At 66.5% G+C, this 55891-nt stretch carries 58 protein-coding genes (1 of these 58 cut by a window edge); 28 read left to right on the forward strand and 30 right to left on the reverse strand.

All coding sequences use genetic code 11. From position 1 onward, the window contains the following. The first annotated feature begins 385 nt into the window (after positions 1-385). A complete protein-coding gene (locus tag ACTIAO_RS03490; protein ID WP_441904881.1) occupies positions 386-1405 on the forward strand; it encodes a hypothetical protein in 1020 nt (339 codons plus the stop codon). Here the strand turns inward: ACTIAO_RS03490 and ACTIAO_RS03495 are convergent. From ACTIAO_RS03495 to ACTIAO_RS03520, 6 genes are all read right to left on the reverse strand, one after another. Further along, positions 1352-1963 (reverse strand): NUDIX hydrolase, encoded by a 612-nt coding sequence (locus ACTIAO_RS03495; protein ID WP_441904882.1) that lies wholly within the window; start codon positions 1961-1963, stop codon positions 1352-1354. The genes ACTIAO_RS03490 and ACTIAO_RS03495 overlap by 54 nt on opposite strands. Positions 1964-2831: 868 nt before the next feature. Beyond that, positions 2832-3266 (reverse strand): hypothetical protein, encoded by a 435-nt coding sequence (locus tag ACTIAO_RS03500; RefSeq protein WP_441904883.1) that lies wholly within the window; start codon positions 3264-3266, stop codon positions 2832-2834. A 65-nt stretch (positions 3267-3331) separates the two neighbouring features. Further along, positions 3332-4201, reverse strand: coding sequence for a DUF222 domain-containing protein (locus ACTIAO_RS03505; RefSeq protein WP_441904884.1), 870 nt, complete (start codon positions 4199-4201; stop codon positions 3332-3334). A gap of 121 nt (positions 4202-4322) precedes the next feature. Further along, on the reverse strand, positions 4323-6440 hold the full coding sequence (paaZ, locus tag ACTIAO_RS03510; protein WP_441904885.1) for a phenylacetic acid degradation bifunctional protein PaaZ: 2118 nt from the start codon (positions 6438-6440) through the stop codon (positions 4323-4325). Next, positions 6433-7275: a 3-hydroxyacyl-CoA dehydrogenase family protein gene (locus tag ACTIAO_RS03515; RefSeq protein ID WP_441904886.1), complete on the reverse strand. Its 843-nt coding sequence runs from the start codon at positions 7273-7275 to the stop codon at positions 6433-6435. Before ACTIAO_RS03515 ends, paaZ begins: the two co-directional genes overlap by 8 nt. Beyond that, complete coding sequence (locus tag ACTIAO_RS03520; protein ID WP_441904887.1) at positions 7272-8015, reverse strand: enoyl-CoA hydratase/isomerase family protein; 744 nt, start codon at positions 8013-8015, stop codon at positions 7272-7274. The genes ACTIAO_RS03515 and ACTIAO_RS03520 overlap by 4 nt, the downstream gene beginning before the upstream one ends. 144 nt (positions 8016-8159) lie before the next feature. Here ACTIAO_RS03520 and ACTIAO_RS03525 point away from each other — a divergent pair, with 144 nt between their 5' ends. Then, positions 8160-8756: a TetR/AcrR family transcriptional regulator gene (locus ACTIAO_RS03525; RefSeq protein ID WP_441904972.1), complete on the forward strand. Its 597-nt coding sequence runs from the start codon at positions 8160-8162 to the stop codon at positions 8754-8756. Between the two features lie 416 nt (positions 8757-9172). Here the strand turns inward: ACTIAO_RS03525 and ACTIAO_RS03530 are convergent, their stop codons facing one another. The 4 genes from ACTIAO_RS03530 to ACTIAO_RS03545 all read right to left on the reverse strand — a co-directional run bounded on the left by ACTIAO_RS03530 (position 9173) and on the right by ACTIAO_RS03545 (position 13105). Beyond that, positions 9173-9760, reverse strand: a complete 588-nt coding sequence (locus tag ACTIAO_RS03530; protein ID WP_441904888.1) for a nitroreductase family protein — start codon at positions 9758-9760, stop codon at positions 9173-9175. A 97-nt stretch (positions 9761-9857) separates the two neighbouring features. Then, on the reverse strand, positions 9858-10961 hold the full coding sequence (locus tag ACTIAO_RS03535; protein WP_441904889.1) for an ABC transporter permease: 1104 nt from the start codon (positions 10959-10961) through the stop codon (positions 9858-9860). After that, positions 10958-11854 carry an ABC transporter ATP-binding protein gene (locus tag ACTIAO_RS03540; RefSeq protein WP_441904890.1) on the reverse strand — a complete coding sequence of 299 codons (897 nt, stop codon included), beginning with the start codon at positions 11852-11854 and terminating at the stop codon, positions 10958-10960. The genes ACTIAO_RS03535 and ACTIAO_RS03540 overlap by 4 nt, the downstream gene beginning before the upstream one ends. 78 nt (positions 11855-11932) lie before the next feature. After that, positions 11933-13105 carry a benzoate/H(+) symporter BenE family transporter gene (locus ACTIAO_RS03545; RefSeq protein ID WP_441904891.1) on the reverse strand — a complete coding sequence of 391 codons (1173 nt, stop codon included), beginning with the start codon at positions 13103-13105 and terminating at the stop codon, positions 11933-11935. Between the two features lie 140 nt (positions 13106-13245). Here ACTIAO_RS03545 and ACTIAO_RS03550 point away from each other — a divergent pair, with 140 nt between their 5' ends. Further along, a complete protein-coding gene (locus ACTIAO_RS03550) occupies positions 13246-13818 on the forward strand; it encodes an NADPH-dependent FMN reductase (protein ID WP_441904892.1) in 573 nt (190 codons plus the stop codon). A gap of 52 nt (positions 13819-13870) precedes the next feature. Here the strand turns inward: ACTIAO_RS03550 and ACTIAO_RS03555 are convergent, their stop codons facing one another. From ACTIAO_RS03555 to ACTIAO_RS03575, 5 genes are all read right to left on the reverse strand, one after another. After that, positions 13871-14284 (reverse strand): PIN domain-containing protein, encoded by a 414-nt coding sequence (locus tag ACTIAO_RS03555; RefSeq protein ID WP_441904893.1) that lies wholly within the window; start codon positions 14282-14284, stop codon positions 13871-13873. Then, positions 14285-14548, reverse strand: coding sequence for an AbrB/MazE/SpoVT family DNA-binding domain-containing protein (locus tag ACTIAO_RS03560; protein ID WP_441904894.1), 264 nt, complete (start codon positions 14546-14548; stop codon positions 14285-14287). Positions 14549-14622: 74 nt separating this feature from the next. Next, positions 14623-15294 carry a response regulator gene (locus ACTIAO_RS03565; RefSeq protein WP_441904895.1) on the reverse strand — a complete coding sequence of 224 codons (672 nt, stop codon included), beginning with the start codon at positions 15292-15294 and terminating at the stop codon, positions 14623-14625. Then, positions 15291-16547 carry a sensor histidine kinase gene (locus tag ACTIAO_RS03570; RefSeq protein ID WP_441904896.1) on the reverse strand — a complete coding sequence of 419 codons (1257 nt, stop codon included), beginning with the start codon at positions 16545-16547 and terminating at the stop codon, positions 15291-15293. Before ACTIAO_RS03570 ends, ACTIAO_RS03565 begins: the two co-directional genes overlap by 4 nt. A 58-nt stretch (positions 16548-16605) precedes the next feature. Then, positions 16606-17106 (reverse strand): helix-turn-helix domain-containing protein, encoded by a 501-nt coding sequence (locus ACTIAO_RS03575; protein WP_441904897.1) that lies wholly within the window; start codon positions 17104-17106, stop codon positions 16606-16608. Between the two features lie 246 nt (positions 17107-17352). On the opposite strand from ACTIAO_RS03575, the gene ACTIAO_RS03580 reads away from it, so the two are divergent. Both ACTIAO_RS03580 and ACTIAO_RS03585 read left to right on the forward strand, forming a co-directional pair. Then, positions 17353-19266 carry a carboxypeptidase regulatory-like domain-containing protein gene (locus ACTIAO_RS03580; protein ID WP_441904898.1) on the forward strand — a complete coding sequence of 638 codons (1914 nt, stop codon included), beginning with the start codon at positions 17353-17355 and terminating at the stop codon, positions 19264-19266. A gap of 56 nt (positions 19267-19322) precedes the next feature. After that, entirely contained in the window at positions 19323-21191 is a 1869-nt protein-coding gene (locus tag ACTIAO_RS03585) for an O-antigen ligase family protein (protein ID WP_441904899.1), read from the forward strand. Between the two features lie 9 nt (positions 21192-21200). Here ACTIAO_RS03585 and ACTIAO_RS03590 read toward each other — a convergent pair whose 3' ends face one another. Continuing rightward, positions 21201-22046, reverse strand: coding sequence for an exodeoxyribonuclease III (locus ACTIAO_RS03590; RefSeq protein WP_441904900.1), 846 nt, complete (start codon positions 22044-22046; stop codon positions 21201-21203). A gap of 36 nt (positions 22047-22082) precedes the next feature. Further along, positions 22083-22712: an amino acid deaminase gene (locus tag ACTIAO_RS03595; RefSeq protein ID WP_441904901.1), complete on the reverse strand. Its 630-nt coding sequence runs from the start codon at positions 22710-22712 to the stop codon at positions 22083-22085. 185 nt (positions 22713-22897) lie between these two features. On the opposite strand from ACTIAO_RS03595, the gene ACTIAO_RS03600 reads away from it, so the two are divergent. Genes ACTIAO_RS03600 through ACTIAO_RS03625 form a run of 6 tightly spaced genes read left to right on the forward strand, consistent with a single transcriptional unit; the run spans position 22898 to position 27991 of the window. After that, a complete protein-coding gene (locus ACTIAO_RS03600) occupies positions 22898-23608 on the forward strand; it encodes an HAD family hydrolase (protein ID WP_441904902.1) in 711 nt (236 codons plus the stop codon). Next, complete coding sequence (phnD, locus tag ACTIAO_RS03605) at positions 23601-24611, forward strand: phosphate/phosphite/phosphonate ABC transporter substrate-binding protein (protein ID WP_441904903.1); 1011 nt, start codon at positions 23601-23603, stop codon at positions 24609-24611. The genes ACTIAO_RS03600 and phnD overlap by 8 nt, the downstream gene beginning before the upstream one ends. A gap of 21 nt (positions 24612-24632) precedes the next feature. Further along, on the forward strand, positions 24633-25457 hold the full coding sequence (phnC, locus tag ACTIAO_RS03610; RefSeq protein WP_441904904.1) for a phosphonate ABC transporter ATP-binding protein: 825 nt from the start codon (positions 24633-24635) through the stop codon (positions 25455-25457). Beyond that, the gene (gene phnE / locus ACTIAO_RS03615; RefSeq protein WP_441904905.1) at positions 25454-26263 is read left to right on the forward strand and encodes a phosphonate ABC transporter, permease protein PhnE; all 810 of its coding nucleotides are present in this window, start codon (positions 25454-25456) and stop codon (positions 26261-26263) included. Before phnC ends, phnE (ACTIAO_RS03615) begins: the two co-directional genes overlap by 4 nt. After that, positions 26260-27150: a phosphonate ABC transporter, permease protein PhnE gene (gene phnE / locus ACTIAO_RS03620; protein ID WP_441904906.1), complete on the forward strand. Its 891-nt coding sequence runs from the start codon at positions 26260-26262 to the stop codon at positions 27148-27150. The genes phnE (ACTIAO_RS03615) and phnE (ACTIAO_RS03620) overlap by 4 nt, the downstream gene beginning before the upstream one ends. After that, positions 27131-27991 carry a MurR/RpiR family transcriptional regulator gene (locus tag ACTIAO_RS03625; RefSeq protein ID WP_441904907.1) on the forward strand — a complete coding sequence of 287 codons (861 nt, stop codon included), beginning with the start codon at positions 27131-27133 and terminating at the stop codon, positions 27989-27991. The genes phnE (ACTIAO_RS03620) and ACTIAO_RS03625 overlap by 20 nt, the downstream gene beginning before the upstream one ends. A 37-nt stretch (positions 27992-28028) precedes the next feature. Here the strand turns inward: ACTIAO_RS03625 and ACTIAO_RS03630 are convergent, their stop codons facing one another. Further along, a complete protein-coding gene (locus ACTIAO_RS03630; protein WP_441904908.1) occupies positions 28029-28571 on the reverse strand; it encodes a YbhB/YbcL family Raf kinase inhibitor-like protein in 543 nt (180 codons plus the stop codon). A 99-nt stretch (positions 28572-28670) separates the two neighbouring features. Here ACTIAO_RS03630 and pyrE point away from each other — a divergent pair, with 99 nt between their 5' ends. Both pyrE and ACTIAO_RS03640 read left to right on the forward strand, forming a co-directional pair. After that, entirely contained in the window at positions 28671-29228 is a 558-nt protein-coding gene (gene pyrE / locus ACTIAO_RS03635) for an orotate phosphoribosyltransferase (protein ID WP_441904909.1), read from the forward strand. After that, positions 29225-30127, forward strand: a complete 903-nt coding sequence (locus ACTIAO_RS03640) for an ROK family protein (RefSeq protein ID WP_441904910.1) — start codon at positions 29225-29227, stop codon at positions 30125-30127. The genes pyrE and ACTIAO_RS03640 overlap by 4 nt, the downstream gene beginning before the upstream one ends. On the opposite strand, the gene ACTIAO_RS03645 is transcribed toward ACTIAO_RS03640, so the two are convergent. Both ACTIAO_RS03645 and ACTIAO_RS03650 read right to left on the reverse strand, forming a co-directional pair. Beyond that, a complete protein-coding gene (locus tag ACTIAO_RS03645) occupies positions 30114-31373 on the reverse strand; it encodes an MFS transporter (protein ID WP_441904911.1) in 1260 nt (419 codons plus the stop codon). The two genes, ACTIAO_RS03640 and ACTIAO_RS03645, sit on opposite strands and share 14 nt — an antisense overlap. Beyond that, positions 31370-32272: a MurR/RpiR family transcriptional regulator gene (locus tag ACTIAO_RS03650; RefSeq protein WP_441904912.1), complete on the reverse strand. Its 903-nt coding sequence runs from the start codon at positions 32270-32272 to the stop codon at positions 31370-31372. Before ACTIAO_RS03650 ends, ACTIAO_RS03645 begins: the two co-directional genes overlap by 4 nt. A 161-nt stretch (positions 32273-32433) precedes the next feature. Between ACTIAO_RS03650 and ACTIAO_RS03655 the strand changes: the two genes are divergently transcribed. The 9 genes from ACTIAO_RS03655 to ACTIAO_RS03695 all read left to right on the forward strand — a co-directional run bounded on the left by ACTIAO_RS03655 (position 32434) and on the right by ACTIAO_RS03695 (position 42283). Continuing rightward, positions 32434-33978 (forward strand): ABC transporter substrate-binding protein, encoded by a 1545-nt coding sequence (locus ACTIAO_RS03655; RefSeq protein WP_441904913.1) that lies wholly within the window; start codon positions 32434-32436, stop codon positions 33976-33978. Positions 33979-34049: 71 nt separating this feature from the next. Further along, positions 34050-35021 (forward strand): ABC transporter permease, encoded by a 972-nt coding sequence (locus ACTIAO_RS03660; RefSeq protein WP_441904914.1) that lies wholly within the window; start codon positions 34050-34052, stop codon positions 35019-35021. Next, a complete protein-coding gene (locus tag ACTIAO_RS03665; protein WP_441904915.1) occupies positions 35018-35905 on the forward strand; it encodes an ABC transporter permease in 888 nt (295 codons plus the stop codon). The genes ACTIAO_RS03660 and ACTIAO_RS03665 overlap by 4 nt, the downstream gene beginning before the upstream one ends. Further along, positions 35902-36804 carry an N-acetylmuramic acid 6-phosphate etherase gene (gene murQ, locus ACTIAO_RS03670; protein WP_441904916.1) on the forward strand — a complete coding sequence of 301 codons (903 nt, stop codon included), beginning with the start codon at positions 35902-35904 and terminating at the stop codon, positions 36802-36804. The genes ACTIAO_RS03665 and murQ overlap by 4 nt, the downstream gene beginning before the upstream one ends. Then, positions 36804-37976 carry an anhydro-N-acetylmuramic acid kinase gene (locus ACTIAO_RS03675; protein WP_441904917.1) on the forward strand — a complete coding sequence of 391 codons (1173 nt, stop codon included), beginning with the start codon at positions 36804-36806 and terminating at the stop codon, positions 37974-37976. Before murQ ends, ACTIAO_RS03675 begins: the two co-directional genes overlap by 1 nt. Next, positions 37973-38461, forward strand: a complete 489-nt coding sequence (locus tag ACTIAO_RS03680; protein ID WP_441904918.1) for a GNAT family N-acetyltransferase — start codon at positions 37973-37975, stop codon at positions 38459-38461. The genes ACTIAO_RS03675 and ACTIAO_RS03680 overlap by 4 nt, the downstream gene beginning before the upstream one ends. Then, positions 38458-39558: a mandelate racemase/muconate lactonizing enzyme family protein gene (locus ACTIAO_RS03685; protein WP_441904919.1), complete on the forward strand. Its 1101-nt coding sequence runs from the start codon at positions 38458-38460 to the stop codon at positions 39556-39558. The genes ACTIAO_RS03680 and ACTIAO_RS03685 overlap by 4 nt, the downstream gene beginning before the upstream one ends. After that, entirely contained in the window at positions 39555-40655 is a 1101-nt protein-coding gene (locus ACTIAO_RS03690; protein ID WP_441904920.1) for a serine hydrolase domain-containing protein, read from the forward strand. The genes ACTIAO_RS03685 and ACTIAO_RS03690 overlap by 4 nt, the downstream gene beginning before the upstream one ends. Then, positions 40652-42283, forward strand: a complete 1632-nt coding sequence (locus ACTIAO_RS03695) for an ABC transporter ATP-binding protein (protein ID WP_441904922.1) — start codon at positions 40652-40654, stop codon at positions 42281-42283. The genes ACTIAO_RS03690 and ACTIAO_RS03695 overlap by 4 nt, the downstream gene beginning before the upstream one ends. 10 nt (positions 42284-42293) lie before the next feature. Here the strand turns inward: ACTIAO_RS03695 and ACTIAO_RS03700 are convergent, their stop codons facing one another. From ACTIAO_RS03700 to ACTIAO_RS03715, 4 genes are all read right to left on the reverse strand, one after another. Continuing rightward, positions 42294-42455: a hypothetical protein gene (locus ACTIAO_RS03700; protein WP_441904923.1), complete on the reverse strand. Its 162-nt coding sequence runs from the start codon at positions 42453-42455 to the stop codon at positions 42294-42296. Further along, positions 42452-43015 carry a YdeI/OmpD-associated family protein gene (locus ACTIAO_RS03705; RefSeq protein ID WP_441904924.1) on the reverse strand — a complete coding sequence of 188 codons (564 nt, stop codon included), beginning with the start codon at positions 43013-43015 and terminating at the stop codon, positions 42452-42454. Before ACTIAO_RS03705 ends, ACTIAO_RS03700 begins: the two co-directional genes overlap by 4 nt. A gap of 17 nt (positions 43016-43032) precedes the next feature. Then, positions 43033-43833, reverse strand: coding sequence for an HAD-IIA family hydrolase (locus tag ACTIAO_RS03710; protein WP_441904925.1), 801 nt, complete (start codon positions 43831-43833; stop codon positions 43033-43035). Positions 43834-43987: 154 nt separating this feature from the next. Beyond that, entirely contained in the window at positions 43988-44620 is a 633-nt protein-coding gene (locus tag ACTIAO_RS03715) for a metal-dependent transcriptional regulator (RefSeq protein ID WP_441904926.1), read from the reverse strand. 162 nt (positions 44621-44782) lie between these two features. On the opposite strand from ACTIAO_RS03715, the gene ACTIAO_RS03720 reads away from it, so the two are divergent. Beyond that, entirely contained in the window at positions 44783-45400 is a 618-nt protein-coding gene (locus tag ACTIAO_RS03720; protein ID WP_441904927.1) for a TrmH family RNA methyltransferase, read from the forward strand. 5 nt (positions 45401-45405) lie between these two features. On the opposite strand, the gene ACTIAO_RS03725 is transcribed toward ACTIAO_RS03720, so the two are convergent. The 3 genes from ACTIAO_RS03725 to ACTIAO_RS03735 form a co-directional block, all read right to left on the reverse strand. Next, entirely contained in the window at positions 45406-45597 is a 192-nt protein-coding gene (locus ACTIAO_RS03725; RefSeq protein WP_441904928.1) for a hypothetical protein, read from the reverse strand. A 123-nt stretch (positions 45598-45720) separates the two neighbouring features. Then, complete coding sequence (locus ACTIAO_RS03730; RefSeq protein ID WP_441904973.1) at positions 45721-47031, reverse strand: MATE family efflux transporter; 1311 nt, start codon at positions 47029-47031, stop codon at positions 45721-45723. A 41-nt stretch (positions 47032-47072) separates the two neighbouring features. Beyond that, positions 47073-48053 carry a diaminopimelate dehydrogenase gene (locus ACTIAO_RS03735; RefSeq protein ID WP_441904929.1) on the reverse strand — a complete coding sequence of 327 codons (981 nt, stop codon included), beginning with the start codon at positions 48051-48053 and terminating at the stop codon, positions 47073-47075. A 113-nt stretch (positions 48054-48166) separates the two neighbouring features. On the opposite strand from ACTIAO_RS03735, the gene ACTIAO_RS03740 reads away from it, so the two are divergent. Further along, a complete protein-coding gene (locus ACTIAO_RS03740) occupies positions 48167-50131 on the forward strand; it encodes a M13 family metallopeptidase (protein ID WP_441904930.1) in 1965 nt (654 codons plus the stop codon). 113 nt (positions 50132-50244) lie between these two features. Then, the gene (locus ACTIAO_RS03745; RefSeq protein ID WP_441904931.1) at positions 50245-51174 is read left to right on the forward strand and encodes a serine hydrolase; all 930 of its coding nucleotides are present in this window, start codon (positions 50245-50247) and stop codon (positions 51172-51174) included. An 18-nt stretch (positions 51175-51192) separates the two neighbouring features. Here the strand turns inward: ACTIAO_RS03745 and ACTIAO_RS03750 are convergent, their stop codons facing one another. Further along, positions 51193-51666, reverse strand: coding sequence for a MarR family winged helix-turn-helix transcriptional regulator (locus ACTIAO_RS03750; protein ID WP_441904932.1), 474 nt, complete (start codon positions 51664-51666; stop codon positions 51193-51195). A 111-nt stretch (positions 51667-51777) separates the two neighbouring features. Here ACTIAO_RS03750 and ACTIAO_RS03755 point away from each other — a divergent pair, with 111 nt between their 5' ends. Continuing rightward, positions 51778-52401 carry an NADPH-dependent F420 reductase gene (locus ACTIAO_RS03755; protein WP_441904933.1) on the forward strand — a complete coding sequence of 208 codons (624 nt, stop codon included), beginning with the start codon at positions 51778-51780 and terminating at the stop codon, positions 52399-52401. 37 nt (positions 52402-52438) lie between these two features. Further along, on the forward strand, positions 52439-52840 hold the full coding sequence (locus ACTIAO_RS03760; RefSeq protein ID WP_441904934.1) for a hypothetical protein: 402 nt from the start codon (positions 52439-52441) through the stop codon (positions 52838-52840). A gap of 18 nt (positions 52841-52858) precedes the next feature. On the opposite strand, the gene ACTIAO_RS03765 is transcribed toward ACTIAO_RS03760, so the two are convergent. Further along, complete coding sequence (locus ACTIAO_RS03765) at positions 52859-54301, reverse strand: MFS transporter (protein WP_441904935.1); 1443 nt, start codon at positions 54299-54301, stop codon at positions 52859-52861. 38 nt (positions 54302-54339) lie between these two features. Beyond that, on the reverse strand, positions 54340-55377 hold the full coding sequence (locus ACTIAO_RS03770; protein ID WP_441904936.1) for a LacI family DNA-binding transcriptional regulator: 1038 nt from the start codon (positions 55375-55377) through the stop codon (positions 54340-54342). A gap of 105 nt (positions 55378-55482) precedes the next feature. Here ACTIAO_RS03770 and ACTIAO_RS03775 point away from each other — a divergent pair, with 105 nt between their 5' ends. Further along, on the forward strand, positions 55483-55891 hold the start of the coding sequence (locus ACTIAO_RS03775; protein ID WP_441904938.1) for a glycoside hydrolase family 35 protein. It continues 1388 nt past the right edge of the window; the window shows 409 of its 1797 coding nt (coding positions 1-409); the start codon lies at positions 55483-55485; its stop codon lies off the right edge, out of view.

Here is a 55891-nt window from a genome sequence, read left to right on the forward strand (position 1 = left end):
CACTCGGACAGGTGCAGGTTTCGGTGGTGCCACCAGCACAGCAGCACTCCGTTGCTCCTTCTGGTCTGCCCGTCAATCCCGGATGGGATCTCTTGGGGCTCCATCAAGCACACCGCGAACCCCCTTCCGCGGATAAGTGGCACCGTGCAGCAGCCCACCGCTACAGCCCGCTACATCACGGCCACCCCCGTCGCACGTTGGGCAATCGGGAGCCAGATCGGGGAAGATGGGGTCCACCATGACTGGGACCCGCCGCGCACCGCCGCCCGCTAAGAGTGCTTTGGCGAGGGCACGGGAAGCCCGAGGGTGGAGTCAGCGGACGGCAGTCAGGGAGTATGCACGCGCGGCATCGGAGCTGAACATTGCTACCGCAGGACCGGACTCGTTGCGGACTTCAATTTCTCGCTGGGAGAACGGTCACCAAACGCCCGACGAACACAGCCGCCAGGTGCTGCGGCGCCTCTATAACCTCACCAATGCGGAACTCGGCTTCACTGGCCGATCCTCCCTGATCGTCGGCGACGAGACGGCAGAGCTGGCCGCACGTCTGGCCAGTACCGCCAGGGTTGACTCTGTCCTGATCGGCGTGTTCGACCAGCAGACCCACGCGTTGCGGTTGCAGGACCGCACATTCGGGGCCGCGACGCTATTGGACCAGATGTCCGCGCACATCCGACGGATACAAGGGCACCTCGATCATTCGATGACCCCCGGAGTCCGGATAGGGCTTGCGCGTGTCCTGGCCGACGCCGGGGCGTTGGCCGGGTGGCAGGCTCTTGATGCTGGAGCGGCCAAGCGGGCGTGGAAACACTTCAAGCGCGCCCGGAATGCTGCTCTGGAAGCCGGATCGCCTATCCTTTTGGCTCACGCGATCGGCGAACAGGCATACGCGCTCCTCGAAGTGGGCGACCCACACCGCGCGCTTGATGCGATCCAACACGCGAAAAGTCTCGGGTCGCACCCGCCACTGTTGACCGCCTGGCTGGCCGCTGCCGAGGGAGAATTCGCTGCCGCCAGCGGAAACACCACCGATGCGCTCCGCGCGTTCGACCGCGCCCAACAGTCCCTGCCCACGGACACCGCCGATGAAGCCTTGCCGTTTCTCAGCCTGAACGATGCACACCTCACGAGGTGGCGCGGCAGCGCATTAGCACGATTGGGCAACGCCGAAGCCATCGTTGATCTGACGCGGGCGATGGAGACAATCGACCAAGGACCGTTCGTTCGGGCCCTCACCGGCCTTCACGCGGACCTTGCCATCGCTCACGCCGTTGCTGGTGACCGAGACCAAGCTCGCGCCCATATCAGGGAAGCGCGATTCCTGGCCGCACAGATCGGCTCGCAACGCCTCCTACGAAGGATTGACCGAATTCTGCTTCCCGGCACCACTGGCCAGGGCCTGTAGCAAGCCGACCAGAGACCCCGCCCCCATCACCAGGCCCTTCGAGATCAGTGCGGGGATCACCGCCAGCGGCACCCACCGTACGACAGATGCTTCTTCCGCGTCCGAGGGGTCGCCGACGTGTTCCGCGCCACGGCCCGTATAGATCTCATGTGGGGTGTCCACCATGCCCGGCATGGGCTGGAACTCCGCCAGACGAGACAGCCGCCCCGGACGCCACCCGGTCTCTTCCAAAGTTTCCCGCTCTGCGGTCACGCGGGGGTCTTCGTCGCCATCGACGATTCCGCCCGGAAGCTCCCACCCCCATGCCTTGGGCACGAACCGGTACCGCCACAACATCAGCACCCGGTCTTCGTCGTCCAAAACGAGCGCCAGAGAGACCCGCTGCAACCGCACCACGTGATGCTCAAACCGTCGCCCGTCCGGCGGGGTGATATCGACCTTCGTCAGGTGCACCCACGGGTTGTCATACAGAGACCGTTCTCCGTGCTGGACCGTCGCCAAGCTCTCCGGCGTACCCATCGCCGAAACATCAAACTGCTCAACCTCGTCCGAACTCACCACCCCAGCTTAACCGTCCGCACCCTCATCGAAACTAAACCAAAGTTCACAATGAGCGCGTGCTGTTCGCATCATCGTGGGCGGTCTCCCGAATTTGCTGGTCAGTGCTGCCGCGCCCCGTGAACGGGACTTGCCATCGAAGCTGAAGCAATATCGCCGAGGCACATCGAGACACCAGACGAAGAAGGAGAAAGAAGAAGAATCAACATCAGGAAGGCTCAGCGGACGGCGCGGTCCGCTCCGCTCCCCGCACCGCCCAAACCTGGGCGCAGGCGACACGAACACCCATGCTGGCGGCAGCAGCCGATCCCGTGAACACGGCACCCTTGTCGAAACTTTCTATACTCCGTCAAGAGATCCCCTTTACTCGGGACCTTATGGTTCACCGACGTTCTGGTGTCGCGAGCGGTGATCGCCTTGACTTCGCTCCCCTATCGGTGCGAGCCTCGTGAGCTTGGAGAAGCCGGGAGCACCAAGGTCGCTGCAAGTCGCCAGAGCAATGCCCAAGCAAGAAACGGAGGGCCCCAGAATACAACGAGAGGTGCGATACCAGTCCAACTGGTGCCTGTCGAGACGATAGCAATGAGGACTAGTAATGCAAGCCCAACTACGGGGATCACCCATGTCCACTTCACCATCATGCGACCTGTCGTAAATATGACGACTGTTGCGGAGAGGACGGCGAAGAGCGCTGCTAATGCAAAGAGGATGGCAACTCTATCAAAAGGAACAGCTCCGACAAGGATCAACTCGGTTACCGCCCACCACCCAAGCATCGCGACTAGAAGGGTTGCGAGGCCGACCGCCGACAGGCGGAATGCGTTACGACGGTCTGCCTCACGAATCTTCATATCACCCAAGGTGTCCCTCAGAAGTTCTTTGAAGCCGTGTAGGACTTATCACACCATGCAAACCAGCCAACGAGGCATTTGAAGTCCGGGGTGCCGAAGTTCCAAACCTTGGTAAATGTCTGGTTCCCAAGAGAATCATAGTTGTACGAAGCATAAGACTCATGGTTTGGGACGTTGTTGTGTCGTCCGTTTACTGCAACCGCACCTGTCTTCCAGAACTGGACGGTCTCACGATACTTCACACTGCCCGTGATGCAGAATGGGTCCCCCACATCGTGGCGGATGTCGAAGTGCGCGACTCCGGTCGTCATCCACGTATCGAGAACCTCGATCCCGTTGGGGCTAGCCTGCTTGGTTTCGACAACCACCCCGCCGACCATCTTGCGCGTGATCCCCGTGCTTTTCTCCCAGTAGATCTGATAGGGGGCAGGGTTGTTCCAGTTCGCGCCCACACGGATAGCTGTTCGGTGTGAGGGGAATGAGAAGGCTGTCGGATATGCGTCACCGCGACCGTCTCCTACGAACGCTTCGGCCCCGCTGCAGGCCATCCCTCACCCGAACTGTCGACGAAGTGGACGCCGGTGGTGGGATCGTCCGGAGCATCCACGCGCGGGTTGAGGAGGCTGTCGAGCAGGAGTTTCAGTTGGCCGGCGATCTCGGGCAGCAGGTTTCCGCGCACGGGAACAGCGCCGTCGCGCTCGCGCCCGATCGTGAAGCCGCGCGTGTGTGCGCCGATCTCGTCTGAGGGCTCTGCCCCGTCGGGATCGAGATACGAGACCAGCACCTTCGACAGCAGACGCAGGTCCTCCGGCACAGGTGGCGGGCCACCGGCATCCGAACTATCGGCATCTCCATCGTCCGCACCGGTAAATCCGCGGGCGAGCTGGGCGAGCTGCCAGTCGGCCTCGAGTCGGGCATCATCGAGGATGCGCTTGCGGGACTGCTCGAGCGGCTCCATCGCCGCAAGCAACCCTGACACCCCGATCACCCCGTTGACCATTGCTGCACGTAGCTGCGGATACCGCGCCGGAAGGAACTCTCCGCTCGACATTCCTCGGGTGCGCGACAGCAGCCGTGCGGTCTTCACGACACGGTTCGCATCCCGCGTCTCGGTGCGCATCAGCGCGCGCACGAGATCGACCGGGCGACCCCAGCCGTACTTCTCGGTGATCTTGTCGTCTCGCATCGGCGTCGAGCGTTCGAGAACCTGTACCGACGCCTCGACCTGCAGCCCTTCCACCCGCTTCTGGATCCGCCCGGTCACTTCGAGCAGCGCCGCGATCTCAGCATCCGCCAGGTCGGGAATCGCCTCAGCATCGAACGCCTCGGCGCACGCGCCACCGAGAGACCGTTCCAGGTCTTCGAGGTGAGCGACGATGCTGTTCATACCTCTATTCAACCGAGGGCCACCGACATTCAGACCCGGAAATCAGGCTGATCAGAGAACTTTTTCAAAGAATTTTCTTCGCGCTACTGAAAGTTGCAGACGCTACAGTTTCTGACGCGCACTATTCTTTCGCGACCAGCGTCAGCACGTCGTAGGTCGCGACGGTCGCGTCATCCTGGTTGAGGATGACGGCATCCCAGCGCACCTCGCCGTACTCGTCCGTCTCGCGCGGTGTGATCTGCTTCGCGGTCAGCTCGACGCGGATGCTATCGCCCGGCGACACCGGAGTGATGAAGCGCAGGTTTTCCAGCCCATAGTTGGCGAGCACCGGCCCCGGCTCGGGGTCGACGAACAGGCCCGCGGCCCACGACACGAGCAGATATCCGTGCGCGACGCGTCCGGGGAAGAACGGGTTCGCGGCGGCCGACTCATCGTCCATGTGCGCGTAGAAGGTGTCGCCGGTGAAGTGCGCGAACGTCTCGATGTCGTCGAGCGCGACCTCGCGCGTGCCCGACGCGATCCGGTCGCCGATGCGCAGCTGCGCGAGCGATTTGCGGAACGGGTGGATGCTGTCATCCCGCACGCTCGCACCGGAATGCCACACTCCGGTGATCGCGGTGAGCATCTCGGGCGACCCTTGCACGGCCGTGCGCTGCATGTGGTGCAGCACGGCGCGGATGCCGCCGAGCTCCTCGCCGCCGCCGGCGCGACCGGGGCCACCGTGCACGAGGCCCGGAAGCGGGGAACCGTGTCCGGTGGAGGAGCGGGCATCATCGCGGTCCAGGAAGAGCACGCGGCCGTTCGATGCGGCAATGCCGGACATGATCTGCGCGGCGAAGGCCGTATCGTGCGTCGCGACGCTCGTCACGAGAGATCCGCCGCCGCGGGCGACGATGTCGGATGCTGCTGCCACAGTGTCGTACGTGATCAGCGAAGACACCGGACCGAAGGCCTCCACCGCGTGGACGGCCTCGGCGTTCGCGTCATCGAAACGCAGCAGGACGGGCGAGATGAAGGCGCCCTCCGGTGCGGCGCCGGTCGTCCCATCGGCGCGGCGTACTTTGACGCCTGCCGCGTCCAGAGACGCGGCTCCAGACGCAGCCGCGGACGCTGCCAGGTCGCCGATCACGATCCGTCCGCCGCCATCGACGAGAGCCCGCACCTGCCGCAGGACCTCATCGCGTTGCGCGAGCGAGACGAGCGGTCCCATCGTCACACCCTCCGCGCGGGGGTCGCCGATGCGTACCTTGGCATCGAGGCGGGCACGCACGGCATCGACCACGGCATCCGCCTGAGCGGTGGGAACGACCGCACGTCTGATCGCGGTGCACTTCTGTCCGGCTTTCGAGGTCATCTCGGTGACGAGCTGTCGGATGTAGGCATCGAACTCCGGTGTTCCTTCGGTCGCATCCGGGCCGAGCACGGAAGCGTTGATCGAGTCGGTCTCGGCGGTGAAGCGGACCCCGCCATTCTGCACCGACGGATGCTCGCGCAGCAGCGCGGCCGTCGATGCGCTGCCGGTGAATCCGACCAGATCCCCGAGCCGCAGGTTCTCGAACAGCGTCGGCACGCTGCCGCTCACGAGCTGCAGCGACCCCTCGGGCAGCAAGCCGGACTCGACCAGGATCCGCACGAACGCCTCGGTCACGTATCCGGTGGGCGTCGCGGGCTTCACGATGGTGGGCATCCCGGCGAGGAATGCCGGAGCGAACTTCTCCAGCGACCCCCACACGGGGAAGTTGAACGCGTTGATCTGCACGGCCGCGCCGGGCAGTCGAGAGTACACGTGCTGGCCGAGGAACGAGCCGTCTTTCGAGAGCGGTTCGACTGGTCCGTCGACGTACACCTGTGCGTTGGGCAGCTCGCGGCGTCCCTTGCCGGAGTACGCGAACAGCACCCCGATGCCGCCATCGATGTCGACCCAGGAGTCGGCCGTCGTCGCGCCAGTGCGCGCGGAAAGCGCGTAGAGCTCGTCTTTGCGTTCGGTCAGAGCGAGCGCGAACTTCTTGAGAAGAACCGCACGCTGGTGGAAGGTCAGTTTTCCGAGCGACGTCTGCCCCACGGTGCGTGCATACTCGAGCGTCGCGCCCAGATCGAGCCCGGCGGCGCTCACGCGGGTGATCTGCTCGCCGGTCGAAGCGTCACGAACCACGACTGCGTCGGCCACAGAATCAATGTCCGCACCCGTGCTCGGCGTCCACCAAGACCCCTGCACGTAGCTGGGCAGGATCTCACTCATTGTCATCCCATCTGTAGAAGCCTTCGCCGCTCTTGCGGCCGAGTTTTCCCTCGGAAACCAGCTGCCTCAGGAGCGCGGGCGGTGCGAATCGCTCCCCGAGCACCGCCTGGAGCTCCTCGGCGATGCCGAGCCGCACGTCGAGTCCGACGATGTCGGTGGTGCGCAGCGGCCCCATCGGATGCCGGTATCCGAGCTCCATCGCCCGATCGATGTCCTCCGCCGAGGCGACCCCGGCATCCAGCATCCGGATCGCCTCGAGAGCGAGCGCCACCCCGAGGCGGCTGGAGGCGAAGCCGGGGGAGTCGCGCACGACGATCGGTGTCTTGCCGAGCGTCTCGACCCACTCGCGCGCACGTTCGACGAGGTCGGCATCCGTCGCCGAGCCCGCGACGATCTCCACCAGCGCCGATGCCGGCACCGGGTTGAAGAAGTGCAGGCCCAGAAAGCGGGATGGCCGGCGGAGCGTCGTCGCCAGATCGTCGATCGAGATCGAGGATGTGTTCGACGCGAGGGCAGCATCCGGGGCTGCGTTCTCGATGCGCACGAGGGCGTTCGTCTTGAGCGCTCGATCCTCGGGCACTGCCTCGATGACGAGCTCGCACGGCGCGAATGCGGCGATGTCGTAGCCGACGTGCAGTGCGCGATTCAGGTCGCCTGAATCGCGGTCGGTCGATCCGCGCTCAATCGAGCGTGCGATGCTCGCGCGGACGCGCTGATCCGCAGCATTCGCCGTCCCCTCGTCGTGCTCGACGACGGTGACATCGTCGCCGGCAAGGAGGAAGGCGTGCGCGATTCCGGCACCCATGCGGCCGCCGCCGAGGACTCCGACCTTCATGGACGCCCCGTCCGCTCGAGGAACTGGGTCATCCGGCGCATCTTCTCGGGGCTCTCGAACAGCTCCGCCTGCAGCTCGCCATCGATGACGGGGTGAGTATCGCGCCCGGCGCGCAGCGCCGTCTTCGTGTGCTGGATCGCGAGCGGATCGGCGGCCGCGATGCGATCGGCGATCGCGTGCGCCGCCGACATCAACTCATCGGGCTGGTGGACGCTGGACACGAGCCCCGCGGCTCGCGCCTCGTCGGCTCCCAGCGCGCGCCCGGTGAGCAGCATCTCGCTCGCCAGACCCTCGCCGACGATCTCACGCAGTCGCCAGGTCGCACCGGCCGCAGCGATGATGCCGAGAGTCGGCTCGGGATTTCCTATTTTCAGGCGCGGAGTGGCGATGCGGATGTCGGCGGCGTAGGCGAGCTCCGCACCGCCGCCGAGCGCATAGCCGTCGAGCGCTGCGATCACGGGCATCGGCAGCTCGCGGATGCGGATGAACGCATTGGCATTGATTCCGCGGTGCGCATCTTCCGCGCGACGGGCGCGCAGTTGGGTGATGTCGGCGCCTGCAGCGAAGTCCTCTCCCGCGCCGGTGAGGATCAGAATGCGCGGCTCGGCCTCGAGCTCGGCGCACAGCGCGTGCAGGGCATCGATCATCTCGCGATCGATCGCGTTGCGCTTGTGCGGTCGGTTCAACCGGGCGATCACGCGGTCCGGGCGTCGCTCGACGGCAAGGAGTGCATCATCCATGGCTGCCCCAGACTGCATCGTCGGTTTCCTGGTTCGAGTATGGCCATTTCCTGACCATTCGTTCAGTATTTAAGTATGACAAGGAAGTCCGGAGTCGGCAATGATGCCAGACTGGAGCGCGTGCCAGTGTCGGAGCAGCCATCGATGGAGACCGTCGTTCGTCGTGGGCGCCCGGGCTATGACCAGCGGCAGGTGCTCGAGGTCGCGGTGCAGGTGTTCATCGAGCAGGGCTATGACGCGACCTCGGTGGCAACCCTCGCGACCCGGCTGGGACTGTCGAAGTCAGCGCTCTACCATCACTTCGAATCCAAAGAGGCGCTGCTCGAGGTCGCGCTGGAAGAAGCGATCGGCTCACTCGAAGGCGTTCTGCGCGAGCCGGACGCGAAGGCAGGAACCGCCCGCGAGCGGCTCGAGCACGTGCTGCGCGGCGCCGTCCTCGTCCTCGTCGACAAGCTCCCCTTTGTCACGCTGCTGCTGCGCGTGCGTGGGAACAGCGGTGTCGAACGTGCCGCCGTCGAGCGCCGGCGCGCGTTCGACCGTGAGGTCACAGCCCTCGTGCGTGCGGCGCAGAAAGAGGGCACCGTGCGCGATGATCTCCGCGCGTCCGTAGCGACGCGACTGCTCTTCGGCATGGTCAACTCGATCGTCGAGTGGTACCGCCCGACCGGGCCCGAGGGCGCTGCCGAGTTAGCGGACGACGTGCTGGGCGTCGCCCTGGACGGACTGAGCAAGCGGGGGTGAGGGGACGCTTCGACTCGCCTTCGGCTCGCTCAACGCGTTTCGTCTCCGGCTTCGCCTGCGCTCAACGGCCCGCGCTGAAGTGCCTGCGCTGAATGGCCCGTGCTCAAGAGTCCTGCGCTGAAGTGCCTGCGCTGAAGTGCCTGCGCTGAAGGGCCCGTGCTGAAGCGCCTGCGCTCAACGGCCCGTGCTCAAGAGTCCTGCGCTGAACGGCCCCGCGCTGAAGTGCCTGCGCTCAACGGCCCGCGCTGAAGGGTCCTCGCTCAACGGGCTGCGCCGGCTCGTGCCACGGGTCGTTGAGCGAGCGGAGCGAGACGAAACGGGGTGAGCGACACTTCGACTCGCTGGCGCTCGCTCAGCGCGGGTCTCCGCGAGTCGAAGCCGCGGCTACGCCGAGCCGCGGCTACGCCGAGCCCCGCCTATGCCGAGGCGATGACCGTCTCGTCGAGCGAGCGGCGCACGCGAGGAGCGGCCTCGCGCTCCTGCAGCTTCTCAGAAAGCGTCGACGAGTCGCCGAGCTCACCGAGAGCGATCACCGATGTCGGGGTGAAGCGCTCCTCGACTCCGGGCAGGGCGCGCAGCTGATCGCGCACGATGCCGCCCATCTGGTGCACGTACAGTCCGTCGGCGTGCGCCTGCACCGAGAGGTGCGCGACAGCCTGACCGAGGTCGTACTGCGCCCACGGACGGGGGTTGCCGTCGGCATCCTGATCCTCTGACAGGGCGACGATCAGCACCTGGGCTGCGCCCGCCCACTCGCGATTGAAGCCGACGAGGGCGTCATCGATCCGCGAGTGCAGCTCGGTGCCGCGACGAGCGACGATGAAGCGCCACGGCTGCGTGTTGCTCGCCGATGGTGACCAGCGGGCGGCCTCGAGAGCGGCCGCGAGCTTGGCCTCGTCGATCGGTGTCGTGGCGTCGAAGGCCCGGGGGCTCCAGCGTGCGGCCAGAACATCGAGGACGGGGACGGAAGTGGAAGCGATGCGCTCAAGAGTGGGAGTGCTCATGGTGCCTTTCGGGGTCGCAGTGGTGCTCGGACCCCGTCGTCCGCATTCTCATTCAGGCTAATGCACCTCTCTGGGCGCCTCGCCCAGAGAGTCGGAATCAGCGACGCAGCGCGTCACGGAACTTCACCCGCGCCCCCATCTTCAGCAGCGAGTTCTCGTAGATCTTCGCGCCGAGGAGAACGACGATCGCACAGGCCACGAGCATGATCACCAGCGATGCGAGCGGCTCCCACCATGCGGCCTCGTCGAAGAACAACCGGATCGGCATCGCTACGGGCGCGGAGAACGGCACGTACGAGAGCACGGTCATCACGATCGGGTTGTCGCCGAAGAAGATCACCAGGAAGTACGGGATCATCGTCAGATACATCACCGGGGTCATCGTCGCACCGACATCCTCCTGGCGCGAGACCAGGGATCCGGCCGCCGCGAACATCGCCGCGAGCAGGATGAATCCGAAGAAGAAGAACACTGCGAACCAGGCGATCGGTCCGCCGATTCCCTGCAGGACAGCCGTCTGCCCGGACACCATGAGCCCGATCGTGCCCACTACGACCAGAAGCAGGATCTGCGAGATCGCGAGGATCGTGTTTCCGATCACCTTTCCTGCCAGGAGCAGTCGTGCGGGGATGGCCGAGAGCAGGATCTCGATGACGCGCGTCTGCTTCTCCTCCACCACGCTCGTCGCGATCGGCGTGCCGAATGTGATCGCCGACATCATGAACACCAGTCCGAATGCGATGCCGAGGATGTAACGCAGGCCGCCGCCAGCCGGCTCGGGGTTGAGCAGCCCCACGGTCGGCGACTGCGAGAGCATCATGACCAGCGACTGCGGCGCCTCCTTGTCGGCGATGACGACGATCCCTGTCGCCGATGACTCGTCGTCGATCAGCGCAGCCTCGACATCACCGTCTGCGACGAGCTTCTCGGCGGCGGCGCGGTCGGCGACCTCCGTGACCTCGAAGCCCTCTGCGCCATCCAGCACGGCGGATGCCGAACTCGTCGCGGCGACGTGCGTGATGCTGGGCGTCGCACTCGCGATTCCCGCCCAGATCACACCGGCCAGCGCCATCAGGAGCAGGATGCCGGTGGAGATCAGGTACGCCTTGCTGCGCAGTTTTGTGCTCAGTTCGCGCTCGGCGACGAGCCAGACGCCCTGAGCAGGGGAGAGAGCGGTGGTGGCCTGCGTGGACGTGGTCACTGGATGACCTCCTTGAAGATCTGCGAGAGCGAAGGATGCTGGGGAGTGAAGCGGCTGACTTCGCCGCCCTCGAGTGCGCGGCGAAGAATGCGCTGAGCGATTGCCGGGTCTTCGGCGTCGAACACGGCATTGCCGCCTTCGAAATCGACGACGCTCACACCCGGTTCCTCGCGCAGCCAGCCGACGTCGCCGGTGCTCTCCAGCTCCCAGCGCGGCGCCGAATGCTCTTCGCGCAACCGCTCGCGAGGACCGGCGGCACGGATCGTGCCGCCGGCAATGATGACGAGGTCATCGCAGAGTCGTTCGACGACGTCGAGCTGGTGCGAGGAGAACAGCACCGAGACGCCACGCGCTGCTCGTTCCTGCAGTACGCCGGCGACGGTCTCGACGGCGAGCGGGTCAAGGCCCGAGAACGGCTCATCGAGAATGAGCACCTCCGGGTCGTGCACGAGGGATGCCGCGATCTGTGCGCGCTGCTGGTTTCCGAGCGAGAGCGCTTCGAGGTTGTCGTTCAGCCGTTCGCCGAGTCCGAGCTCGGTGAGAAGGGCAGTGGCCTTCTCGACAGCATCCGCCTTGGTGAATCCGTGCAGACGCGCGAGGTAGACGACCTGCTCGAGCACCTTCATCTTGGGATAGAGGCCCCGTTCCTCCGGCATGTAGCCGAACTGCCGACGGGCATCGGGGGTGAGGGCGGTTCCCCCGAGAGTGACGGCACCGCCGTCGGAGGCGAGGAGACCGAGGATGATCCGCATCGTGGTGGTCTTGCCTGCGCCGTTACCGCCGACGAATCCGGTGAGGTGGCCGGCTTCGACCGAGAAGGAGACATCATCGAGGACCCGGCGTGAGCCGTAATTCTTGGTGACGCCGGTGAGCTGCAGTGTTCCTGAGGTCATGCCTCCACGCTATTGAACGGGTATCGGTGGCGGCATCCCCCGCAGGGTGGATCTTGCGCCTCCGCCCTGCGGGTGCGGTCAGTTCCGTCTGATCAGCAGCGCGCGGACGACGAGTCCCGCCACCAGCGCCCAGAATGCGGCGCTGATGCCGGCGATCGAGAGACCGGATGCCGCGATGAGGAAGGTGACCACCGCGGCCATGCGTTCGTGAGGATCGGCGACGGCCTGATGGACCGCCGAGCCGAGCGCGGCGAAGAGGGCGACACCGGCGACAGCGGGGATGACAGCGGCGGGAGCGAGGAGGACGAGGGCGGAGAATGCGGCGGCCAAGCCGCCGAGCACGATGTACGAGAAGCCGGTGGACACTCCGGCGACCCAGCGTCGCTTCGAGTCGGGATCCGCCTCGGGGGATGCCGCGAGTGCGGCGCTGATCGCGGCGAGGTTGATGCCGTGACCGCCCGCGGGGGCGCCCAGGGCGGTGCCGATACCGGTGACCAGCATCGCCGGGCGCCAGGGAACCTCGTAGCCGAAGCTGCGCATAATGGCGACACCGGGGACGTTCTGCGACGCCATCGTCACGATGAACAGGGGCAGGGCGACACCGATCAGGGCGCCGACGGTGAGGGTGGGCGCGGTGAGTTCGAGTCGAGGAATGAGGAGCGCGGCATCCAGTGGTGCGCCGGTGCGAATGAGTTCGACACCGACGACGGCGGCGGCGGCGACGAAGGCCATGGGCACTGCCCAGCGCGGTGCGAACCTCAGGAAGATCAGCCAGGTCACGAGGACGGGGAGGACACCCCATGGGTTCTGTGCGAGACCGGTGATCGGCGCGAGGCACAGCGGTAGCAGGACGCCCGCGAGCATCGCCTGAGCGATGGATGCGGGAATCCGCGCGATGAGTCTGCCGAACCCTGGCCACAGGCCTGCGAGCACGGTGAGCGCTGCGACCACCAGGAACGCACCGGTGACGGCGGGCCAGCCGCCTTCGACCGCACCGGTCGCGGCGAGGAGGGCTGCTCCCGGTGTCGACCACGCGACGGTGATCGGCATCCGATATCGCCACGCGAGGATGACGCACGCGATCCCCATCGTGAGGCTGAGGATGATGAGTCCGCTTGTTGCCTCGGATGCTGTGGCGCCAACCGCGTCGAGGCCGGTGAGGACGACGGCGAAGGAACTGGTGAAGCCGACGAGCGCGGTGACGATGCCTGCGGAGATGGGGCGCGACAGCGGGGCGGGCGCGTCGGTCATAGGGATGAGGCTAGCGGGTTCCCATCGGATTCTTATATGCGTAGGAATAGAATCCTGCAGGCGGTCGTTGACCACTGCAGACCGCAAACGACTCGCATGAGCCCGAACAGCTCGCATGAGCCCGAACAGAAGGAATACCTGTGACCCGCACCATCGGATACATCGTCGGAAGCATCTCGAGCACCTCCATCAACCGTCGCCTCGCGCGCGTGCTCGCGAACCTCGCGCCGGAGGGCGCTGAGCTCGTCGAGATCGAGATCAAGGACCTGCCCTTCTACTCGCCCGACTACGACGCTGAGTTCCCCCAGGTCGCGCTCGACTACAAGCAGGCCATCGCCGACGTCGACGGTGTCATCATCGTGACCCCCGAGTACAGCCGCTCCATTCCCGGCGTGCTCAAGAACGCGCTCGACTGGTCGACCCGTCCGTACGGCCAGATGTCGTTCTTCGGCAAGCCCGTCGCGGTCATCGGCACGTCCGGCAGTGGTATCGCCACCGCCGCGGCCCAGCAGCACCTGCGTGCGATCCTCGGCCACTTCAGCGCCGTCACCATGGGTCAGCCCGAGGGCTTCATCCAGGACCGCCCCGGACTGTTCACCGATGAGGGCCAGGTGACCGACGACTCGACCGCCGGTTTCCTCGTCGCCTACCTCGAGTCGTTCAACGCTCTCATCTCGCGCGTGCAGCACTCCGCGGAGCTCGTGAACGCGTAAGCATTCTGGTCGATCGGATGCCCCGAAGCATTGTGCTTCGGGGCATCCGTCGTTAACTCTCGAGCAGCGTCCAGCCGAGGGTGTCGGCGGCCTTCCGGTCGAACGTGACCGTCGTGTGCGCCCCGAACTGCTCGGCCGTCTGGTGGATGAGCGCGTCGGCGAAGTCGGCGCCTTCTTCGGCGAGGTGGAGCGCGAGCAGGGCGCCCTCGTCGTCGTCAAACTCGAGGTTGTCACTGGCGAGAAGGCCATTAATCACACGCAGGCAGTCCCTTTTCGTGAAGCGCTTCTGGCGTGCGAGCACCCAATAGACCTCAGCCAGCGTTACCGCCGTGATGAAACCGGGGTTGTCGCGGGTGAACTGTGAAAGTGCTTGCTCTGCGACCGGCGACTGAGCCGCGTGGTCGTGGAGTACCGCCCGAAGGATCACGTTCGTGTCGATCGCTGTCATGGAGCCGTAGGTGAGCATTCAGTCCTCCATGCCCCGCATGCCGCTTTCGGCAGCGCCATCGGCAATCGCGTCGTTGATGTCTTCGATCGACATCGTTGGTGCGTTCGGGTCATAGAGCATGCCGAAAAGGTCTTGGATCTTTCCGGTGCGCGGCACCAGGCTGTACGAACCGTTCGATAGTCGTACGAACGTGATCCGCGCTCCAGCTTCGAGGTGCAGGGCCTCCCGAATCTCCTTCGGCACAGTGATCTGACCCTTGCTGGTCATTGTGGCGGTGGGCATGATCGAACCTCCTCTTCCACCAGATTAGGTTTCCTCCGCCGGAGAGTAAAGAGTAAGGAAGATTAAAGAAAACCTTACGCGAGGCCACCGCGCAGGGCGAGGACGACGGCCTGCACGCGGTCGCGCGCTCCGAGCTTCTGCAGGATGCGCGAGACGTGCGTCTTCACCGTCGCCTCACCGATATACAGCCGCGCTGCGATCTCCGCGTTGCTCATCGCCTCGGCCATGAGTGCCAGCACCTCGGCCTCGCGGTTCGTGAAGGGCTCGGCGAGCACGAGGGGAGCGGATGCCGCCGGCACATCAGCTTCGCCCCGCGATGCCGCATACCGCTGCACCACTCGACGGGTGACTTCGGGTGCCAGCATCCCATCGCCGGCGGCGAGAACGCGGACAGCGGCCACGAGATCTTCCGGGCCGCTGTTCTTGAGGAGGAATCCGCTGGCACCAGCATCCAGCGCGTCGAACAGGTAATCGTCGCGATCGAAGGTCGTGACGATCGCGATCGCGGCGTGCACATCCGGGTCGGCGACGATGAGCCGGGTCGCATCGATGCCATTCATATCGGGCATCTGCACGTCCATGCTGATCACGTCGGGTTTCAGTACGGATGCCGCCGCCACAGCCTCGGCGCCCGTCGACGCCTCGCCCACGACGGTGATGTCTGACTGCGTGTCGAGAATTGTGCGGAAACCTGCGCGCAGCATCGCGTGGTCATCGACGAGGAGGACGCGGATCGGGTCGGTCATGCAGGTGCTCCGATCAGCGCAGGGGAGGCGAGCGGGACCTGCACGCGCACGCGCCAACCGCCCTGCTCGCGAGGTGCGGATTCGATCGTTCCGCCTGATGCCAGGGCGCGTTCGCGCATGCCCAGCTGCCCCATGCCGGGTCGAGGGGTGAGAAGACGACGGCCGGTGTTGACGACCTCGAGCTCGATGTCGTGTTCGGTGTAGCGCAGCCGCACATCGGCCGTGGCGCCGATTCCTGCATGGCGGCGGGCGTTCGTGAGGGACTCCTGCGCGATCCGGTACAGGTTCACCTGGACGACTGATGGCACCGGGCGCTCCGCGCCGACCACGGTGAAGACGGTCGGCATGCCGGCATCGTTCGCCGCATCGACGAGCTGCGCGATATCGGCAAGATCGACGGTGGAGGAGCTGTCTGCTTCAGCATCCGATGATCGCAACGTCTCGAGCAGGTTGCGCAGTTCGCTGATCGCGGTGCGTGCGGAGTCTTCGATTCCGGTAAGTATCTGCTTCGACTTCGCGACATCCTGGTCGATGACCATGCGCGCGGCACCGGCCTGCACGCCCATGACCGACACATGATGGGCGACGACGTCGTGCAGCTCGCGGGCGATCCGCACCCGGTCGAGGGCGACGGCCTGGGCCGCGGTCACCTCGCGCTCGCGCTCGAGGTCGGCGGTGCGCTGCTCGAGAGCATGACGCTGCGTCGCGGCGTTCCATGCGCGCTCGCCGAAGTAATAGGCGCCCGCGAAGTACAGTACGTTCAGGAGGACCTGCAGCATCATGAACGCCACATACGGCGACATGGCGCCGGCGATGACGTCCTCTTCATGAGCGGTGTCGATCGCGTCCCGGTACATCGTGATCAGCAGCCACACGAACATGCCGATGATGATCCCGACGCGCACGAGCAGAGCCGAGCGACGGTTCTGCATCCAGGCGCCCACCGTGTACAGCGTGATGAACATCGCGATGTTGCCCGCATACATCTCGGGAATGTGGAGCGTCACGGCCACGAAGTACGCGACGGCGACGATGACCGCCACGGGACCCGGGTGGATGCGACGCCACGCGAGAGGAACGGCCACGACGGCGAGATAGATCAGCGCCTGCCAGAGCGGCGCCTGCTGGTCGCCGTAGAGCTCGGACACCGCAGAGAGTGCGGCGCTGATCACACCTGCCACGAAGACGACGGCGGCGAGCAGCGCGTCGCCCCGCCGTTGGCGCGCGGTCAGCACGCGGGAGAAGTCGGACATGCCTCCACGGTACGGGGGAGTGGATGCCGCGGCATCCGCCCTGCGGGGGACTTGTTCGTCAGGCGGGGAGCGGCGCCCTGGCATCGATGACTGTGCTGTGGAGCGTCGGCGCACCGGCGTGAGCACCCGTAAGAACCTGATGCGCGAACACCGTGCTGAGTCCGATACTGAGAACCACGCTGAGTACAACGGTTGCGATGGCGAACATTACGACCGTGCTGCGGCGGAGGACGTGCGTGCGTCCGAGCTCCGCGGACACCGGAGTTGACACCGTGGGCGTGAGGACGGCGTCGAGTGGCACACCCTGGCGGCTCAGAGTGATCACGAGCGCATCGCGTCGCTGGACCCACGCGCCCGGATCCGCATTGCAGGCTTGGGCGATCCGGGCCGTTGTGCGCAGAGAGGGAAGGTGTCGTCCGTTGAAGGCCTCAGAGAGCACGGACTTCGAGATCCCGGTGTCATGCTCCAGTCGCCGGAGTGTCGGACTGTTGACGCCGAGTCGCAGGGCGCGCAGATCCGCAGCGAACTGCGCGACGGTGTCATCCTCAGCGGGCGTCATGGCATCTCCTTACGCTGCCTCGGGGCGGGCCACGCATCGGGGGAGTTCAGCTATTAAGTACCAGTTGTACCAGTCTCCGAGGCCGCCGTGCATGGGCGAAAGAGTGCGTTCGATGCTGTCCGGAATTTCCGGAAGGTTCGTTTCGGCTGAATCGCGTGCCTCCGGTGCGCGAATTCCTGGTTTGGTGTATCCCAACAGGTGCGCGTTGCTTGATCGAGTGCGCCATTCCCGAGAGAAGGAACGAGCATGGGTTCACGACCGTTGCGCGTATCGCGCACGTGGATGGCGATGATCAGTGCGATCGCAGCTATCGCTTTGATGAGTTCTGGCAGCGTTGCCGCTTCTGCAGCTACCGATGACGTCAGTGGCGATGCAACCGCGTCGATCTCGGGCACCATCACCGATGCGCAGACGGGCGATGGCATCGACGGGGCGAGCATCGTCCTTCTCGACCCATCGGGCGCAGAAGTAGCCAATGCCACCGCGGGAACAACCGGTGGCTACACGCTCTCCGCACTCCCTGCCGGGGACTACCGGGTATCGGTCACAGCGGGTGACGCCCATGAGTCGGCATTCTGGCCGTCCGTGGGAATCGCGGATGCGCAGACCGTGACGTTGGCCACGGGACAGATGCAGGTGGCGATCGATGTCGCACTGTCTCCGCGTGCCGTTGAGAGTGCAGAGCCGGCCGGCGATGAGGTTGCGGATGCCGCGGCTGCTGATGTTCCACCTACGGAGGAAGCCCCGCCGGCAGAGGATGTCGCCGAGGAGAACGCAACGGCCTATCGGGCGCCGCTCAACCCCGACTCGCCCGTTGTGACTCCGGGAGTTGTCACGATCAGTGGTACCGCGCAGGTAGGTGAGACGTTGACTGCGGATCCGGGAGCGTGGGAGCCTGCAGACGTCGAACTCTCGTACCAGTGGTTCACGGGAAGTAACCTCGTATCAGGTGCCTCGCTGTACCCGATCTCGGGCGCCTCGATGCACCCCATTTCGGGGGCCTCGATGCAGACCCTCGAGTTGACGGGAGGGCTCGAAGGAAGCTCGATCAGCGTCAAGGTGACCGGGTGGGACCCCTCACACACTGTGAACGCGACGGCTGAGTCCGTCCCGACCGGGCCCGTGAAGCCTGTGCCGGTGGTGACACCAGGCGACGTCACGATTAACGGCACTGCGCAGGTGGGGCAGACGTTGACTGCGGATCCGGGAACGTGGGGGCCAGCAGACGTCGTCCTCTCGTACCAGTGGTTCGAGGGCAGCAACCTCATATCAGGTGCCTCGATGTACCCGATCTCGGGCGCCTCGATGCAGACGCTCGAGTTGACCGGAGGGCTCGAAGGATCCGAGATCAGTGTGGAGGTGACCGGCAATGCCCCGGGTGCGGCGAGCGCCACCGCTGGATCCGAATCGACCGAGCCCGTGAGGCCTGGCGTGTTCACCATGCTCAATCCTCGCCTTGTCGGTGACCTGGCCGTCAATGCGCCCATTCGTGTCGACGCGAGCGGGTCGGTACCGGAAGCGGATTTTTTCACTTACCAATGGCTTGCCGATGACGTCGCGATTTCGGGCGCTTCGATGGATACCTTCACACCCGCGGCAACAGATGTGGGGACCGTGCTGAGCGTGCAGGTCACGGCGCACAAATACGGTTACACGTCGGCGCCGGCGATGGTTCCCGTCGGCACTATTTCACCGACCGTCCTGCTTTCGGAGTCGAGTGCACAGGTCGGAGGCAAGATCACCGTGACGGGTGAGTACTACGAGCCCGGTGAAGAGGTCGAACTCGTGTTGCATTCCGATCCGATCGTGCTGACGACGGTGTTCGCAGACGCAGCGGGCTCGTTCAGCGTGACCGTGACGATTCCAGCGTCGGCTGCCGCAGGGGCCCATCACATCGTTGCGACGGGACTGACCTCTGGCCTCGTTCGCTCGGTGGCGGTGCAGGTCATCAAGCCCGCAGTAGGACCCGGCGGTGGCGGTGGCAGTGATGCATCGCCCGGAAGCAGCACTGGATCGAGCACTGGATCGAGTACTGGTTCGAGTGCCGTGACGAGTCTGGCGCGTACCGGTGCGGAAGCCCCGATGGACGTGATGGTTCTGTCACTTCTGCTGCTTCTCGTCGGTGGCGCACTGGTTTGGCGTCGACGGACGGTGAGTTGACCCGGCATCCAACGAAACCTGTGGGGCGGGCAGCTGCTGCTGTCCGCCCCACCGGCGTGCGCGAGAGTATTACCGAGCGGCGTTGCGCCCTGATCGCCGTCTGGCTGCTGGGCCTCGCGCCGATCGTCATGCTGCCCGATCTGCAGAACCGTTGGGGCTGGCCCACGCTGCTGTGTGCGCTGGCTGCGGCGATCATCGCGCTGTGGGCTCGCCCGGCAGGGCGACTGCCGGGATGGTTCGCGATCACGCTGGCAGTCCTGTGCGCCTGGCTGACGATCACGGCCCTGGCCGGAGCCGCACCGCTCCAACAGCTGCTCGGACGCGCCCCGCGATACGAGGGGTTCATCGCACTGGGAGTTATCGCCGCGGCCGCCTGGGCGGGCGCACGGCTGCTCGGGCCGCAGGCAGGAATCAGCCGGCGCCGACACCTCTTCGCGGCTCTGTCCACAGCATCCGTTCTCCTCGCTTTCGTTGCCGGTCTGGAGTCGGTCGGCCTCCGGCCGTTCCCCAGCGATCTCTTGCGGCCCGGGTCCCTCACCGGAAATGCCACCGATCAGGGAATTCTGGGTGCGATCCTCGTCGCGGTGCTGGCGTCGGCTGCACTGGGCAGATGGCGGCAGGAGCAGAAGGTCCAATGGTGGTGGATCATCGGGGCCGCAGCGGGAATCTTCTCGACGGCGACATCGAACTCCCGTGCCGGTCTGCTCGCGCTCGCAATCGTCATACTGGGCGTGGTCGTGCGCTTTCTCGTGACATCTCGTCGCCGTCGCCGAGACCTGTTGATCGCCGGCGGTGTGGTGGTGGCGACATTCGCGGTCGTGGTGGCGGTCCCGCTGACGCGTGCTCGCCTCTTCGGCAGCGGTGGCTTCGCGCAGCAGACGGTGGGCGATCGATTCATCATGTGGAGTGATGCGTGGCAACTGTTCCTCTCCTCGCCATGGCTGGGTGTCGGGCCGAACGGATTCGCTGACGCGATAACGCCCTACTTCGGCGACGAATGGTTCACCCGCGCCGACGTGGGCGCGATTCTGGATTCACCGCACAACGTCGTCGTGCAGGCCGCGGTGGTCGGCGGCATCCCGGGCCTCATCTGCGCCGGGGTGCTCGTCATCGGTTCGATCGTCGTCGGGATCCGGCAAGCGCGCACGCTCACGACCGGACAGCGGGATCTCGCTCTCGGAGCACTACTCGCGATTCCGGCTGCTGGTATCGCACTGCTCACCCATCTCACGGCACCGGCAACGCTCATCCCTCTGGCCGTGCTGGTCGGCCTGCTGGTTGCAGCATCGGTGCGCGAGAGGGATGCCGCAACGGGGACCGGCATCCGGCACTCGCAGATGTGGCGAATCGGGTTGACGATTCTCGGCATCATCTGGTTCGTGATGCTGTCGCTCTTCACCGTCGCCGACGCGAAACTGCTGGCCGCGCAGCGTAGCCTGATGCGCGGAGACGTGGATGCTGCGCGGTCAGAATTCGCGACGGCCCAGCAGCTCCGGCCCTGGGACGTGGATATCGCCCTGATCGCGGCGCAATCCTTCGGCGGTGCTCTGGAACGTGGCCTCTCCGGCGCGGCCGACGCCGCAGAAGAATGGGCAGAGCGCTCGATAGACGTTCTCCCGGACTCCGTGCGTGCCAACTTCTACGCGGGCATGGTGGCAGAGCTGCGCGGCGAGAATGCGCTGGCGGTGCAGCGGCTGGCGCGCGCGGCTGAACTGTCGCCGGCAGACCCTCGGCTCCAGCACGAGTACGGCGTTGCCCTCTTCGTCGATGGTGATCCTGCCGCGGCCCGACCGCATCTGATCCGTGCGTTGGAGCTTGCCCCCGACTCCGAGGTGAGCTGGCAGGCGCTGGGAGACGTGTGCGCGAGTATCGACGACACGGCCTGTGTCACCGCGGCCAGGAGCAGGACGATTCCTGCCCCCTGAGCGAGAAGCTCAGGAGAAGATCATCGGCATGTCGTCATCGTCGTCGGCGCCACCGAAGTCGAGGTCGACGACCACCGGCACGTGATCGCTCGGCTGCTCGCCCTTGCGCTCGTTGCGGTGGATGGATGCTCCGGTGACGGCATCCGCCAGGGTCCGCGATCCGAGGACGAAGTCGATTCGCACGCCCTCGTTACGGGGGAACTTCAGCCGCTGGTAGTCCCAGTACGTGAAGCCCTCGGGGATGAGCGGGCGCACGACATCGGTAAGCCCGGCATCCTGGAAGGCGAAGAACGCGGCGCGCTCCTCGGGAGAGACGTGGGTCGAGACGCCCTCGACGATGTCGGGGTCGCCGTTGTCCTTATCGAACGGGATGATGTTGAAGTCGCCGAGGAGGGCCAACGGAAGGTCGGGCTTCGTCGCCAGTTCGGCGGCGGTCGCCTTGCGCAGCTCGTCGAGCCAATGCAGCTTGTACGCGTAATGCGGGTCATCGAGTGACCGACCGTTCGGAACGTACAGGCTCCACACCTTCACACCGTCGATCGTCGCGCCGAGCGCGCGGGCCTCGAGCGGAGCATCCGGACCGTCGTGGCCCTTCGCGAAGCCCGGCATCCCTGCGAACGAAGTCTGCACGTCGGTCATGGGCAGGCGGCTCGCGATCGCGACGCCATTCCACTGATTCAGGCCGTGCGCCTCGACGTGGTACCCCGCCTCTTCGAAGGGGGTGTACGGGAACTGCTCGGGCTTGCACTTGATCTCCTGCAGCGCGAGCACGTCGATGTCCTCACGGACGACGAAGTCGACGGCGCGGCCGACACGGGTGCGAATCGAGTTGATGTTCCAGGTGGCCAGACGCATGCGTCCAGCCTACGGTGGGGTGCGGACAGTCAGCGCTCAGAGGACGGCGTTCCAGCGCAGGCGCGGGGCCTCGGCGTCGATTCCGCTGAGCACTGCTGCCGCGTCGTCCACCGGGAACATCGTGATCAGGAGCCTCCCGTGCTCGGGCATCTCGATGGCATAGCCGATCGCCGACGCCCGAGCGCGCTCGGCGATCGCGATGACGGTGGTCGCGTCTCCGACCTGCTGTTGCCGCGACGGTGAAGCATCGATGAGGATGCGAGCGGCTGCCGATGCCCGATCCAGCAGGGTGCGCCGCCCCGTCCACGGCACGAAGTGATCGGGAGCCAGCCCGCAGGCGAGGGCGAGATCGCCGCCGAGCCAGCGATCTCGCTTCAGCCCGAACGGGGTGGGCGTGGTCGAGAGGAGATAGCCGTACACGTGCAGCAGGCCGGCGTTGCCGACGGGCCAGTCCGCCTCCAGCCTCGCTCGTGCGTGCAATGCGTCGAACGTCGTTCGGGGCAGCACGGGGTCGCCGATGTTCTCGTCGATGACGGTCGATCTGCCCCAGGCGGCGAAGCGGTCGGCATCTGCGTCCCGATCGATCGCCGGGCCCAGCCAATCGAACATCGACAGGACATCTGCGGGGTCGTTGTCGGCCAGGGCGGTATCCAGACGTTCGATCACGAGGTGAGCGTAGCCGTTCTCAGAAGGCTTTGCTCATGAGCAGTGCGCTGCGCCGGGCGGCTGAGTTCACGAGAAGTTCACACGCGATGGGCGAACTGTCCATAAACTGATGCCACCATGAACGCATCGTCCGAACGGGCGACGGGACGGAACCTCAGGGCCGGCCCACTCAGATCAGGAGAAAAGTGACTGCCACCATCGTCCTCGACTTCGACGGAACCATCGCGCTGGGCGCGGGGCCGCTCGAGGCCTTCGCCCGCGCCGTCGCAACGGCCGCCGACGACGCGGAGTTCGCCGACCGTGCCATCGCCGCCATCACGGCCTTCGAGCGCGGCGAGCACGACGGGCGAGACGGGTACGACGTCATCAGCACCCTGGCCGCCCGGCAGGGTGTGTCGGCGGATGCGCTCGAGGAGGCTTATCAGTCCTCAAGGGCTCTGCTCGGATCCGAGCACGCCGCGATCACTCCGCCGAACGGCCTCGCAGACTTTCTCGAGAGGGTCCGCTCCCACGCGCGGGTTGCCCTCGCGACGAACGCGCCCGGTGCCGGCATCCGCCCGGTTCTCGAAGGGTGGCGCGTCGCCGACTTGTTCGACGCCATGCACTTCACCGTGGGCAAGCCGGCCGGACTCGTTCCCATCCTCCGCGAAGCGGTCGCCGAAGGACCGGTTCTCTCGGTGGGCGACATCTTCGAGTTCGATCTCGCACCGGCCGCCGAACTTGGCGCGGCGACCGCGCTGGTCGGTGCCACCGCCGTGAACTCGACGGCCGACGTGACGATGCGCGGACGCACCATCGCTGACCTGTACGGCGACATCGAAGCTTGGGCCGCAGAGTCGGCATCCCCTACCCCCACCAGCACCACCCTCACCGAAAGGCACGATCCGAATGCGTAAGTCCCTGCTCACCACGGGCATCGCCGCCATCGCCGTTCTCGCTCTCGCCGGCTGCAGCAGCAGCTCCACGGGCGAGGCGGGCGACGAGGCGACCGAATGGCCGTCCTCCATCACCCTGTCGCTCGTCCCGTCGGTCGAGGGTGAAGACCTCGTTCAGGCGCTCGACCCCCTCACGACGTACCTGTCCGAGAACCTCGGCATCGAGGTGGAAGGCGTGGTCGCCTCCGACTACGCGGCCACCGTCGAGGCGCTCGGCACCGATCAGGCGCAGGTGATCATAACCGATGCCGGCTCGCTGTACAACGCCATCGAACGCTACGACGCCGAGCTGATCCTGCGCGATGTCCGGTTCGGAGCGACGTCGTACGCCGCCGTCGCGTACACGAACGACCCCGACAAGTACTGCGACGACGAGCCCGTCATGTCGACGTATGCAGCCAGCGGAATCGAACTGTCGTTCTGCAACGGCATCGAGGAGGCCGGCGCGGAGGCGACCGGATCGGGTCCTGCCGGTGTGGAGGCTCTCGGCAAGATCGATGAGGGGACCAAGGTCGCTCTGCAGGCGGCAACCTCGCCCGCCGGCTATCAGTACCCCGTCGTCGCGATGCGCGATCAGGGCGTCGACACGGATGCCGGCATCACGCAGGTACCTGTGGAAGGCAACAACAACGCCGTCCTCGCTGTGTACAACGACGACGCCGAGGTCAGCTTCGCTTACTGGGATGCGCGCACCACGGTCACCGAGGAAGCCCCCGACGTCGCCGAGAAGGTCGTCGCGTTCGCCTACACGGAGATGATCCCCAACGGCGGTGTCGCGGTGAGCTCGACGCTCCCCGACGACCTCGTCGCCGAGCTCACCCAGCTGCTCGACGACTACGCGGAGTCCTCAGAGGAGGCGGCATCCGTGATGTTCGACCTCGTCGGGCTGTCCGACTGGACGAGCGAGACCGCCGAGGATGAGATCAGCCGCTACGGCGAGATCCTCGCCGAGTTCTCCAACTGAGCGCGTTCTACCGAGAAAAATATGCACGCTGATTCGCTTCACGCGGAGGCCGGGGCACTGCCCTCGGTCTCCGCGTCGTGGTCGATACGTCTGGACGACGTGTCGGTCACCTATCCCAACGGCACCCGCGCCCTCAGCGGCGTCACTCTCGACATCGCGGCGGGAGAGATGGTGTCCGTCGTCGGCCTGTCCGGTTCGGGCAAGTCGACGCTCATCCGCACGATCAATGGTCTGGTCCCGGCGAGTTCCGGAACGGTCACGGTCGGCCCGCACGTCGTGACCGGCATGCGCGGCCGGAAGCTGCGTGAGCTGCGCGGTCACATCGGCATGATCTTCCAGGGATTCAACCTCGCCGATCGCGCGAACGTCTACCGGAACGTGCTCGTGGGCCGCTTCGCGCACACCGCCACCTGGCGGACGCTGCTCGGGGTGACCAGCACCGAGGACCGCGAACTCGCGCTGCGCTCCCTCGATGCGGTCGGGATGCTGGAGAAGGTGTGGAACCGCGCCGGTCAGCTCTCCGGCGGGCAGAAGCAGCGCGTCGCGATCGCGAGGGCACTCACGCAGCAGCCGAGCGTCATGCTCGCGGATGAACCGGTCGCCAGCCTCGACCCGCCGACCGCTCACGCCGTGATGCACGACCTGCGCCGCGTCAACCGCGACGAGCAGCTCACCGTAATCGTGAACATCCACCTGATGGATCTTGCCCGGCAGTACACCACGCGGATGATCGGTCTGCGCGCCGGCGAGGTCGTCTATGACGGCCCAGCTGCGGCGGCCACGGACCATGATTTCGAGCAGATCTACGGTCGTCCGATTCAGCCGAGGGACGTGCTGGGCTCATGACGGATCACAGCCGATCGCTCGTCGTACCCGCCAAACCCTCCTCGCGCGTGCGCACGGCGCTGATCGCGCTGGCGTTCGCGGCGTTCACCGCGGCCACGTGCATCCCCGCAATCGGCGGCATCGACCTCGACTTCGGCGCGCTCATCCGCAACTGGAGCAACGGCTCAGGGCTGCTCGCGCAGTTCCTCCAGCCTGATTTCGCCTTCCTTCCGCGCACGATCGGGCCCATGCTCGAGACTCTGCAGATGGCCGTGGTCGGCGCCGCTCTGGCCGCGGCCGTCTCGGTCCCGTTGACGCTGTGGGCCGCGTCGCCGACGAACCCGAACGCACCAACGCGCATGATCGTGCGCACGATCAACAATGTCATCCGCTCCGTTCCCGACCTCGTGTACGCGACCGTGCTCGTCGCGATGGTGGGGGTCGGAGCCCTTCCGGGACTGATCACGCTGTTCCTGTTCGACCTCGGCATCATCATCAAGCTCGTCTCGGAGGCGATCGATTCGTCCGATCTGCCGGTGATCGAGGCCGGACGCGCCGCCGGAGGGACGCAGACGCAGATCAACCGCCGTACAGTTCTGCCGCAGACCTGGCCGCTCTTCGCCAATCAGTGGCTCTACACGCTCGAGCTCAACGTGCGCATCTCGGCGATCCTCGGGATCGTGGGGGCGGGCGGCATCGGTCGCCTGCTCGACGAGCGACGCGCCTTCTACGCCTACGACGATGTCGCGGTGATCGTGCTGGAGATCCTCGTCGTCGTGGTGCTGATCGAGGTCTTCTCCAACTTCTTGCGGAGGCGGTTGGTATGAGTCTGTTCACCTCCGCACATGCGATCGGGCTGGATCTGCCGCGCCGACCTTCGCGCGTCGTCCCGACCATCGTCACCGTCATCGTCGGTGTCGTGATCCTCGCGGCGGCCGCGGGTCTGCCGATCCCCTGGGACGATCTCGGCTCTTTGCCGGGGCAGGTCGCTCACTACCTCGGTCTGATGTTCGCCGCGCCCAACTGGGAGATGCTCTCGCAAGCGCTATTCGAGACCTGGCGGTCGATCTCGATGGCCTGGATCGGTGCGATCGGGTGCGTTGTCGTGTCGATCCCTCTCGGGATGCTCGCCGCGAGCAACGTCGGGCCGGTATGGCTCCGGTTGCCGCTGCGCGGGGTGTTTGCCGTGATCAGAGCCATCCCGGAGGTGATCATCGCACTGCTGCTGCTCACAGTCACGGGTCTCACCCCGTTCACCGGCGCGCTGGCTCTGGCGATCGCCGGAATCGGTACCCAGGCCAAATGGGTCTACGAGACGATTGAGTCCGTGCAGGAGGGTGCATCGGAGGCGGTCAGGGCCGCCGGCGGCAGCACCGCCGAGGTCACCCGCTGGGCGCTGTGGCCTGCGGCGGCTCCCGCGCTTCTCTCGTTCGCTCTCTACCGATTCGAGATCAACATCCGCACCTCTGCTGTGCTCGGACTCGTCGGTGCGGGTGGTATCGGCAGTATGCTCGCGAACTATACGAACTTCCGTCAGTGGGACACGGTCGGGATGCTGCTGATCGTCGTGGTTCTTGCGACGATGCTGATGGATGCCATCTCCGGTGCGATTCGCCGGAGGATCATGCGTGGGCCGCGGGTGAGGGTGATCAGGACGCCGCAGAAGAGCTCGGCGCCGAGGGAGGAGTCCATCGATGTGGCAAGGGTCCGCTGACGCACAACCGACCACGCGCATCGCGATGCTCGCGCCGTCGATGCAGCCCAGCGAGCGCCGTGTGGCCATCGCGATCGCAGAGGATGTGGATGCGGCGATCGAACGGACCGCGCAGGAGATCGCCGACGCGGTCGGCGTGGGACGGGCGACGGTGATCCGCACCGCGCAGACGCTCGGCTACGACGGGTATCCGCAGCTGCGGGTAGCGCTCGCCCGCGACCGGGCGAGCGCCGTACCGTCACCGGAGGAGACCGGCGAGACCACGATGCTCGGAGCGCTCCGCGGTGCTGTGGATCGCTTCGCCGCTCGGCTTGCGAACACCGTCTCGGCCATCACCGAGAACGAGTTGTCGGAGTTCGTGGGCGCGCTCGATCGCGCGGATCGTCTCCTGGTCGCCGCGAACGGCCTGTCGGCACCCGTCGGCGCCGACCTCGCTATGCGGCTCACCTCGGCGGGACGCCCTGCGGAGTACGTGGCGGATACGCTCGGGCAGCAGATCACTGCATCCCAGCTCGGTGCGGGGTCGGCGTGCCTGGTGGTGTCGGGGTCGGGGGTTAACCGGGCATCGATCGATGTGATGACGGCGGCGCGGGCGAGCGGTGCGCGCGTGCTCGCGATCACGTCATTCCCGAGGTCGCCGGTGGCGGAATCCGCCGACACTGCCCTCGTCGTCGCCCCGATCAACGATTCGTTCCGCGATGAATTGCTGCACACCTCTCGCGCCGCGCTGATGCTCGTCACGGAGTCCGTCGTCGGGCTTCTCGTGCGCCGGCGAGGCGCGAGCGCGACGGCGGCACAGATGACGACGCTGTCGGTGCTCGGGCACTCGCTGTCGGAGTAGCCTCAGCGCTCAGCGGTCCCTGAGCCCTTCGACAGGCTCAGGAACCTCCCGTCGAAGGGCCGGCGGTGCCCATGAGCACACCGCGGGCGAGCGTATGGAAGTGCCGGTTGAAGCCGAGGATCCCGGGTGTCTCGTCGCCATCGAGGTCGAGCGTGTCGACGTCGAGCGCGTCGACGACGAAAAAATAACGGTGGATGCCGGTGCCCTCGGGCGGAGCTGCACCGATGTAGCGCTGCAGGCGAGCCTCATTCGGCATGACCTTCGCGCCAGTCGGCAATGCTGCGGTGGTGCCATCGCCACTGGCGAGGGACGTGGTGTCGGCAGGGAGGTCGAAGGCCGCCCAGTGCCAGAAGCCGGACCCGGTCGGAGCATCCGGGTCGAAGCACGAGATCGCGAAGCTCTTCGTGCCCTCTGGCGCCGGCGGCCAGCGCAACGCGGGGGAGCGGTCCTCGCCTCCGCGATTTTCCGCCCAGGCGAACAGCGGCAGCGTGCCGCCGGCCTCGAAGTCGGGGCTGCCCAGCTCCAGTGTCGCGAAGTCGCGGAGCGTGGCTAATTCGGCATAGGGGTCGTACGAGAACATGAATCTCCCTGCTTTGCAGATGCCTGTGGGTGGATCTCCCGCCACGATAGGCGAAACGTGCATACGTAGCCAGGGGCGGCGAGCCATACACTGGATGCCGTGACTCTCGAAGCCGACCGCCAGTCCCTGCTCGCCCTGATCAAGGACGAGGCGGTGTTCCACGGCGACTTCACCCTCTCGAGCGGCAAGAAGGCGACGTACTACGTCGACATGCGAAAGCTCACCCTCGACCATCGCGCGGCTCCGGCGATCGGCCGCGTCATGCAGGATCTCATCGGTGATCTCGATGTCGCAGCCGTCGGCGGACTGACCCTCGGCGCCGACCCGATCGCGAACTCGGTCATGCACGCGTCGGTTGACACGGATCGCCCCCTGGATGCCTTCGTCGTCCGCAAGGAGCCGAAGGATCACGGCCGTGGCCGGCAGATCGAAGGGGCGGATGTCGCGGGCAAGCGAGTCGTCGTCCTGGAAGATACCTCGACCACCGGCCAGTCGGTGCTCAAGGCCGTGGAAGTCCTGCGCCGCGAGGGTGCAGAAGTCGTCGCCGTCGCCGTGATCGTGGATCGCAAGACCGGCGCGCAGGCGGCGATCGAGGCTGAGGGACTGCAGTGGATTGCGGCATTCGACCTCGACGACCTCGGGCTCGCCGCACAATGACACGCTGCGCATTGGCCGTCGACGTCGGCGGCACGAAGATGGAGGCCGCGCTCGTCGGCGACGACGGCGTGCTCGTCAAGGGCAGTCGCAGCCGCCGCGAGACGGGCAGGGCGGCGACCCGCGCGTCCCTCGACGACGCGGTGGCAGAGGTTGCCGCGCACGCGCTGGCCCGACTCCCTGCCGGAGCGGACCTCGCCGGCGTCGGCATCGGCAGCGCCGGCCCGGTGGATCGTCAGACGGGGAAGATCTTCCCGGTGAACATGCCTCAGGCGCGTGGATACCGGCTCGCGGATGCCGTGCGGACAATCGCCTCCGGCATCGTCGGGCACGAGGTCCGGACCGTCTTCGGCCATGACGGCGGGGCGCTCGCGCTCGCCGAGTCCTGGCTCGGGGCGACACGAGACGCCCGCGCATCGCTGTCGATCGTCGTCTCGACGGGGGTCGGTGGCGGCTTCGTCATCGACGGGCAGTACGTGCCCGGTGCGAGCGGAAATGCCGGGCACCTCGGGCAGATGCGTCGCGAGGGCGGGCTGACGCTCGAGGAGATCGCATCAGGACCGGCGAGCGCAGCCTGGGCGCGATCACAGGGCTGGACGGGGTCGACCGGTGAGGACCTGGCTCGTTCCGCAGCATCCGGAGATGCGATTGCCCGCGCGGCGATCGAGCGCTCGGCGAAGGCGGTCGGTGAGGCACTCGCGGACGCGGCAACCCTCGTCGACCTCGACCTCATCGCGATCGGCGGCGGGTTCTCACGGGTGTCCGTCGATTACATCGACCTCGTGCAGCGGGCGCTCACCGCGTCAGCGGCGCACGACTACTCGCGCGCAGCGCGCGTGGTGCGCTCCGGGCTCGGCGACGAGGGCCCCCTCATCGGCGCCGCCGCGTTCATCCTGCGCTAACCCCACTCCCGCCCCGCCCCGCCCCACCTCTGGCGCCGAGGCCCCCTCCGGTCGCCGGCGCCCCCGCTGATTCGCGTGAATGACGAGGGGCGCGGATGCTGCGCGGGGGCCTCGGCGAAGAAAGCGGGCGCCTCACCCCGAGCGCTACGAGTAGCGGGACGGAGGCGCATAGGGCCGCCGAGAGGATGAATGTCGCCTGGGCGGCTGGGTCGCGTCCGATCAGCAGTACGGCCGCCGGCACGAATGTGCCGCCGATGGCGCCACACGCGACGAGGGCGCCGGTCACGCCTGCGCTCTCCGAGGTGTTGAGGCGGTCGAGTGCGATGCCGAGGATGAGTCCGTAGCTGGGCGCGAGACCGATGACGGATGCCGCGACGGCGGCGAGTGCCCAGGCCGGATGCTCGGCGATGAGAAGCCCGCACGCACACAGCAGCATGGCAGCTGCCAGTGATCCCATCGCGAGGATGACCAGAGGGCGCACCTCGCGGCGCCGGAGCCCTGCCGCACCGAAACGGCCTATTGCCATCAGCATCCAGAACGCTGTGGTGCCGAGGGCTGCGGTCGAGGGGTCAAGAGTCAATGCGCGCTCGGGGATCACGGCGGACCAGCCCGAGATCACCGTTTCCACTCCCACATACAGGGGGAGTGCGAGAGCGATCGGCAGCAGTGGCACGAGCCTTCGTACGGCCAGCGGGGTTGGTGCATTCTGCGTGGTCGCGGCATCCGATGTCGTGCACAGCAGGACAACCGTCGCGAGCGGGAGCGCGGCCAGCAGCGAAAGCGCCGGCAGCGGTACGCTCACGACGATCGTCAACGGGGTTGCGGCAGCCGCGACCGCAAGGGTGCCGGTAAGTGCGCTGAGAAGACCCGTTGCACTGACCGTCGAGATCGCTTTCGCCGCAACACTGCCGGATGCTTCGACGAGCCCGAACCCGATTCCGGCGACAGCAGCGGCGATGACGAAGATGCTGGGTGTCGCAGCCAGTGCTGCGGCAATGATCGCCAGTGTCTGGAGCACGCCGCCGACGATCAGCACGCGCCTGGCTGGGCTACGGCGAAGTGCGGGACCGGCGCTGAGTACCCCGAGCAGCAGCCCGGCGAACAGCGCAGGAACCGCGACGCTGACGTCGCCTCCGAGTGCGAGCTCGACCGCGGGGATGACTGCCGGGAAGAATGAGGCCGTCACCCCCAGGCTCGCGAATGCGGCGAACAGTCCCCGACGCGCGCGGCGATCCTGCGGGTTCACGCGCCGCCGGTTCGGACGCCGTGCACCGCCGCGTACGTGTCGCGCAGCGCTGCCATCGAGCGGTCGTAGTTCGACTGCGCCACGCCGATGAACATGCAGTCGACGACCATGAGCTGCGCGATCCGACTGCCGAGGGCGCCGGAGCGGAACCCGGTCTCCCGTGCGGCGGTGGTGAGGACGATGTCTGCCTGATCTGCCAGCGGGGCGCCCGCATGATTCGTGATCGCGATGGTCGTCGCACCGGAGCGCCTGGCGAGCATGAGGAACTCGATCGTGTCGGTGGTGGAACCCGAGTGCGAGACGGCGATGGCGACGTTGCCCGGCTGCAGGGTCGCCGCGGACGTCCAGGCCGCGTGGGGGTCTGACCATTCCAGGGCAGGGCGGCCGATTCGAGTCAGCTTCCGCTGCAGGTCGAGGCCGACGATGGCGCTCGCGCCGACGCCGAAGATGTCGATTCGCGACCCCGAGGTGATCGCCTGGACAGAGCGACGGAGCGCGTCGGTGTCGAGCACCTTCGCCGTGTCGGCGAGCGAGAGCGTCTCGGCGAGAGAGACCTTGGCGACGATGTCCGCGAGAGTGTCGTCGCGGTCGATGTCTCCCGAGACGTCGGGAAGCGCCGCAGTGTCGAAGTTCTCGCGTGCCACGTCGAGGAGGACATGATTGCGGAGGTCTCGGACGTGCTCGTAGCCCAATCGCTTGCAGAATCGGATCACCGAGGTCGTGGAGGTTCCGCACCGATGCGCGAGATCTGCGATGGATGCTTCGGCTGTTGCCGCTGGGTGCAGCAGAAACTGATCGGCGATCCGCTTCTCGCTCGGCCGAAGCTCAGGGTAGATGGCTCGCATCCGCACGAGCACGTGCGCTGCGCCGGCATCTTCGCGGGCGACTTCTTTCGACATGGGGCTCCGATCGCTGTCACACACCCTAAAGGAAAATCCGGTACATAAAAAGCGAAACTCGTGTACTTTTGATACTCACCAAGACCAATGATGTTCCACGGACCGTCCGGCGACAACGAAACCGTCGCCCAGGGGCCCTTATTCCACTGGAGGAATCAGTAATGAACACAGCACGACGAGCGTCGTACGGCGCTCTCACTGCGACGGGACTCGCGCTTGCGCTCGTCGTCACCGGATGCTCTAGCCCCGCAGCGACGACGTCGGATGAGACAGCTGCTGCGGGCGGCGACCTCGTCGTCGGCGTCACGAGCGACCCGGACACGCTCTTCCCGTGGAAGGCGACCCAGTTCCAGGCCGTCAACGTGCTGCAGAACCTCTACGGCACGCTCACGGAGTTCGATGAGGAACTCAACGTCGTTCCAGGCCTCGCCGAGTCGTGGGGCGTTTCGGAGGACGGACTCACGACGACCCTGCACCTTCGTGAGGGCGTGACCTTTGCCGACGGCAGCACCTTCGGCTCTGAAGACGTGAAGTACTCGCTCGATGCGATCAAGGACGAGACGACCGCCGCCGTCGCCGCCAGCTCGCTTGCCTCGGTCACGAACGTCGATGCGACAGACGAGACCACCGTGACGCTGACTCTCAGCGCACCGGATGCGGCACTGCTCGCGAACCTCGCCGTGGTGAACATGGCGATGCTGTCGTCTGACGACACCGAGGAGGGTCTGAACAAGACCCCGAACGGTACCGGTCCGTTCGTCTTCGACGACCGCAGCCCCAGCCAGTCGATCACTCTCGCCAAGAACGACGCGTACTGGGGTGATGCCGCGCTTCTTGACACCGTCGAGTTCCGCGTCATCCCCGATGAGTCATCAATCGTCTCGGCGATGCAGTCCGGCAACGTGCAGTTCGCCGTCTTCGACGACCCGCTGGTCGCACAGACCGCTGAGGGTGCGAACGTCACGGTCGAGTCGACCCCGCAGCTGAGCTACCACGCACTGCAGCTGAACTCCACGCGCGGTGACCTCGCTGATGTCAACGTGCGCCTCGCGATCCAGTGCGCGATCGACCGCGAGCAGGTCCTCGAGACCGCGGCTCTCGGTGAGGGCGAAGTCACCGGCCCGATCACGTCGCCCGCATACAAGTCCGACCCGGATGCACGTCCGTGCCCCGAGCGCGACCTCGACAAGGCAGCCGAGTATCTCGCGAAGGCGGGCAAGGACAGCGTCACGATCAACACGATCGTCTCCCAGGGCGAGTACGCGACCTCGGTCAACGAGGCGCAGAACCTCAAGGCGCAGCTCGCCGAGGCAGGCATCACCATGGAGCTCGAGGTCCTCGAGTCCGGTGCCTATGTCGACCGCTGGATCGCCGCGGACTTCGACTCTGCCGTCGCGCTCAACGGCGGTCGTCCCGACCCGGACGGCATGTACAGCCGCTACTTCACCAGCACCGGAAACCTCAACAAGGTCGCCGGCTACTCCTCGCCTGAGCTCGACGCGCTGTTCGCGGAAGGCCGTCAGACCGCGGATGCTGAGAAGCGCAAGGAGATCTACCAGAAGGTCTCCGACAACCTCGAGGACAACGCGGCATGGATCTGGCTGTTCACCAGCTACACCTACACCGCAACGTCCTCGAACGTTGAGGGCTACACCCCGATGGCGAACGGCTCGCTGCAGTCCCTGCGCACCACCTCCATCAAGTAACGGCCCAGGCGGCGCGAGCACACGGGCTCGCGCCGCCTTCCGCATGAAAGACAGGCATTCGAGACAGACGCATGTTCAGACAGTTATTCCGCAATCGTGTGCTGCGCCGGATTCTCGCAGCCATCGGCACGCTCCTGGGCGTGGCCGTCTTCGTCTTCATCATGCTCAGGGCCATTCCCGGCGACCAGATCACCGCTGGTCTCGGGACAGAGGCCGCAGCGCTCACCCCCGCCCAGCGCGCGGCTCTTGAGGCGTACTACGGACTCGACCAGCCGCTGCTCATGCAGTTCTTCAGCTGGCTGGGGAACATCTTCACCGGCAACCTCGGATATTCCTCTCGTGCGCAGACGAGTGTTCTCGACCTCACCGCTGCTGCACTGCCGGTCACGCTGGAACTCGCGATCTTCTCGATCATCCTGGCCCTGGTCATCGGAATCCCGCTGGGCATGATGTCGGCATCCAAGCCCGACTCGGTCAGGGACGGCGCCGGTCAGATCGTCGGCCTCGCCGGACTCTCGATTCCCGCGTTCCTCCTCGGAACCGCGCTGCTCGCCGTGCTCGCCTCCTCGTTCGGCTTCAACCCGAACGGGCAGCGGTACGCCACCCTCTTCGAGGATCCGCTTCTGAACCTTCAGCAGATGCTGCTGCCCTCGATCGTGCTCGGCTTCGGCATCGCCGCGCCCATCATGCGCACGACCCGCACGGCAGTGCTCGAGATCCGCGCCAATGACTTCATCCGCACAGCCAAGGCCAAGGGCGTGCCGTCGCGCAGGCTGCAGGTGCGGCACGTGCTGCGCAACGCTCTGGTTCCGATCGTGACGATGACCGGTCTGCAGTTCGGCTACCTCCTCGGCGGGGCCGTCGTGGTCGAGCAGATCTTCTCGCTCCCGGGCATCGGGCGGCAGGTGCTGCTCGGCATCCAGCAGAAGGAGTACGCGCTCGTCCAGAGCACCGTGCTGGTGATCGCGCTCGCCTTCGTCATTGTGAACCTGCTCACCGACCTGCTCTATCGGGTCATCGATCCCCGGGTGCGTGTGGCATGACCGACATCTCTACGACTCCAGCTCTCGCCCCCGGCGGCGGCCGCACGCTCGAACGAGTGAAGCTGCTGCTGCGCAGCCGCAGCGGCCTGATCGGTCTCATCCTCGTGGTGCTGCTGGGGTTGCTCAGCCTCGCCTCCGCCTTCGGGCTGCTGCCGTTCGATCCGCTCGCGCAGGATCCGCCATCGCGCATGCAGCCACCGTCGGCGACCCACTGGTTCGGAACCGACCAGTTCGGTCGTGACGTGTTCTCACGCGTCGCGGCAGGAGTGGCGAACTCGGCACTCATCTCGGTCGTCGCTGTCGCGTTCGCCACGGTCGTCGGCACCGTCTGCGGTCTTATCGCCGGTTTCTACCGCGGGTTCTCAGACGGCGCGATCACCGCGGTCACGAACGTGCTGTTCGCCTTCCCGCCGCTGCTGCTCGCGCTCTCGCTCGCCTCGGTCTTCGACCGCAACTGGTTCACCATCGCTGTCGCCATCGCGATCGTGTACGTGCCGATCTTCATCCGCGTTACGCGCGGTCCGGTGCTGTCGCTGCGCGAGATCGAGTATGTGAAAGCGGCGAGGAGCACAGGTCAAGGCCGCATGGCCACGATGTTCCGGCATGTGCTGCCCAACATCACCTCGATCATCATCGTGCAGGTGACGCTCTCGCTGTCGTGGGCAGTGCTCACCGAGGCATCACTGAGCTTCCTCGGCCTCGGGACACCTCCTCCGGCGCCGTCCCTCGGATCGATGATCTTCGAAGCGCGCACCCTGGTGACCATTGCCCCGTGGACGATGATCGCGCCGGGCGTCGTCGTGGTGCTCCTCGTCGTGGGTCTCAACCTGCTGGGCGACGGGCTGCGCGACAGCCTCGACCCGCGGAACAGAGGAAAGAAATGACCGAGAACCTCTCCGCCCTCGCGACAGAGGTGAGCGACCCCCGTTTCGCCGACCTCGACCGCATGTCGGTCGCCGAACTCGCCCAGACGATGAACGAAGCGGACGCGACGGTGCCCGCCGCCGTGCAACGCGCACTGCCGCGGATCGTGCCTGCGATCGAGGCCACAGCGCAGCGGATGGCTCTGGGAGGCCGGCTCGTCTATGTGGGTGCGGGAACCCCTGGACGCATCGGTGTGCTTGACGCATCCGAGTGCCCGCCCACCTTCAGCACTCCGCCTGAGCTGGTCTTCGCGATCATGGCCGGTGGCCCTCGTGCGATCGTGAACCCGGTCGAGGGCGCGGAAGACGACGCGGATGCCGGGGCTGCGGCGATCGATGCGGCAGACATCGGTCCGCTCGACACCGTGATCGGCATCGCGTCCAGCGGACGCACTCCCTACGTCGTGGCTGCCGTGCGTCGGGCGCGTGAGCGCGGAGCGCTTACTGTCGGTCTCTCCTGCAACGCCGGGGCCGTCCTGAGTGAAGCAGCGGAGCACGGTATCGAGGTCGAGGTCGGGCCCGAGGTGCTCTCCGGATCGACCAGGCTCAAATCCGGAACAGCGCAGAAGCTCGTGCTGAACATGTTCTCGACCATCGTCATGGTGCGCCAGGGCAAGGCGTACGGAAACCTGATGGTCGACCTGAAAGCGACCAATCACAAGTTGCGCGAACGCGCGATCCGCATGGTGCAGACCATCGCCGATGCCACGCGCGAGGGGGCGGTGGGAGCGTTGGAAGCATCCGAATTCGATGTGAAAGTCGCGGCCATCATGCTGATGCGCGAGGACGACCTCGCGGCTGCACGCGAGCGGATCGCATCGGCGAACGGACGACTGCGGACAGCTTTGGAGGAGGACTGATGCGTGTACTCGGTGTGATCTCGGGAACGTCTCACGACGGGATCGACGCGGCGGTGGTGGATTTCGCAGCCGCAGGCGGCGCGGTGTCTGGCACGGTGCTCGCCGCAGACAGCATCCCCTATTCGGACTCGCTGCGGGCCAGGCTGATCGCGGCTCTGCCGCCGGCGCAGACCACCCTTGCCGAGGTCTGTGAGCTCGACACCCTGATCGGTCAGGAGTTCGCCGAGGTCGCAGCGCGCATGGCCGCTGAGGTCGGCGGGGTCGATGCGGTGTGCTCGCACGGTCAGACCGTCTATCACTGGGTGGATGGCGCGCACGCGCTGGGCACTCTGCAGATCGGGCAGCCGGCCTGGATCGCGGAGCGCGTCGGTGCTCCGGTGGTTTCGGACATCCGCATCCGTGACATCACTGTCGGAGGCCACGGAGCTCCTCTGGTGTCGTTCCTCGATGAGCTGCTGCTGCGTTCGCGCGCAGGGGTGGCGGCTGCCCTCAACCTCGGCGGCATCTCGAACATGACCGTCGTCGGACCCGAGAGCCTGGTCGCGTACGACATCGGCCCGGCGAACGCGCTGGTCGACGCGGTGATCGCGACCTACGGCCTCAACCCTCTCGGCTATGACGAGGACGCGCGCATCGCGCAGTCCGGCAACGTCGACGAGGAGCTGCTCGCGCTGCTGCTCGCCGACGAGTACTACGCGCTGAATGCGCCGAAGAGCACGGGCAAGGAGCACTTCCACCTCGGCTATGTGCGCGAGCACGTCGCACGCCTCGGCCGCGACATCCCGATCGCCGATCTCGTGCGCACGCTGACAGAGCTGACGGTCCGCACGGTCGCTCAGGATGTCCGCAGCGCCGGCATCGAGTTCCTCGCGGTCTCGGGCGGCGGATGCCACAACCCACTCCTGCTCGACGGTCTGCGCGCCGCTCTGCCCGAGACCGAGGTCGTCCTCGCCGACGAGCTCGGCGCACCGGCGGACAGCAAAGAGGCGATCCTGCTCTCGCTCATCGGCTGGTGCACGCTGCATGGGATCCCTGCGATCGTTCCCGGTGGAACGGGGGCGCGCGAACCGCGCATTCTTGGCACCATCACCCCCGGCGCAGGTCCCCTTGCGCTGCCGGCGCCGCTGGCGGGAATCGACACGCTGACGCTGACGGAGGCTCCGCGATCGTGAGTCTCCAGGTGCGTCGCGCGACCCCGGACGATCTGTCCGGGGTGTGTGAGGTGTTCCTCGGATGCTGGCGCGAGAGCTACCGCGGCATCCTGCCGGACGACGCGATCACCGCGATGACCGACGAACGCGCCGAGGCATTGTGGCGGCGGGTGCTCGCCTCCGCTGAGGGCGTCGTGCTGGTCGCCGAGCGTGACCGTGAGCTGCTCGGCATCACCCGCTACGCCGTGACCGCGGCGATGGGCGCGGTGCACTCGCTGTATGTGGCGCCACACGCACACGGCGGTGGCATCGGCAAGGCGCTGCTGGAGGCGGCGTCGGACGCGCTGCGCGAAGCGGGCGCGACCGAGGCGCGCCTGTGGGTCTTCGCTGCCAATGCCCCCTCCATCGCGTTCTATATCGCGCGCGGGTGGACACCGGACGGTGAGACCCGCATTCAAGAGGAGTTCGGCCAGCTCGAACAGCGCATGAGTCGGGAGTGGGCATGAGTGCCGTCGTGCGGTTGCGCGCGCTGCGGGTGCCGTCTCCGCTGGTTCGGCCGTTCATCACCGCGGTACGCCGCACCGATCAGGTGGACGCTGTTCTCGTTGAAGCCACCGATGCCGAGGGGCGCACGGGTTGGGGAGAAGCGGCCGTCAGCTGGCGAGTGACCGGCGAGAGTGCGCAGAGCGTTGCGGCCGTCGTAGCGGGCCCGCTCGCCGACGTCGTCATCGGTTTCGATGCTGCCGACCCGGCTCTTGCGCACGGACTGGCCGACGCGGTGTGGGGAAACGCCGCTGCGCGGAGCGCCGTCGAATGCGCCATCGCCGACCTCGCCGCGCAAAACACCGGTGCACGTATGGCTGATGTGCTGGGTTCCGGGGCGGCACGCAGCATCCGCACCGATATGACGCTTTCGGCCGCGCCCCCGCGCGAGCTCGCTGCACGTGCCGCGGCACACGTGGCGCAGGGCTTCGGGTGCCTCAAGGTGAAGGTCGATGCGGCGATGGATGTGCGCTCTTCCCTCCGCTCCGTGCGCGCCGAGGTCGGGCGCGGGATCGAATTGCGCATCGATGCGAACCAGGCGTGGGACGCTGCGACCGCGATCGGCATCATCCGTTCCTGCGAAGACGATGACCTCGACCTGACGCTCGTCGAGCAGCCTGTTCCCGCGCATGACCTGGGCGCACTGGCTCGTGTCAACGCTGCCGTCGAGACACCCGTGATGGCGGATGAGAGCGTGCGTACCGCCCGAGATGTGCGGGCGATCGCCGAGCGGGGAGCCGCCGGGCTCGTGAACATCAAACTTGCCAAGACCGGTGGCCTCCGTGAAGCGCTCGCCGCCGCACGCGCAGCGCACGACGCGGGACTCGGAGTGATCTTCGGCTGCATGATGGAGTCGCATGTCGGCGTCGGTGCGACGGCTCAGCTCGCCGCCGCGTTCGCACCGGATCTGGTCCACGACCTGGATGCGGCGCTGTGGCTGCGCCGCTCGCCGGTGTCCGGCGGCATCCGCTACGACCGCGACCGACTCGTGCTCTCTGATGGGGCGGGTCTGGGCATCACAGGGCTTGCGCCCGATCTGCAGGCGGAGGTGCTCGCATGAGCGCGACGCGGGCGGCACGGGCGGTCCTCGACGTCGACTCGCCACCGCTCGGTGCAGTCGTGGGCATGATCCGTGGGGACGCGCGCGACACCGCAGCTGCGGGGTTCGCGAACACTACCGGTGAGCCGATGACCACCGACGCGCTCTTCGACATCGCCTCGGTGACGAAGGTCGCAGCGACCACCACGGCTCTGCTCCGGCTGGTCTCTCTCGGGCTCGTCGACCTCGATGCGCCCGTCTCCCGGTACGTGCAGAGCGCCGCGTGCACGCCGCAGGCGACAGTGCGTCATCTGCTGCAGCACCGTGCAGGACTGTGGGAATGGCAGCCGCTGTATCTCGATGATCGCGATCCGTGGGTGCAGATCGATGCGCTGCCGCTGCGATACGCCTCGGGTGAGTCGCGCCACTACTCAGACCTCGGGTTCATGCTGCATGGCCGCATCATTGCCGAGGTCACCGCGATGCCGTTGGACGCGGCGATCCGTGAGCTCGTGACGGAACCTCTGGGACTCACGCGCACCGGCTATCTGCCTGCTTCGGATGGACAGCTCATTGCGGCCAGTGGGTGCGGCGACGCGACGGAGCGCCGCATGGTCGAGGCTCGCGAGCCGTATCCGATCCTCACCCACCGCCGCGACTTCGACTGGCGGGTGGGTGAGATCTCCGGTCACGTTAACGACGGCAACGCCTTCCATGCCCTGCACGGAGTCTCAGGCCACGCCGGCCTCTTCTCCACGGTCGACGATCTGCTGACTCTGGGGTCGGCTCTGGCCTCCGCCGACCAGCACGTCGATCTGTGGCATCCGGATGCTGTCGCGGATGTGTTCCGCGACGGGCCTGACGCCGGCCAGGCGCTCGGCTGGCGGAGCGAACGCGCGAGCATCGACGGTCGAGAAGAGCGGATGCTGTGGCATCCGGGGTTCACCGGGTGCGCACTCGGCTTTCTCCCCGGTGACGGCACTGCCGTCGTCGTCCTCACCAACCGGCTGCTCGCCACCGCAGCCCCCGCAACGACCGAGGCGCTCTGGCGCCAGGCACTTCCTGTACTCCTGGGCGACGCACAGCCCCGCACCACCGAAGGAACGAGAACACCATGAGCACTACCGAGCCCGTGCTGAGCATCCGCGATCTCTCTGTGAGCTTTCGATCCGGGGCGGAACTGGTCAGTGCGATCAGAGATGTCAATATCGATGTCGCTGCGGGTGAGACGGTGGCGATCGTGGGTGAGTCAGGGTCGGGCAAGTCGACCACGGCGGCTGCCGTCAACCGACTCCTCCCCGAGAACGGCGTCATCACCGCCGGCAGCATCCGCTTCGACGGGCGTGAGCTCACCGATCTCAGCGAGAACGCCATGGTGACGCTGCGCGGCGCCGGAATCGGACTCGTCCCGCAGGACCCGATGTCGAACCTCAACCCGATGATGCGCGTCGGTGATCAGATCGGCGAAGCACTTGAGGTGCACGGATACACGAGCGGCGACGCGACTCACACCAGGGTCGTCGAACTGCTCGAGATGGTCGGAATCGCGGATGCCGCCCAACGCTCTCGCCAGTACCCGCACGAGTTCTCCGGCGGAATGCGTCAGCGTGTACTCATCGCCATGGGGCTTGCCTGCAAACCGCGCCTGCTCATCGCCGATGAGCCGACTTCAGCGCTCGACGTGACCGTGCAGCGGCGTATCCTCGACCAGCTCGATGCGCTGACCGACGAGCTCGGCACGGCCGTCTTCCTGATCACGCACGACCTGGCGCTCGCCGCAGAGCGGGCCGATCGGATCGTGGTCATGTTTCGCGGCAACATCGTCGAAGAGGGTACCTCGTCTGAGGTGCTCGGCAACCCGCAGCATGAGTACACGAAGCAGCTTCTGGCAGCAGCTCCCAGCCTGTCCTCCGAGCGGGACCCGCTTCCGGTGCGGGAGCTCATCATCGACGACGAGCCGTTCGTCACCGTCCGTGAGCTGCGCAAGGAATTCGCGCTGCGCTCGCCGAGGCCGGGGGAGCCGCAGACGTTCACTGCCGTCGACGGGGTGAGCTTCGACATCCGCCGAGGCACGACCGTGTCGATTGTGGGGGAGTCCGGCTCTGGCAAATCGACCACCGCGAACCTCGTGCTCGGGCTCGACGACGTCACCAGCGGGTCGATCCTCTTCGACGGCGTCGACCTCGCAGGCCTTCGTCGCAAAGAGCTCTTCGCGCTCCGCCGTCGGGTGCAGCCGGTGTTCCAGAATCCGTACGCGTCGCTCGACCCGCGGTACACCGTCGCCGAGTCGATTGCCGAACCACTGCGCGTGCACCGAATCGGCAGCAAGACGACCAGGAACGCCCGCGTGGCAGAGCTGCTCGAGCAGGTCGCATTGCCGGCCACGATGTCCGAGCGTCTGCCGCACGAGCTCTCTGGAGGACAGCGGCAGCGCGTCGCGATCGCCCGGGCACTTGCTCTCGAGCCAGAACTCGTCGTCCTCGACGAAGCGGTGTCGGCGCTGGATGTGCTCGTGCAGGCGCAGATCCTCGATCTGCTCGCGGATCTGCAGGGAAGGCTCGGGCTCAGTTACCTCTTCATCAGCCATGACCTCGCGGTCGTCCGCATGATCTCGGACGAGGTGCACGTGATGCAGCGCGGCAAGATCGTCGAGAGCGGCACGCCGGAGCGCATCTTCGATGCTCCGCAGCATCCGTACACGCAGGAGCTGCTGGCGGCCATTCCGGGTGCGAATCTCGCGAGCTGAGCTGCCGGACTCAGCGCTTGTCGTCGTCCCAGGGGCCTTCCCACCAGTTGCCCGAGCGGCCGTCGTCGCCCTTGCCGCCCCGTCGCGAGCGCACGAACTGCCAAACGATGACCGTCAGCGCCGACAGACCGATCAGGATGAACACGAGGAACATCATGTCGTTCTGGGTCATGGTCGCTTCCCTTCCGCGGCATCCGCCACGATCTTCTCGATGCGCGCCGAGCGGGTCTCCGCCCGCCGAGCCGTCGCGATGAGCGTCAGTCCGAGCTTCTTGACCGACTTCGGAAAGGCATCCCAGTTCGCACGCGCGGCGGGTGAAGCATCCAGCGCCGCGGCGAGTTCCTCGGGCTCGATCCCGGCTTCGGGACCATCGAGCATCTCCCAGGTGCCATTGGCCTTCGCCACCTCGATCGCACGGATGCCGGCCGGCGCCAGCAGTCCGTCGGCTTCGAGTGAAGCAAGGCGTGCCTTGTTCGTCGCAGCCCATCCGCTCGACGGACGTCGCGGGGAGAACCACTGACCGTTGCCCTCGGAGAACGTCCGCGTCGGCCCATCGATCCAACCGAAGCACAGGGCTTGGCGTACGGCATCGTCGTATTCCATCGACGCGTTCGCGCCGCGCACATTCAGAAGCCACACCCCGACAGCGGTGGCGTGGTGCTCCTCGAGCCAGGCGCGCCATGCCGTGGCATCCGCCACCGTGATCCGTTCGCCGTCGTCGAGAACGCCCATGTCGCAGCCCGTCAGCCTCAGACGGTGCGGATCGTCTCGGTGATGGTGGGCAGGAGGTCTGCGACCGAGTCGACGATCTCATCCGGGCGGAATGGATACTTCTCGATCTCGTTCTGATCGCTGATTCCGGTGAGAACGAGCACGGTGTGCAGGCCCGCTTCGATGCCGGCGACGATGTCGGTGTCCATGCGGTCGCCGATCATGCCGGTGCGCTTGGAGTGCGCGCCGATCTTGTTCAGCGCCGAACGGAACATCATCGGGTTGGGCTTGCCGACCACGTACGGCTCCCGACCGGTGGCCTTCGTGATGAGTGCAGCGACGGCGCCGGTCGCGGGCAGGGGGCCCTCGGGGCTGGGACCTGTGGCATCCGGGTTGGTGATGATGAAGCGCGCACCCCTGTTGATCAGGCGGATCGCCCGTGTGATCGCCTCGAATGAATAGGTGCGGGTCTCGCCGACGACGACGAAATCGGGATCGGTTTCGGTCATCACGAAACCGGCATCGTGCAGGGCGGTGAGGATGCCGGCCTCGCCGATGACGAACGCCGAACCACCCGGCACCTGCTGCTGCAGGAACGCGGCCGTCGCGAGCGCCGAGGTCCAGATGCGCTCTTCGGGTACGTGCAGTCCGCTCGCACGGAGCCGCGCGGACAGGTCGCGCGCGGTGTAGATCGAGTTGTTCGTCAGAACCAGGTACGGGATGCCGTTGCTCTCCCAGCCCGCGAGCATCTCGGACGCTCCGGGGATGGCGTCGTTCTCATGGACGAGCACGCCGTCCATGTCGGTGAGCCAGCATTCGATGTCATCACGGTGTGCCATGTGCTCAGCCTATTGGTCGGGTGCGGTTCGCAACTCCTCAGAGACGGCGCAGATACGGAGGCAGGGGCCGGGATTTCGGCATCCGCAGCACCTGGGAGATCGATCCTTGAGGAGTTGAGAACGCTCAGGCGGTGAACTCGGGCGGTCCCGGATGCTACGCCGTGAGCCAGATGGCCTCAGCCGCGCCATCGGGCAGGGTGACCCGGGCGCCGTCGAGCTCGATGCCCTCGGCGGTCACGATGACCGTGTGCCCGACGCCGAGTCCGGATGCCTCGATCTCGCGCAGCAGTGCAGGGTCGCGGTCATCGACCCGCAGCACGCGCCCCGTGTGCCCGACCGGGGCTTCCGCCAGCAGCACGAACGGTTCGCGGACGACCGTGCCCGCGGCATCCGGAATCGCGTCGCCGTGCGGGTCGAATCGGGGATGGCCGAGGCGGGAGTCGATGCCCTCGAGCAGCCGGTCGCTGATGGTGTGCTCGAGGACTTCGGCTTCGTCGTGCACCTCGTCCCAGGAGTAGTCGAACTCCTGCACGAGCCACGTCTCGATCAGGCGATGACGGCGCACCATCGCCAGCGCTCGTGCCTCACCCGTCGGTGTCAGCCGCACCGCACCGTAGGGCACGTGCGAGACGAGGCCTGCGGCTGCGAGCTTCTTGACCATCTCGGTCACGCTCGACGGCGCGATGCCGAGCTTCGCGGCGAGCTGCGACGGAGTGATCGGGGAATCCTGCCACTCGGTGTGCGCGTAGACGGTCTTCAGATAGTCGTCAGCTGCCGGGGATGCCACGACTTCAGCCTACGCGGCCACTCGACGAATTCGTCGGCGCCCCCTCGCGTCGTCCGCGCCCCCTCTGATTTGCGTGGGCGGGAGGGGGCGTCGGCGGGCAGAGGGGGCGTGGACGTCGACCGCGCAAGCAGGAAGGCGCCGACGGCCGAGTACGCTGACACAGTGACCGAGACCCCCGAGCGCAGCACCCACGGCCTTGGCCCCTGGGAGGGTGAGTGGCCCGAGGGCGACCAGTACGACCCCGAGTTGCTTGAGCACGGCGACACCCGTAATGTCATCGACCGCTACCGGTACTGGCGTATGGAGGCGATCGTCGCCGACCTCGACACGCAGCGGCATTCGTTCCACGTCGCGATCGAGAACTGGCAGCACGATATGAACATCGGCTCGATCGTGCGCAGCGCCAACGCGTTCCTCGCCGACACCGTGCACATCGTCGGCCGTCGTCGCTGGAACAAGCGCGGAGCCATGGTCACCGACCGCTACCAGCACGTCATCCACCATGAGGATGTCGCCACGTTCGCGGCGTGGGCTGCGGGCGAGGGCATCCCGATCATCGCGGTCGACAACGTCGCCGGAGCCGTTCCGGTTGACAAGGCCGACCTCCCGGAGCGCTGCGTGCTGCTGTTCGGTCAGGAAGGGCCCGGGCTCACCGACGAGGCGATCGCCGCGGCATCCGGTCACATCGAGATCACCCAGTACGGGTCGACGCGATCGATCAACGCGAGCGCGGCAGGCGCCGTGATCATGTACGAGTGGTGCCGCCGCTACGCGAGTTGAGCGTTTCAGTCGCGTTGGATTCCGAACGTGTGACGCATGAGCGCATTGACGTCTGAGTCCAGGCGGTCGAGCCGGTGATGGATGCCCTGGATCTCGGTGCGGATAATCCGCACGAACATCGTCGACATGAGCGTGATCATGCCGAACATCCCCGCGGCGAAGACGCCGATGAGCGTCCATACCTGCGGTTCGGTCATGGTCAGCATCCTTCCATTGTGGTCGCAATGAGACCAGGATGCCAGCGTCTGACGACGCTGCCTTCCGCTAGCCCGCGATCCGTGGACAAGTGACGAAGGCATCGCGATGTGGAGCATGGGTGACTACGCGTCTGCCCGCAGCCAGCCGCCGGTCTTCACGCGCCAGCCGAGAGTTGCGAAGCGGGCGAGGAGAAAGACGCCGAAGAATGCCACGGCCAGCCACGTGACTCCGGCCGTCCCGGAAACGCCGACCATGATGATGATCATGAGCGCAGGGATGAACGGCACGAGGTTCAGCGCACCGGCGATCGCGAGGTAGCGGACATCGCCTGATCCCATCAGTACCCCGTCGAGCACGAATACGATCCCGGCGATCGGCTGGGCGACGGCGAGCACGATGAGGGCGGGCTGGATGAGTGCGGCAAGGACCGGGTCACCCGTGAACGCCAGACCGATCACTCCCGACAGCGCGCCGATGATCACGCCGACGACCACGCCGAACCAGGCCCCCCACGCGACGGTGCGGGCCAGCACATGACGGACGCCGGGGATGTCTCCGGCACCCAGACCTTTGCCGATCAGGGCTTGGGCGGCGATCGCGAGAGCATCCAACGCGAATGCCGCGGCGGAGAAGATCGTGAAGACGACCTGCCAGCCGGCGAGCTCCTCGGTGCCGATGCGGGTGGCGACGCCGACGGTGATGAGGAGAGCGGCGCGCAGGCTCACCGTGCGCAGGAACAGCCATCCACCCGATCGCGCCGACCCGCGCACGCCCTCACGCTGCGGGCGCACGGACGCGGAGTGCTTGCGGGCCAGCCGCCCGATGATGATGACGTAGGCGGCGACCATCGCCCACTGCGCGGTGACCGTCCCGATCGCGGAACCGGCGATGCCCCAGCCGAACCCGTAGATGAAGAGGAAGTTCAGTGCCGCATTCGCCCCGAACCCGAGTCCCGCGATCCACAGCGGCGTCACCGTGTCCTGCATCCCGCGCAGCAGTCCGGTCGCGGCGAACACGATGAGCATGGCCGGCAGGCCCCACATGCTGATCATCAGGTACGTGTCAGCCTGCGCTGCGACATCCGCCGTCGCACCGAACAGCGACACCAGCCATGGTGACGAGAGGGCGCCGGCAGCCGCGAGCACGGACCCGAGCCCCAGCGCCAACCACATGCCGTCGATGCCGATCGAGACGGCATCCTTGTGCTCGCCCGCCCCGAACCGGCGTGCAACCGCTGGTGTCGTCGAATAGGCGAGGAAGACCATGAGCCCGACGATCGTCTGCAGCACGGCACTGGCGATGCCGAGCCCCGCGAGCGGCACGGTTCCGAGATGGCCGACGAGCGCAGCATCCACCATCAGGAAAGCCGGCTCGGCAACCAGCGCGCCGAGAGCGGGGACGGCGAGGCGCAGGATCTCCCGGTTCAGGGTCATCTCACGGCTCACCCCTCGAGACTATGCGCTTGCGGACCTGCTCAGAGCAGCTCTGCCCGCAACTGCTCCGGTGACTTCGGCGAGAGCAGGCCGGGGGCGACGTCGAAGACCGTGTGGGCACCGATCTGGCCGGCGGCGTTCATGCGGTGCACCGCGCGAGCATAGGCGACGAGCACGCTCGCGGTGAACTCCGGATTACTGCCGAGGGTCAGCCCGTATTCGATCGTCTGCGTTGCGCCGTCTCCGGTCACGCCGCTGCGGATCACGAATCCACCGTGCGGCATCGCGGCATGGTCGCGGGCGAGCTCCTCTGCGGAGATGAACGTGACAGTGGTGTCGTAGTCGGCGAAGTAGTCCGGCATGCTCACGATCGCCTCGCGCACGGCATCCGCATCGGCCCCGTCGGCGAGCACGACGAAGCACTCGCGAGTGTGCTTCTGCCGGGTGGTGAGCGTCGGGCGCTCGCCCGAGCGGACGGATGCGACGGCATCCGCACTGGGCACCGTGTACTGCACGCCGCCGGCGACGCCATCGACTCGGCGGATCGCATCGGAGTGCCCCTGGCTGAGACCCCGACCCCAGAACGTGTAGGTGTCACCGTCCGGGAGCAGCGATTCGCCGAAGACGCGGTTCAGCGAGAACATACCGGGGTCCCATCCGGCCGAGATGAGTGCGGTGGTGCCGGCGGCTCGCGAGGCAGCATCCACGGCGGCGAAATGCTCGGGAATTCGTGCGTGCGTGTCGAAACTGTCGACGATGGTGAAGCGCGCGGCGAGCTCGGGAGCTTGCACGGGCAGGTCGTTCTTGGATCCGCCGCAGAGGATCAGCACGTCGACGTCGTTCGCGTAGTCGGCGAGCGCCTCCATCCGGTGGGCGGATGCTGCGCGTGTGAGCACATCGGCAGGATCGCGCCGGGTGAAGACGCCGACGAGGTCCATGTCTTCGCTGCGCTCGATTGCGGCCTCGACGCCGCGGCCGAGGTTTCCGTAACCGACGATTCCAATGCGGATCGGGGTGCTCATGCGCGGTCTCCTTCGGTGGGGGGCAGAATGCCCCAGCGTATCGAAGCGGTGCACGCCGCTCGCATCGACCCGATCCGCGCACGATGTCGCACCACCCGCATAGGCTGGACGGCATGAGTGATGTGCTTCCCGCCGGTCTCGCGACCGAAGAATTCAGCTCCGACATCCGCCCGCAGGACGACCTGTACCGCTACGTCAACGGCGCGTGGCTCGATCGCACCGAGATTCCCGGTGACAAGGCGCGCTGGGGATCGTTCCACCTCCTCGCCGAGCAGGCCGAGAAGGACGTCCGGGCGATCATCGAAGAGTCGCAGGATGCCGCGGAAGGCACCCTCGAGCGCAAGATCGGCGACCTCTTCACGGGCTTCATGGACACCGCGCGCATCGACGCCGCCGGCATCCAGCCCCTGCAGGAGACTCTTGCCGAGATCGACGCGGTCGACAGCATCCCCGCCCTGCTCGCGCTCGCCGGCGCGTACGAGCGCGATGGTCGCGCCCACATGATCGGCCTCTACGTCGATGGCGACCCGGGCGACCCCGAGCGCTACGTGCCGATCCTGGTGCAGTCCGGGCTCTCGCTTCCCGACGAGAGCTACTACCGCCTCGACAACTTCGTCGAAACCCGCGCCGCGTATCGCGCGCACCTCGAGCGTCTCCTCGCCCTCGCCGACATCGCGGATGCCGCAGGAGAGGCCGAGCGGGCGTTCGCGCTCGAGACCGCGATCGCCTCGCACCACTGGGACAACGTCCGCAGCCGAGACGCGGTAGAGACGTACAACCTCAAGTCCTGGGATGACTTCCAGGCGCTCGTCGGCGTCGACCTTGCCCCGTGGCGCGATGCCGTCGGCCCGACCAACCCGGATGCCTTCACCGAGGTCGTCGTCAGCCAGCCGAGCGCCTTCGAGGGCCTCGGGTCCCTGCTCACCGCCGAGCACCTCGACGATTGGAAGGCCTGGCTGCGCGGACAGGTCGTGCATGCCGCCGCCGCGTTCCTCACCGACGACTTCGTGCAGGAGAACTTCTCTTTCTACGGCACCGAGCTCACCGGCGTCCCCACGATCCGCGAACGCTGGAAGCGCGGTGTCTCGCTCACCGAGGGCGCACTCAGCGAAGCGATCGGTAAGGTCTATGTCGAGCGGCACTACCCGCCGACGGCCAAGGCTGCGATGGATGAGCTCGTCGGAAACCTCATCGAGGCGTACCGGCAGAGCATCACGACCCTGGAGTGGATGAGCCCGGAGACGCGCGAGCGGGCTCTGGCGAAGCTCGATGCGTTCACCCCGAAGATCGGCCACACCGAGGTCTGGCGCGACTATTCGGCGCTCGAGATCGATGCGGATGACCTCTTCGGAAACGTCCGTCGCGCGAACATCTTCGAGCACGACCGCAACGTCGACAAGATCGGAAAGCCGATCGACCGCGATGAGTGGCACATGCCGCCGCAGATGGTCAACGCGTACTACAACCCGTCGATGAACGAGATCGTGTTCCCGGCGGCGATCCTGCAGTACCCCTTCTTCGACGCGTCCCGCGACGCGGCCGCGAACTACGGCGGAATCGGCGCGGTGATCGGCCACGAGATCGGTCACGGCTTCGATGACCAGGGCAGCCGCTACGACGGATCCGGCAAGCTCGACGACTGGTGGACGGATGCTGATCGCTCAGCGTTCGAGGAGCGCACGAAGGCCCTCATCGCGCAGTACGACGCACTCGTCCCGGTTGGTCTGCCGGAGGAGAATCACGTCAACGGCGCGCTCACGATCGGCGAGAACATCGGTGACCTCGGCGGGCTCGGCATCGCGCTGAAGGCCTACGAGCTGTCGCTGGGCGGCGCGGACGCCCCCGTCATCGACGGGCTCACCGGCGTGCAGCGGCTGCTGCTCAGCTGGGCGCAGGTCTGGCAGCAGAAGAGCCGGGATGCGGAGACGATCAGGCTCCTCACGATCGACCCGCACTCGCCGAATGAGTTCCGCTGCAACCAGATCGTGCGCAACATCGATGCGTTCTACGAGGCCTTCGGCGTGACCGCCGATGACGCTCTGCACCTGCCGAATGATCAGCGTGTGACGATCTGGTGACTGTTATCCACAGGCGGTGAACTGCGCTCGGCGGGCGGGGTTACGATAGCCAGTGCCATCTCGGCTGTGCCGATGACGGCATCCCCCCAAAACCTTCCCGGGAAGGAATACTCGTGGGCTCTCCCCCGCCCCCCGAGCCAGTAGAAGGAACGGCGACGCTGCGCCGATCTCAACGCAGCAGAACCCGTCGTCTGCCGCGCCGTGCCGCCGTCGGGCGGCGGTCGTTCACCTCGACGATGCGTGCGCTGGAAGAGCTTGCGGATGCCGGCGCGCAGGTTTCTGTCCACGTCAAGGATCTCGATACCGAAGCCCAGGTGCTCACCGGGGATGATCATGTGACGCTCCCGATCGCAGGCCTCGGCGTCGTGCCGCTGCTCATCGAAGTCGCTGCGCGGTTCGAGGCGGGAACCCTGGACCCGCTGGAGATTGTTGATCGTTCATCGACGGATGCCGTGACGACATCCGGAGTGTGGCGCAATCTGCGCACCCCCGTGCTGCCGCTCACCGACCTCGCGACCCTGGCAGCTGCGACCGGAGATCCGATCGCGGTCAACATCCTGCTCCAGCAGGTCGGACACCATCGCGTGCGCGAGCGGATCGAGTCGCTGGGCCTGCGGCGGACGGCCATCCTTGACCGCTTCCGCGACGAGCGCGGTCCCGACGATGCTCCGCAGGTCGCCGTCGGCACCACTCGTGAACTCGCGGGACTGTTCTCGGCGCTGGTGAACTCACAGGTCGTGGATGCTGCGGTGAGCGTCCAGGTCTCGGAGTGGCTGAGCCTGAATCACGATCTGAGTCTCGTCGCGGCATCCACCGGTCTTGACCCGTTCTCCCATGACCACGATGCTCATGGACTGCTGTTCATCAACAAGACCGGACGGGACCGCGGCGTCCGCGCCGAGGCGGGCGTGCTCGCAGGTCCTCGCGCCGGAATCTCCTATGCGATGGTCGTCGGTTTCGATGACCTGTCGATCGCGCATCGCCTTCGCGTGCACGACGCATTCCGCACGCTGGGCGTCGAGCTCATGGAGTACGCGCACTGACGTCCGGGCGCTGCGCCCTCAGAACGGACCGAACCGCCGCTGCGGGTCGAGCGCCTGCACGACCGGTTCGAGCGCGTCGGCGAGGCTGTCGAGCTGTGCCTCGCTGAGCTGGTCGAGCACGAGCCGGTGCACGGTATCGAAATGCCCCGGTGTTGCCAGCACGAGCTGGCGACGCCCCTGTTTCGTGAGCGTCAACTTCACGCTGCGGCGATCCTCCGTGCTCTCCTGACGTTCGATGAGCCCGCGCTGCTGCAGCCGACTCGCAACCTTCGAGGCGCGGGGGAGTGCCGCATTCGTCGCCGCGGCGAGGTCGCTCAGCCGCATCGCACCCTGCCGCTGCAGCACGGTGAGCAGGATGAATTCGTAGTGCGTCATCGAAGAATCGCGCTGCAGTTGAGCATCGAGAGCCACGGGCAGCAGCTCAGCGGTACCGGTGAGCGCGAGCCAGGCCCTGGACTGCTGCGGGGTCATGCGTGAGAGAGGTCTGGTCATGCTCCCCATTCTGCCGGGAATAGTTGCCAGGGCAAGTGGGTTGGAACAAGTAGTTGCCGCAGCAACCAGATGCTGCGACTGGGAACATTACGACTCACGAAAGGCTTCACAATGACTGCGATCACCGTCATCGGAACAGAGAACATGGGCCAGGCCATCGCCGGCATCGCCGCGGAGGGCGGCGCGAGCGTGCAGATCCTCGCGCGCGACGTCGAGAAGGCCGGGACGGCCGCGGCATCCGTCGGCGCGTCCGCTGGCGTCATCGGCGACGCGATCTCGGGGGAGATCGTCGTTCTCGCCGTCCCGTATCCCGCGCTCGCCGAGATCGCCACGACGTATGGCGACCAGCTCGCGAACAAGGTCGTCGTCGACATCACCAACCCCGTCGACTTCGCCACCTTCGATGGTCTCGTCGTACCGGCGGACTCGTCGGCTGCCGCCGAGCTCGCAGCCCTCGTCCCCGCAGCCAAGGTCGTCAAGGCCTTCAACACGAACCTCGCCGCGACCCTCGCTTCGGGTGAGCTCGGCGGCGAGCCGACTGTCGTGCAGATTGCCGGAGACGACGACGCCGCGAAGAAGCTTCTCACCGACGTGATCACCGCCGCGGGCCTGAAGGTGGCGGATGCCGGGGCACTGAAGCGTGCCCGTGAGCTCGAAGCCCTCGGCTTCCTGCAGATGGTGCTCGCTGTGCGCGAGCAGATCGGCTGGACCGGAGGATTCGCCGTTCGCGCCTGATCGCAGGACATCAGGGCGGTGCGGGTAGCCTCGTCGCATGGACGACTGGACCCCGCACCGCCGCGACGATGGCGAACTGCTCGGCTGGATCCACCCATCGGGCGACGATTGGGTGGGTGTCGACATCCTCGGGCGCACGGTCTCAGATGCTGTCGACTGGCTTGTCGCCGAGGAGATTCTCGAAGAGCACGGCCTCGCATGGCTCGCCGATCCGTGGATGCTGGAAGGCGAGGTGCTCGAGGATGACCGAGACCCCACGCGGGTCCGCATCGTCGAGGTCACGCCCGACCATGACGGCATCCAGGGGCGCATCGTCGTGAAGGTGGATGATTACGGCGATATGACGCGTCCGGCATCCGAGCCGATCGTCTTGGCGTGGCCGATTCCCGACCGACTGCGCCCGCCTCGGGCGGGCGATCCGGACGGCTTCACCCTCTGACTTCGTCCCGATAGCCGGTCAGCTGGGGAGCGAAGGATGCTTCTCGAGCGGGCGGATCTTCGGGATGAACAGCGACAGCACCAGCGCGATGGCCCCAGCAACGATCGCGAGCCAGAAGCAGACGTTGAAGGCCTCCCGCGTCGGCACGGCGATGCCGTCGACGTCGATGCTCATCGCCGCGAGTACGGCGCCCATGACGGCCGACGCGCTCGAGGTGCCCACGGAACGGAACAGGGCGTTGAGGCCGTTCGAAGCGCCAGTCTCATTGGCCGGCACCGAGCGCATGATGATCATCGGCATGGCAGCGAACGTGAAGCCGATGCCGACGCCGATCATCGCGTTGGCGATGAGGATGTGCACCCACTCCGACGACCACACGAGCACGTACACGTAGGCGATCACGATCGCTGCGCTGCCGACGGTGAACAGTGGGCGTGGGCCGATCGTGCGCTCGAGCCAGCCGGAGAGCGGCGAGAGCACCATCATCACCAGTCCCGCGGGCATGATGATGAACGAGGCGGTGAGCATGTCGAGCCCGAAGCCGGATCCCGTCTCGACGGGGAGCTCGAGCATCTGCGGGAATGTCACGTTTGATGAGAACAGGGCGAAGCCCATGCCGATCGCGGCGATGTTGGTCAGCAGCACGGCGGGGCGGGCGGCGACCCGCAGGTCGAGCAGCGGGTCCTTCGCGCGCAACTGGTACCAGCCCCACAGGAGCAGCACGAGCACTCCGCCGAGGACCAGGGCGAGGCCGACGGGTGACGTCCAGCCCCATTGCGCGCCGCGTGAGACGTAGAGCAGGAGTCCGCTCAGGCCGATCGCGAGGCCGACGGCCCCGATGATGTCGAGGCGGCCGGGGGAGAGCAGCACGTCTTCGGGAACGAACAGGAGCACCAGAACGAGGCCGGCGATGCCGAGCCCCGCGGCGAGCCAGAACAGCGAGTGCCAGTCGGCATTGATGGCGAGGTACGCGGCCAATGGCATCCCGACCGCTCCGCCGACGCCCATCGTCGCGCTCATCAGTGCGACCGCGGTGCCGAGGCGCTTGGGAGGCAGGATGTCGCGCATGATCGCGATGCCGAGCGGGATGATGCCGGTGACACCGCCCTGCAGTGCCCGACCGATGATCACTCCGACGATCGATGTCGAGAGCGCAGCGATGACGGAGCCGATGATCAGCATGATCATGAGAACGACGATGACGCGGCGCTTGCCGTACATGTCGCCCAGGCGTCCGGAAATTGGCGTGGCGATGGCGGCGACGAGCAGCGTGATCGTGACGACCCAGGTGGTGTCCTCGCGAGACGCATTCAGCAGGGCCGGGAGCTCTGCCTGCAGCGGCACGACGAGCGTGAACATGAAGGACGACGCGAGGCCGGCGAAGGCGAGAACGGCGACGGTGAGGCCGCGGTTGGGGGTGCGGGAGAGTCTCTTGCGTGCTCTCTCGTCGTCATTTCCCACCTGACCAGGCTACTGGTCAACAGTGGGGGCGGGCGCCGTCAGTCCTGCGCGAGGCGAGGCGGTGCGGTCGAGGACCGCAGGATCAGTGTCGGCTCGATCAGTGGCGCTTCGCCGAGCGGCTCGGTTCCCTCGATCTGCGCGATCACTCGCCGAGCGGCCCCCGCACCGACGGCTTCGAACGGCTGCCGCACGGTCGTGAGAGCCGGGGAGGCGTATGCCGCCAGCGCGATGTCATCGACGCTGACGATCGATACGTCATCGGGGACCGCGCGGCCCGCCTCATGCAGAGCGCGGATCACTCCGAAGGCCATCTCATCGCTGCTGACGAAGACAGCGGTGGCCCCGGGGATCGCTGCGAGTGTACGGCCTGCTCGGTAGCCCGATTCGGAAGTCCAGTCGGCGGGGATGACCGGGGGAGGCTCGATGCCGTGCTCGCGCAGCACGCTTTCCCAGGTCTCGCGGCGCTGGACACTCTCTGACCAGTACTCGTCGCCGCTGACATGCCACACGGTCTCGTGGCCGAGCGTGAGAAGGTGCTCGACAGCGAGGCGGGCAACCTCTGTCTGGTCGACGGCGAATTCGGTGTCTTCCTCGGGCGAGATCCGCACGTTCCGGGTGGAGGGGGTCCGCTCGGTCCGCGTTCTCATCAGTGGATGATCGAGAGAGACGGGAACACCGAAGATGATGCCCTCGGCGCCCTGCCGCTCCAGCAGATCGAATGCCGCGGCGATGTCTTCGATGGTGGCGTGATCCGAGACGGATGCCGTGGTCACCGTGTAGTTGTTGGCAGCAGCCACCTTCTCGATGCCGACGCCGAGCGCCGCAGTCGAGTACCGGTTCGTGCTGAGCACGATGACGCCCAGGATGCGGGTGCGGCCGGATGCCAAGGACGCCGCCGCCGCGTGCACGCGGTAGCCGAGTTCTTCGACGGCGTTGAGTACCTTGCGCGCCGTGTCAGGGCGCACGTTGCTCTGGCCGGACATCACCCGCGATACGGTCTGGGCAGAGACACCAGCGAGCCGCGCGACGTCGTTCTGATTGGGAGCGCGATCAGCGGGCGCTCGGCGGGGTGACATGCCCTCAATGCTAGTGATCGGGATGCCGCGACGCGAGTGTCTCTCGTTCTATTGATGAGATAATGTGAACGCAAACAATTTTGAGTCCTGCCGGAGGAGTTCCTAATGAATGAAGCAGTCTCGACGACCCAGGGGGAGCCGGCGCTCACCTGGCGTGACGGGCAGCTGAATCGTGACGGCAGGCCGCATCGCATCCTCGCCGGCGCCATGCATTACTTCCGCGTGCACCCCGATCAGTGGGAGGACCGCCTCCGGCGGTTGGCCGCTATGGGCGCAAACACTGTCGACACATACGTCGCCTGGAACTTCCACGAGCGCGTCGAGGGCGGCATCCGCTTCGACGGGTGGCAGGACCTCGAAGGGTTCGTCCGTCTCGCCGGTGAAGTGGGCCTCGATGTGTTCCTGCGCCCCAGTCCGTATATCTGCGCGGAGTGGTCGAACGGTGGGCTGCCCTCGTGGCTGACCGGTCGCGTGTCGGCGCTGCGCACGAGCGATCCGGAGTTCCTGGCCGCCG

It is taken from the genome of Microbacterium sp., assembly GCF_052099035.1.
In the GTDB taxonomy this organism is placed as follows: domain Bacteria; phylum Actinomycetota; class Actinomycetes; order Actinomycetales; family Microbacteriaceae; genus Microbacterium.

Bases quoted from the DNA above. Each gene is read 5' to 3' on its own strand.
- ACTIAO_RS03740 (WP_441904930.1), top strand. From the start codon at position 48,167: ATGAGTGATGTGCTTCCCGCCGGTCTCGCGACCGAAGAATTCAGCTCC.
- ACTIAO_RS03665 (WP_441904915.1), top strand. From the start codon at position 35,018: ATGACCGACATCTCTACGACTCCAGCTCTCGCCCCCGGCGGCGGCCGC.
- ACTIAO_RS03565 (WP_441904895.1), bottom strand. From the start codon at position 15,294: ATGACCGACCCGATCCGCGTCCTCCTCGTCGATGACCACGCGATGCTG.
- ACTIAO_RS03560 (WP_441904894.1), bottom strand. From the start codon at position 14,548: ATGCCCACCGCCACAATGACCAGCAAGGGTCAGATCACTGTGCCGAAG.
- ACTIAO_RS03690 (WP_441904920.1), top strand. From the start codon at position 39,555: ATGAGCGCGACGCGGGCGGCACGGGCGGTCCTCGACGTCGACTCGCCA.
- ACTIAO_RS03630 (WP_441904908.1), bottom strand. From the start codon at position 28,571: ATGTTCTCGTACGACCCCTATGCCGAATTAGCCACGCTCCGCGACTTC.
- ACTIAO_RS03710 (WP_441904925.1), bottom strand. From the start codon at position 43,833: ATGGCACACCGTGATGACATCGAATGCTGGCTCACCGACATGGACGGC.
- ACTIAO_RS03725 (WP_441904928.1), bottom strand. From the start codon at position 45,597: ATGACCGAACCGCAGGTATGGACGCTCATCGGCGTCTTCGCCGCGGGG.
- ACTIAO_RS03515 (WP_441904886.1), bottom strand. From the start codon at position 7,275: ATGAAGGTCGGAGTCCTCGGCGGCGGCCGCATGGGTGCCGGAATCGCG.
- ACTIAO_RS03750 (WP_441904932.1), bottom strand. From the start codon at position 51,666: ATGACCAGACCTCTCTCACGCATGACCCCGCAGCAGTCCAGGGCCTGG.
- ACTIAO_RS03575 (WP_441904897.1), bottom strand. From the start codon at position 17,106: ATGACGCCCGCTGAGGATGACACCGTCGCGCAGTTCGCTGCGGATCTG.
- ACTIAO_RS03640 (WP_441904910.1), top strand. From the start codon at position 29,225: ATGACACGCTGCGCATTGGCCGTCGACGTCGGCGGCACGAAGATGGAG.
- ACTIAO_RS03735 (WP_441904929.1), bottom strand. From the start codon at position 48,053: ATGAGCACCCCGATCCGCATTGGAATCGTCGGTTACGGAAACCTCGGC.
- ACTIAO_RS03685 (WP_441904919.1), top strand. From the start codon at position 38,458: ATGAGTGCCGTCGTGCGGTTGCGCGCGCTGCGGGTGCCGTCTCCGCTG.
- ACTIAO_RS03570 (WP_441904896.1), bottom strand. From the start codon at position 16,547: ATGTCCGACTTCTCCCGCGTGCTGACCGCGCGCCAACGGCGGGGCGAC.
- phnE (WP_441904905.1), top strand. From the start codon at position 25,454: ATGACGGATCACAGCCGATCGCTCGTCGTACCCGCCAAACCCTCCTCG.
- ACTIAO_RS03530 (WP_441904888.1), bottom strand. From the start codon at position 9,760: ATGAGCACTCCCACTCTTGAGCGCATCGCTTCCACTTCCGTCCCCGTC.
- ACTIAO_RS03580 (WP_441904898.1), top strand. From the start codon at position 17,353: ATGGGTTCACGACCGTTGCGCGTATCGCGCACGTGGATGGCGATGATC.
- ACTIAO_RS03705 (WP_441904924.1), bottom strand. From the start codon at position 43,015: ATGGGCGTTCTCGACGACGGCGAACGGATCACGGTGGCGGATGCCACG.
- ACTIAO_RS03525 (WP_441904972.1), top strand. From the start codon at position 8,160: ATGGAGACCGTCGTTCGTCGTGGGCGCCCGGGCTATGACCAGCGGCAG.
- phnD (WP_441904903.1), top strand. From the start codon at position 23,601: ATGCGTAAGTCCCTGCTCACCACGGGCATCGCCGCCATCGCCGTTCTC.
- murQ (WP_441904916.1), top strand. From the start codon at position 35,902: ATGACCGAGAACCTCTCCGCCCTCGCGACAGAGGTGAGCGACCCCCGT.
- ACTIAO_RS03650 (WP_441904912.1), bottom strand. From the start codon at position 32,272: ATGTCGAAAGAAGTCGCCCGCGAAGATGCCGGCGCAGCGCACGTGCTC.
- ACTIAO_RS03545 (WP_441904891.1), bottom strand. From the start codon at position 13,105: ATGACCGACGCGCCCGCCCCGCTGTCGCGCCCCATCTCCGCAGGCATC.
- ACTIAO_RS03505 (WP_441904884.1), bottom strand. From the start codon at position 4,201: ATGAACAGCATCGTCGCTCACCTCGAAGACCTGGAACGGTCTCTCGGT.
- ACTIAO_RS03760 (WP_441904934.1), top strand. From the start codon at position 52,439: ATGGACGACTGGACCCCGCACCGCCGCGACGATGGCGAACTGCTCGGC.
- ACTIAO_RS03755 (WP_441904933.1), top strand. From the start codon at position 51,778: ATGACTGCGATCACCGTCATCGGAACAGAGAACATGGGCCAGGCCATC.
- ACTIAO_RS03590 (WP_441904900.1), bottom strand. From the start codon at position 22,046: ATGCGTCTGGCCACCTGGAACATCAACTCGATTCGCACCCGTGTCGGC.
- ACTIAO_RS03660 (WP_441904914.1), top strand. From the start codon at position 34,050: ATGTTCAGACAGTTATTCCGCAATCGTGTGCTGCGCCGGATTCTCGCA.
- ACTIAO_RS03675 (WP_441904917.1), top strand. From the start codon at position 36,804: ATGCGTGTACTCGGTGTGATCTCGGGAACGTCTCACGACGGGATCGAC.
- phnE (WP_441904906.1), top strand. From the start codon at position 26,260: ATGAGTCTGTTCACCTCCGCACATGCGATCGGGCTGGATCTGCCGCGC.
- ACTIAO_RS03770 (WP_441904936.1), bottom strand. From the start codon at position 55,377: ATGTCACCCCGCCGAGCGCCCGCTGATCGCGCTCCCAATCAGAACGAC.
- ACTIAO_RS03555 (WP_441904893.1), bottom strand. From the start codon at position 14,284: ATGCTCACCTACGGCTCCATGACAGCGATCGACACGAACGTGATCCTT.
- ACTIAO_RS03520 (WP_441904887.1), bottom strand. From the start codon at position 8,015: ATGGATGATGCACTCCTTGCCGTCGAGCGACGCCCGGACCGCGTGATC.
- ACTIAO_RS03695 (WP_441904922.1), top strand. From the start codon at position 40,652: ATGAGCACTACCGAGCCCGTGCTGAGCATCCGCGATCTCTCTGTGAGC.
- ACTIAO_RS03625 (WP_441904907.1), top strand. From the start codon at position 27,131: ATGTGGCAAGGGTCCGCTGACGCACAACCGACCACGCGCATCGCGATG.
- phnC (WP_441904904.1), top strand. From the start codon at position 24,633: ATGCACGCTGATTCGCTTCACGCGGAGGCCGGGGCACTGCCCTCGGTC.
- paaZ (WP_441904885.1), bottom strand. From the start codon at position 6,440: ATGAGTGAGATCCTGCCCAGCTACGTGCAGGGGTCTTGGTGGACGCCG.
- ACTIAO_RS03730 (WP_441904973.1), bottom strand. From the start codon at position 47,031: ATGACCCTGAACCGGGAGATCCTGCGCCTCGCCGTCCCCGCTCTCGGC.
- ACTIAO_RS03700 (WP_441904923.1), bottom strand. From the start codon at position 42,455: ATGACCCAGAACGACATGATGTTCCTCGTGTTCATCCTGATCGGTCTG.
- ACTIAO_RS03655 (WP_441904913.1), top strand. From the start codon at position 32,434: ATGAACACAGCACGACGAGCGTCGTACGGCGCTCTCACTGCGACGGGA.
- ACTIAO_RS03540 (WP_441904890.1), bottom strand. From the start codon at position 11,854: ATGACCTCAGGAACACTGCAGCTCACCGGCGTCACCAAGAATTACGGC.